Raw genomic sequence first — 57,671 nt, 5'->3', positions numbered from 1 at the left:
GGCAAATTCTTCCTCAGCTTCCCGAAAAAAGGGTTCATTCACCCAAAGGGTATCGTCAGCGTCGAATGCTATTACTTTGATCATTTATGTTAATTGAAAGATTGATAATAGTTTTCGTCATTGCGAGGCCCAGCCCGCCCCGATGAGTCGGGGAAGCAATCCCGACAATATAGCTCGTATTTACCGTCATTGCGAGGCACAGCCTGCCCCGATGAGTCGGGGAAGCAATCCCGACAATATAGCTCGTATTTACCGTCATTGCGAGGCACAGCCCGCCCCGATGAGTCGGGGAAGCAATCCCGTCATAAAATATCGAGATTGCTTCGGTCGTGCCTCCCTCGCAATGACGAATAGCAAGAGATTGCTTCGGTCGTGCCTCCATCGCAATGACGTTAAGAAAATTGATTAATTTAATACATGCAAAAAGGAGGAGCTGTTTACATTATGACCAACCTACGACATACAGTACTTTACACTGGTGTGACAAATGATCTTCTTAGAAGAGTGTATGAACATAGAAATAAACTCAATCCCAATACCTTTACAGCTAAATATAACTTGACCAAATTAGTTTTTTTTGAATCTTTTCATTCGATTGAAGAGGCAATTTTGAGAGAAAAGCAGATTAAAGGTGGTAGTAGGAAAGCCAAAGAGGGTTTAATCAATTCCTTGAATCCTGAATGGGAAGATTTATGGGATGAGATTAAGGAATGGTGATTAAGACTTTTTCTAGGAGATCTACTGTTTTTAAAGTCACTTCTATGGGTGTGGTTTAAGCTCGTATTTACCGTCATTGCGAGGCACGAAGCAATCCCATTATAAAATGTCGAGATTGCTTCGGTCGTGCCTCCCTCGCAATGACGAATAGCAAGAGATTGCTTCGGTCGTGCCTCCCTCGCCATGACGTGGTGCACATTTCGTTCATTGCGAGGCACAGCCTGCCCCGATGAGTCGGGGAAGCAATCCCGTCATAAAATATCGAGATTGCTTCGGTCGTGCCTCCCTCGCAATGACGGAACTATTCCAAATCCTCCATCCAGTCCAACAACACATCTCTCCAACCTGCGACTGGGCCTTTTCCCAGCCCAAAACCAAAGCCATGGCCACCTTTGGGATAGATGTGTAGAGATGCAGGGACTTTGTGCGCGTTCAAAGCATCGTAATAAAGGAAACTGTTTTCTATAGGAACTCCACCGTCGTCCTGCGCATGAACCAAGAATGTGGGAGGTGTTTCAGCGGTTACGTTCAGTTCACCTGAGAAGCGATCGATTAGTTCTTGGCTCGCATTTTCCCCGATCAAGTTTTTTCTGGAACCTGAATGCGCGCTTGCATCCCTGAACGAAATCACCGGATAAACTAAAATAGAAAAATCAGGTCTAGCTGAAAGTGCATCTATAGCATCTTCTGCTCTGTCCACTTCATGGTCATACTGGGTACTGACGGTAGAGGCCAGATGCCCCCCCGCAGAAAACCCCATTACCCCGATCTTCGCAGGATCGATAAGCCAGTCCTCGGCATGATGCCTAGCAAGTCGAACTGCGCGCTGAGCATCCAGCAAAGGAACTTCCTTGGCATCAGTGAGAGATTTAGAATCCGGCAGCCTATATTTTACAACTATCCCAACGATTCCTTGTGTATTCAGCCACTTGGCGAAGTCCCGACCTTCCCAGTCATAAGCCAAAATATGATATCCACCTCCAGGGAAAATCACCACAGCCTGACCCGTACGCATTTGTTTGCTGGGTAGAAAAACTTCGATCTGCGGAATCTGTACATTTTCTATCCGGATAATTCCCTCTTCTACAGCTTTCTCCTGCAACCCTAGGTCATTCTGAAGGGGAGGCGTTCCTTCCCACAGGGGGAGAATGAGTTCTTGAGCATTGGCAAATATGCTGCACATGAGGAGGCTAAGAATTAAAAGTGGCTTTTTCATAGGTTATGTTTTAGGCGTGAAAATCAAAAACTTTGGTCATAGGAGCCCACCTCCAGTTTTCTGGTGTTCCGGGTAAATTGGTTTGATAGTTGGACAGAAATTTCTCCCACTTCTGCACAGCTGGATTGGCGAGGTCCATTTTAGCCTTTTTCTCGAAAGTGAATTCTTCATCTGTCACCATCAGCATGGTTAGCCTGTTTTCCCAGCGATAAATAGTCATTTGCAGAACACCTGCATCACGAATGCTTTCAATGATCTCAGGCGCCACGGCTTTGTGACAGGCATCATAGCCTATCTTAGCTTCCTCGCTGTCTTTCAGGTCGCAAATCAATACAAAGGTTTGGGTTTTCATGTTTCTATTTCTGTCAATTAGTTCAAAATCTTTACTAGTTCAAGTCTCATGACTTGGACTTATGATAATGCAGTCTATAGACTGCAATTAAGTTTGCACAAGCCTGCCTGACTGCAGACAGGTTTGAAGACTTGCGCAACAAATGCCTTGTTTACCGATTGAATAATCTTACAATCTTCCAATTTTTCAATTACTAAAACCTTCCAACTTTGCCACTTTCTTAACTCTCAAACTAAACAACAACACCATCACAAAACATGCAAGCGGAAGTATAAAGGAGAAGTTTACCTCAGGAACTCCCAAAATCAAGGTGTCGTCATAGGCAGCCCCACCGATATCCATGATCATTCCTTGCAGCGTTGGCATAATGGCCCCGCCTACAATCGCCATCACAAGATATGCAGCTGCAAACTTGGAGTCCTCGCCCAATCCATCCAAAGCTATCCCGTAAATGGTTGGGAACATCAGGGACATAGCAAAGGAGATCGCCACCAGGGAATACAAACCAGCCATTCCCGGAAGGAAAATAGCTCCAGCAGTGAACAAAATAGCCAATCCAGAGAAAATACTCAGCAACTTAGTCGGTGAAATGTAGCGAAGCAAAAAGGTACAAACCCAGCGTCCGATTAAGAATATCACCAATGCAGCGTACCCATAATTCACAGCGTCAGCGTTGGAGATGCCCAGCACTTCCGCATACTGGTAGATGTAGGTCCAAACCATGATTTGAGCGCCCACATAGAACATTTGCGCTAGCGTACCTTCTACGAAATTTCTGTTTTTCAACAGCCGGCTCATCGTGGCCTTAAACTCCACCTTCCCGGTTTCCTTGTTTTCCGGCATTTTCACCAGTGCGATGATTACCAGGATCGCAATGACCACTAAGCCTAGCATCACGTATGGATTTCTAATCACCATCAGATCTGCGGTACGGATCACAGCTTTTGCAGATTCATCCAGTGAGGAGAAGATAATATTCCCATCCGAATCGGTTGCATTCGATTGAAGTGCATTCAATATAAATTGCTTGGCAACGAACAAACCAGCCAAGGCTCCCATGGGGTTAAATGCTTGCGCCAAGTTTAATCGCTGTGTAGCTGTAGCTTCAGGTCCCATAGATAGAATGTAGGGATTGGCGGTGGTTTCTAAGAACGCCAAACCAAAGGTCAGGATGTACAATGAAGCCAGGAAAAAGCCGTAACTCTCCCAAGCTGCAGCTGGATAAAACAGCAAAGCTCCGAAACCATAAAGTCCCAAACCAAGTAGAATTCCAGTTTTGTAAGAATACTTTTTGATAAAAAAGGCTGCTGGCAAAGCCATGGTAAAATAGCCTCCGTAAAAAGCCATTTGTACCCAGGAAGCCTGCGTGTTATTGAGTTCGAGCACTCTCTTGAACGCCGCCACCATGGGATTGGTGATGTCATTTGCGAAACCCCACAGCGCAAAAAGCGAGGTGATGAGAATAAATGGGAGTAGGAGGTTTTTTGGGACTAATGCAGGTTTTTGGGTCATGGTTGTTTTTATAAAGATCGGTCAAGATGGGTATATCCGCCATCCACGAACAGGTGCTGTCCGGTGATATGTCTGGCTTGGGCTGAAAGTAGGAAAATGGTCATCGAAGCGATTTCTTCCGGGGTAGTCATCCGTTTTCCCAGGGGGATTTTTGCGGTAATGGATTCTAGTTTGGCTTTTGGATCATCAAAAGTATTGATCCAGTTTTCGTAGAGTGGGGTATATACTTCCGCTGGAATGACTGCATTCACGGTGATTTCGTAAGGGAGCAACTCTACAGCCCATTCTCTGGTGAGTGAGAGCTGAGCGCCTTTGGCTGCGGTGTAGCCTGAAGTTCCTCCCTGTCCGGTAACGGCAGTTTTGCTGCTGATATTCACTATGCTTCCTTTGGCTTTTTTCAAATGAGGCAGGGCAAAATGTGCCAAATGGTAGTAGTGATTCAGGTTTTTGGCTACCGATTTTTCAAAAGCATCCGGGCTACCTTTTTCCAACCCTACGCTGTCATTTGCTCCTGCGTTATTCACTAACCCATCAATTCTCCCGTATTTCTCCAGGGTGAGTTGGACTACTTTTTCAGAATCAATAGCTTCGAAAAGTCGGATAGGGATCTGATAGGCTTCGCCCAAAGCGAGGATTTCGGCTCCTTCTTTTTCCGAAGGATCAATCATCACGGGAATGCCTCCCTCGGCTATCAATCCTCTGGAAATTGCCCCGCCGATGCCTTTGGCTCCTCCGGAAATCAGAATGACTTTATTGGTTAGGTTTAGGTTCATTGTTGTTTTTATTGTCCACGGTCCACTGACAACTGTCCACAGTGGGTGATTTAAAATTTATATTTATTCTTCGATTGCTGTGGTCGGTTGACTGTTGTCTGTCGACTTTTCAAATCCCATAAAACTCTGCCGCAGTATTTCCCATCATTGCTTCTTTCTCTGTTTTGGAAAGTCTATCTGTAAATCGCTCGATGATTTCCAATACTTGTTCGTATTCTCCAGCAACTTTACAAACAGGCCAGTCGCTTCCAAACATTAGGCGCTTAGGGCCAAAAAGCTCTAGGGCAACCTCCAGATACACTTCCAAATCGCTTGGAGTCCAGTTTTTCCAATCAGCCTCGGTGATCATGCCGGATACTTTGCAGAAAATATAGTCCCGCTCTGCCAGCAAAGCCATTTCCTTTTTCCACTCTCGCCAAATGCCCAGTTTGATATTTGGCTTGGCAATGTGGTCGATAACGAATGGTTGTTCAGGAGCTTTTTTCACAAATTGTAAAGCAGCTTCCAACTGATTGTGGAAAATCAGAATATCGTAGGTATAACCACGCTTCCCAAGTTTCTCAATGCCTCGGATAAATTCCTTGCGCAGCATATAATCCACAGGCTTTGCCTGCAAAATCTCGCGGTAACCTTTGAGTTTTTTTTGCGAAGCAAATTGATCCAAATCCTTGTCTAACTCATCAGAGCCAAGGTCTGCCCAGCCTACTACGGCTTTGATCTGCTCGTGTTCTTGCGCCAGATCACACAGGAAAGCGGTTTCCCGAATGCTCTCATCAGCCTGCACAGCCACGCAACCGTCAATCTGATGCTCTTTCAAAATTGGCAAAAGATCATCAGGAAGAAAATCACGCTGGATCACCTTCATGTCATCGGTGATCCAGGAGTGCTTTTCAGGATTGTATTTCCAAAAGTGCTGGTGGGAATCCAGTCTCATGCTTCAGGATCGTTGATTGCTGTTTGCTTTGCTTCGCCTAATCCTTCGATGCCAAGCTCGATCACATCGCCTTCTTTGAGGTAAGTAGGAGGAGTGAGTCCCAGCCCAACTCCCGCTGGAGTACCCGTAGAAATCACATCACCTGGCAGCAAAGTCATGTATTGGCTCAGGTGCTCGATCAATTCTGGGATGTCAAAAACCAGATCAGAAGTATTGCTGTCCTGAAGCATTTTACCATTCAGTTTCAGCCAAAGTCTTAAGTTGTGCGGATCCTGGATTTCTGTCTTGGTAACCAATACTGGCCCAAGAGGAGCGAAGTTGTCGGCACTTTTGCCCTTCACCCACTGGCCACCATGGTGCAACTGAAAATCACGCTCGGATACATCATTGTGGACGCAATATCCAGCAACATATTCCATCGCATTTTCTTTGCTTACATATTTCGCGCGCTTGCCGATTACTACTGCCAGTTCTACTTCCCAGTCCGTTTTTACTGAGTTCTTTGGAATCAAAATATTGTCAAATGGCCCGCATAGCGAAGAAGTTGCTTTCATGAAAATGATAGGTACCTCAGGCACCGGCATTCCGGATTCTATGGCATGCTTGCGGTAGTTCAGTCCGATGCAGATGATTTTGGAAGGTCTGGCGATAGGAGATCCGATTCTAGAATCTGCAGGGATTTCGTGTAGGTTCTCCTCGTTGGCATGCAACCATTCCTGAAGTCTGGCTAGTCCGTTATTGGTGAAAAATTCTTCATTCCAGTCTTCCTTGAAGCCTGAGCAATCCAAGTATTTGCCCGTTGCGCTTTGAATTCCTGGTTTTTCTTTTCCGGCTTCGCCGAATCGTATAAGTTTCATTTTTAAGTATTAAGTAGTTAGTATCGAGTATTAAGATTTTAGATTCAAGACAAAAGATATAAGAGTCAAGATGTTAGAAGTCAAAATTTATAATTAAGCTCAATCAATGCATTGAACTCGTAAATCGTATTTCTTAATTCGTAAATCCACTCACATTTTCAGTCCCAAGAAACCTCCGTCGATCGGAATATTCGTTCCTGTGATAAAGCTACCTGCGTCCGAACTCACAAAATAGGCAAGTTCTGCGATTTCTGCTGGGGTAGCCATTCTTCCAATCGGCTGAGTAGCGGCAAGTTTTTCAAACATCTCCTTCTCCTGTCCCGGATAGTTTTTTGCCAAAAAGCCATCCACAAACGGGGTATGCACCCTCCCTGGGGAAAGACAATTGCAGCGAATGCCATAAGCCACGTAATCCCGCGCAATGCTCAGAGTCATGGAAAGGGTCGCTCCCTTGGTCATGCTGTATGCAAAACGGTCAGGAATGCCGATAGTAGCCGCGACAGAAGCCATGTTCAAAATGGATCCGCCTCCATTTTCTTTCAGTTTGGGAAGTGCCGACTTGGTGCAGTTGAACATGCCTTTCACATTCACTTGGAATACCCGGTCAAAATCTTCCGGGCTGGTGTTTTCCACCTTTCCGATATGGGAAACACCGGCATTATTGATCAGAATGTCTATTTTTCCGGGAATGGAGTTAATTAACTTTTCGGTTTCGGCAGGGTCAGCCACGCTTCCGCAAAGAAAGGTCACATCGAAACCTTTGTCCCGCTCTTCCTGAGCTACTTTTTCTCCGATTTCGGGATTGATATCGATGAAGTAAACTTTGGTTTCTTTGGCAGCAAAAAGCTGAACCATAGCGAGTCCTATTCCGGATGCCCCTCCTGTAATAAGTACTGTTTTATATTTCATGTGTTTATAATTTTTTTTAAGGTCACATGGAATCTTCGCATGAATTATAATCATCCCTCTGTGTGTCGCTTATGGTCATGCTTGATTTCATATCTAAAGCAAAATGGAAATTAGGGTGTTTGACCTAAATCCCCAAACTAATTTCCATAGATTATAATTTTACTGTTTCGCCGGTTTTCACAGATTCGTCACAGGCGAAAGCGATTTTCAGGCTATTCAGCGCATCTTCTAAGTGATCGGCTAAGTCGATGTCTTCTTGAATTGCTTTTAGAAAATACAGCTGCTCCCGATTGCAAAGCTCCTGATGATTTGGCTCGTCGGCAAGATCTATCCATTTATCTGGCTGTGTAAACTTATTTTCAGAATCAATTTCAGCATGATGCACGCGAATAGATTCGGTTTTAGTGTGGGAATCCACATGGTCAGATTGACCACTTGCTCCAGCATCTTTGGCTGTGATGGAAACTGCACCTTTTGGACCAAAGACATCCTTCACGAAAAACGCTGTCTCGCTCACCATTGGTCCCCAGCCGGCCTCGTACCAACCTACAGAACCGTCTGCAAAGCGAATCTGAAGTTGGCCGTAGTTGTAGTTATCTTCTGAAATGTCTTCCGTGAGTCTGGCTCCGATTGCCGAAACCGAGACTGGTTTGGATCGAGTCATCTGGCACATCACATCAATGTAGTGCACTCCGCAATCCACAATCGGGCTTAGGCTTTTCATCAAATTGCGATGCACATCCCACATGTAGCCTTGGCTTTGCTGGTTCAGGTTCATGCGCATCACGAGGGGTTTGCCTAGCTTTTCAGCTTCTTCGATAAACCTTATCCAGGAGGGGTGATGCCTGAGAATATAACCTACGATAACTTTTTTTTGCACCTCTTTAGCTTTGGAGATGATTCGCTCGCATCCTGCGATAGAATCTGCCAGTGGTTTTTCTATGAACACATGGCAGTCTGCTTCCAATGCTTTCAAAGCAAAATTCTCATGCGTATCCGGATAGGTTGAGATACAAACTGCCTCAGGTTTGGTTTGGGATAGAGCCTGGTCGAAATCTTTAAAAAGTGGATAATTTGCCTGAAGTTGCTCGTTTAGTTTGCTTTTGGAATCGCCGCGGGAGACTAGACCACAGATTTCAAATTCTGGAAAATTGTGGTAGGCTGTGGCGTGCGAGATTCCCATGTTTCCGCAGCCGACTACAAGGATTTTGATGGGTTGTTTAAGATTGGACATTTTGGGAGTAATCTGATTTTTAGTCCATTAATTAGACATTCTGGAGATTTCTTCTTTTGGAAGTTGAATGATCTCTACATTCAAAGTTATTGGTTTTAATGGTTCATCGGCCCCATCTCGCTTTACTCTTACGATCTGCTCGATCACGCTCATGCCTTGAATGACCTGACCAAAGACCGTATAATCTCCATCCAGTCTATGTAGGCCGCTTGGATTCTGTACAATGTAAAATTGGCATCTCGCCGACAATTTTCCGGGATTATCATCCCGCCCAGCTCCCACAGCACCATATACGTGTTTCAGTTCTGGGACAAATTCTGGTTCCAACAGATATTCCGGATCGTTAAATCCTTCTTCGGTATCTGGGCAACCCGCTTGGGCTACAAAGTTTGGAATGACACGATTAAAGGTCAAGGAATCCCAATAGCCAGCATTTGCTAGTTCTATGAAGCTTTCTTTATGGTTTGGAGTTCGATCATCCAGCGCGATCAAAATTTCTCCATAAGGGGTCGTGATTTGTCCCACGGCTTGCATTTCCGACTGAGCGGAAACTGTTGTCCGGAGGAGTAACAGAAAAATCAACAGGCTGAGCCCTTTAAATCGAAAAGCTAATGGAATTAATTGTAGAGGTGATTGGATTCGAGTGAAAAAAGAGTGGTTCATTTTTGGGATAAAAGATTGAATTGGACACTTTTGGGAGCTAGGGATTTAAAAGTAATAAAATGAATCATATATCTGCCCAAGATGAATACGAATTAGAGCGACTGTTGGCGCTTAGTAATCTTGGCGTGGATTACTATGAACCTAAACTTGGGTTGGATTTTTTGACTGAGTTGGCTGCTAGAGTTTCAGGTACTGAAGTTTCATTGATCAACCTTATAGATTCATTTACTCAGTGGAGTGTATCTTCATTTGGGGTAGATGTTTCCCAAATGCCCAAGGAGGATTCTGTGTGTCAATACACGATTCAAGGAGGTCCTGATGAGAGTTTTGAGGTGAGGGATTTGTCTGAAGATGAGAGGTTTAAGGACAAGTTTTATGTGGCAGGTGCTCCTAATTTGCGCTATTACATGGGAGTGCCATTGACTTCGCCAGATGGTTACAATCTGGGAGCGCTTTGCGTGATGGATTCTAATTTGATGAGCCTTTCGGAGGAGGTAAAAGATATATTGAGGCTTATTGCGAGGCAAGTAGTGGATAGGCTGCGGGTCAATAATTTGGTAACCAAACTGAAGGAGCAAAACAAATCCACAGAACTTTCTCAGAAAAAATTGGCACATGATATCCGCGGTCCTATAGGGGGAATTATTGGGCTTTCCAATCTCATGCTGGAGGATAAAGATGAGGTGGAAAAGGAAGAAATGCTGGAGTATGTGGAAATGATCAAGGCGAGTGGCAGCACTCTATTGGATCTTTCTGATGAAATACTGAAGAGGAAGTCTGATAGCAATAAACAGCAAACACCCTCACCGAAAGAAGGTGAATTAAATCTTAACGATCTCCGGGAAAGTATCTTAAGCCTAATGGCTCCGCAGGTACGCGTGAAGGGGGTTAAGTTAAAAGTGGAGGTCAGTGAAGAAAATCAGTTTGAACCATTTTCTAAAATCTATGTGCTGCAGATTTTAGGTAACCTGCTTTCTAATTCCATTAAATTTACCGAATCGGGAGGTGAGATTTTGTTGAAACTAGAGCTGATCCGGAAGCATATGGACCTAGTCTTAAGTATAGAAGTGCAGGACAATGGACTGGGGATGTCTGAAAAGCAAATCCAGGACATACTTCAAGGCAGAACCGCTTCCCTTCAGGGCACTCAAGGTGAGCTTGGCTATGGCCTAGGACTTAACTTAGTGAATCAGCTAGTGCAAGAGCGAGCCGGGTGTTTGAGTATTGACTCCAAGCTAGGCGAAGGCTCCCGCTTTCGAATTAAACTTCCGGTGAATTAAGCTGAACCCCTGCTTTTCTCGAAATTGTTGACAGGATTGGCGTACATGGATAGAAAGCTTTGAGTCAGAAATTCATTTTTGGACTCTATTTTCTGTTGCATCCGCTGCAGGAAAGCAGCCTTTTCCTCTTCTGTGTAATGTGCTGAGTAGGTATTGCTTGCACTCAAGGTGTCATGTGCGATGTAATTACTTGGCCATAGTTTATAGCCTTGCCAGATTTTTCGGTCAATGACTGCTGCCAGGTTTTCCAGCTTTTCGGATAGATTTTGATCAGTAGCATTGATGGCTTTCACTTCCTTATCCAGCACCCCATTTACCTGAAGATGTATGTGTTTTTTGGTTCCCATGATTCCCCTTAGCAAATTCATGAAATCCTCGTTTTCGCTTTTGACATATTTTTCATCTCTGGATTTTGCTAATAGCTCTGGCATTTTCAAGACATCTGTAGGGTCATACTCATAGGAAATCGAGATGGGAACCACTTTTATTTTTTCAAAGAAATCAAAAGGATTAGATCCACCTTCGGCCAAAGTCAACATTTTCAAAACCCCACGCTGTGTGGCATCATTGCCATCTTTGGTGCGGCCTTCACGCTGTGCAGTCCATACGGAGCGGTTTTCCTTAAGCAAGGATTTGTGGATGTAAGATGAGGCAAGTAGGGAGCTTTCCAACAGCGCCCTGCCTTGTAATCCCCGTTTGATGGCAAAATTCCGGTTCAACCTGGAGAGGGTGTGCAGAAAAGGTAATTTGATCAGATTGTCGCCGATGGCAGAAGTGGTCAGTACCAGTCCGTTTTCATGCAGACATGAATTCAACAGAGATGTGTCCAGAATGATATCTCGATGGTTCGAAATAAAAAGGTAAGCAGTATTTGGCTCCAGCTGTTCAAATCCTCCGGTGCTCAAGCCTTCGGAGCTCTTTTCCAATACTTTTTGCACGCCAGGGTAGATGAACTTGATCTGAAAATCCCGCAGGGAATAGGTGTTTACCATGAGGTCTTTCCAGTGTTCCTTGGTGTCATTAGGGAAGGTGAAGTTCATCATGGCCTCCATCATAGGGTCATCTACGATTTTGCGGATGGCTGCATTAGCTTCAGCATCAAAAAATGGCCTGATCGAATCAAATTGAGACATATGGGGATATTAAGTTCATTGCAAAAAGCAAATTTTCGCTCAGAATTAGAAGTGTTTTTAGGTTGAATGGATTTCTGATTCCTGAAATGAAAATTGTTTTCCAAAGGCGAAGTTAGTCAAATTCTAAGGATACATTTTTAAAGGTAAGGTTCTTAGGCTACAAGGGATGGGGATAAAAGGAATCACCTCAAACGATGAGGCGAGGTCATTTTGTGGGATTATTCCATGAGTGTTATTCTCTTGCCAGGTAGTGGTCCAAAAACAAAAGATGTACTGGAAGTGCATCCGTCCAATATTCCCAAGTGTGAGCTCCTGGGCGTTCGATGTAGGTGTGTGGGGTGCCGTTTTCCAGGAGCATATCGTGCATCTGCCTGTTGGTGTCGATCAAAAAATCATCCACACCTACGTCTATGATGAGAGCTGTGCCGTTTTCTTTCATTCGATCCACCAGTCCCACAGCTGTATAGGTGGTAAATGGTGCATCGTACTGTATGTCTTCTCCTAGCATCGCTTTCTGCTGGGTGGTTCTGAGCTTGCTGAATTCAGCAGGAACCTTCCACATTCTGGTATCTATGTTCATCACCCCACTCATGCTACCGGCAGCGACGAAAAGTTCCGGGTGCTTTGCACTGAGCATTATGGCCCCGTGACCTCCCATGGATAGGCCTGTGATGGCTCTGGATTCCCGCTTGGCCAGGGTAGCGTAATTTTGGTCTATATGGGGGATAAGTTCCTTGATGATGTAGGTTTCATATTTTACAGAATCCATGGTTGGACTGTCAAAATAATAGCTCGAAGGACCGACTCCGGGGGTGACAATGATGAGGTTATACTGCTCTGCGAGACGGTTTACCAGACCGGGTTCGGTGACTTTTTGATGCCAATCGCTAAATGCGCCACTGCCTCCATGTAACAGGTAAAGGGTTGCAAAGCGCTGGCTGCCGTCATAAGTAGAGGGAGTGGTAACGGCTGCTTTCAGCTCCTTGTTCATGGCATTGCTGAATACCTTAATGGTGTCAACTTTGGCTTGCGCAAAGCTCAATCCCGGAAGGAGAAGGAGCAAGGAGAATATTTTCCAGATGGCTTTCATACACAAAGGTTTTTTGGGGTGGTGATTTTATTGAAACTAGTTTTTAATCAAGATTAGCGAATAATTTATCTGATTATCCGCAATCAAAAAAACAAAAGGAGGTTTTAGCTTGATAGAAACCGGTAATTGTACACCTTCTCTAGTTAAAAGTCAGTAGATGGTCCAAAAGAACTCTGATTCGCCAATTTTTTGGGTATCCGTAAGAGCCCGGGCAGGTCTAGCAGGCAAGCTGATGGGTTACTTTTATATGACAAAGAAAAAGTAACAACCCGGGGTCAGGGAGCTGTAAATGGAAAAAATAAAGCGGACTGTATCCCCATTGCAGGAGAATGAAAAAAGGCTCCCCAGATCACTGAGAAGCCTTTGTGCGGATGGAGGGACTCGAACCCCCATGCCTCGCGGCGCTAGATCCTAAGTCTAGTGCGTCTACCAATTTCGCCACATCCGCATGTGTTTGAATTGGAGTGCAAATTTAATAAAACAATTTATTTGTGCATAGGATTTAATTATGTTTTCCTTAATGAGTGGTTGAACTGATTCATTTTCAGTTAATTTATTTTTTTTGACGGGATGATCCAAAATGAACAAGGAGGCCAAGCTTACCTGAATTGGTCATGCGTGAGATTCTTGCAAACTAGACCTAGCCCGCATTCCATTTACTAAGGCAAAGTACCGATTAGGGTCTGAGTGCGTCAAATAGACTAACCTTCAAATCGGCGCAGGATCGTTTTGGACTGATTATCATTTACTGCCTATCTTGGCAGGATATACCTTATATTCCCTGAAATCCCATTCTCCAAATCCATGTTCAAGATTTGTTCTTTATTGCTCTTGGGCTGCATGCTATTATCGAGCTGTGGCGAAAAGCAAATTCATGAGTTGGCTGACACTCAGCTAGTAGAAAATGCTGTGTTTTCCACCTCTCTAATCGTTTTGGGCACCATTCAGGATGGAGGGTCTCCGCATATAGGCTGTGCTAAAGCATGCTGCCGGGATTTATTCAAAAATCCTGATAAGGATCGGCAGGTAGTTTCCCTGGGGCTCTTTGACGCTGCTACACAGAAGAAGTACCTGTTTGAAGCCACTCCGGATATCAGTACGCAGACTAAAGAATTGAGGGATTTTGCCATACAAAGTGAACATGAAATGCCGGATGGCATCTTCCTGACCCATGCGCATATAGGGCACTATGCGGGACTGATGTTTCTGGGAAAGGAAGCAATGGGGGCACAGCAGGTTCCTGTTTTTGCGATGCCGGGAATGCAATCATTTTTGAAAGAAAATGGACCTTGGAGCCAATTGCATAGTGCAGGGAATATAGCCATTCATCCACTGGCTAATGCTCAGGCCGTGCAGTTATCCGATGAGTTAAGGGTAATACCCTTTCAGGTGCCCCATAGAGATGAATATTCCGAAACAGTAGGTTATAAAATCCTTGGGCCAAACAAATCTGCTCTTTTTATCCCGGATATTGATAAGTGGGAAAAGTGGGAGCGAGATATAGCAGCTGAAATTAAAAATGTAGATTACGGCTTTATCGATGCTACTTTTTTTAGCGGCAAAGAGCTGAACAATAGAGATATGTCAGAAATTCCGCATCCTTTTATTTTAGAAAGTATGCGCAAATTTGAAGAGCTCAGTGCCCAAGAAAGGGCCAAGGTCATTTTCATACACTTCAATCATACCAATCCAGTAATCGATCCAGAAAGCGCCGAATCTAAGCTGGTCGAAAGTAAAGGGTTTAGAATCGCTAGGATCAGAGAGGTGTTTGAACTATAATTCCCTTCAAAATAGGCCTTTTCATCATGGAATTTTAAAATTCAATGACATCACTTTCAGCAGGCAAACTGTTTACAAAACTTTCAGATTTTGTAGAGACGAAAGGAGCTAGGGGGGGATGGTCTAGATAACCTGGGACTAAACTGCCGAGTTTTTCGAAGCCTGCATAGCGATAGGGCAAACTTTCAAAATACAGGCCATCTGAATACTCGATAATTGGCTTGCCAGTAGGGTTTGCCATGACATGCATGTGTAGGTGCGGTGCAAAAGAATTTCCGGAATTGCCCAACTTTCCTAACTCCTGACCGGCTTCTACCTGATCACCTACGTTGACGATTACCGAACCAGGTATCATGTGGCAATAGGTGCCAATGGAGCCGTCCTCATGCTCAATGTACACCACATTACCTGTGACATTGTCCACAGTAGTTTCATAATCCAACTTTCCAGGCGTTTGATTGTCGGGCACTGCGTTTTCAGTTAGTAATACTTTGCCTCCTTCTACTGCTAGGATAGGCATGCCGTAACAATACCAGTCCGTAAGCTTATTTCCGTCATTTTTATAGGGCAATCCATTCTCCAGACTCACATAATCAATCGCATAGCGTTGCGGATTGTTACCGATCAAATACCCTTTTTGTTCAGGATCAAAATACATTTCCTGAAAAGGGAAGATAGCCCGGGTATGGTAGGAAGATTCGCTGGGAGCGCCTTCTGCAAGCCAAATTCCAGAAGGAACAGGGAAATCAATGGTTTTTGGGGCTTCAAGAGAAGTCGGCAGTAGCAACTCAAAGATGTGCTGCTTTGGCTCTTCATTAGCATCTACATAATTAAACTCGTGTCTGAGCGTTGACCCTGTCTGGATTTCCTCAAATTCCAACCAAATGCTGGCTATATTTTGATCATCTCGATTTATAAAATCGGTGTAGGAAAGCAGAATACCGTCCTGATCCAGGATATCTACTTTGTGTAGCGTAGGAGCTATGATATGTAGGTCATACACCAGCCAATCACCACTTGTGTTTTCTACTAAAACGGGGTCGGATGGCAACGCTACAAAAATATCACTGTCGCCAGAAGTTGGGGTTTTCTCTTCCTTACACCCACTACAAAGGGACCCAAGTATTAGAATAGCTATTTTAAACATTTCTTTTTTCATAAAATTCGTGGTGCTTCAATGGCCTCCCCGAAAACTCATGCCAGGATATGGAATCTCGGGAACCTGAATGTCTTGCGATGGTGTGGTTGATTACTTCTGCGTAGCCTTGTGTAGGCTGGACTTCATATGATTATAATTGATTTTTAGCGGTCATATGGAATCTCGCATGGTAGATAATCATCCCAGAGTGTGACGTTTTCCTTCATGCTTGATTTCATGTTTGTCAAAAATATATCATTAGTTGGGATATTTAGATTTAACTTTCAAAAGTTTTGATGGATTACTAGCCACCCAAGGTCCTTTTTTGCTCCTACGGGGTGTTTGGGTAATTGTAATCACGTACTTGATTAATCACTTTCTTTTTCTATTGATGCAGTAGGATTTGATAAGTATTTGACAACAGACAGGTAATGCTAGCTCCATTAATTTTTTCTAACTTAAAGGAAAATCTTTTCATATAAACTGATCGGAAAAATGACGATTTCACTGGAACAAGCAGAAAAAGCAATTGTCCATGCCAAGAAAAAGGCTGGAAAACTAGATACCAAAATGAACATCGCAGTGGTGGATGCCGGAGCAAATCTGGTGGCTTTTGCACGTATGGATGGGGCCTGGCTGGGATCTTTGGATATTGCTATCAAGAAAGCCAAAACAGCCAGGTTTTTTGATATGAATACCGGACTAATCGGAGGCTTATCTCAGCCTGGAGGGCCGCTCTATAACATTGAGCATTCCAATGGAGGCCTGATTTCTTTTCCAGGAGGAATCCCCATCAAAAACAAGAAAGGAGAAATCATCGGAGCTATCGGTGTGAGCGGAAGTACGGTAGAAAATGATCATGAAGTGGCAGATGCCGGTGCGAGTGCGATTTGATGATGGTAAATACTGATTTTGAAGTGGTTTCCGACCCTAGGGTAAAAGAGGTCTTTCAGGCCTATCCGGTCTTTGTCCAGGCTAAAATGTATGATTTGAGAGCTTTGGTACTGGAAGCTGCTGGAGAAATCCCAGGTTTGGCACGAATCGAGGAAACTCTGAAATGGGGTGAACCCAGTTACCTGACCAAGCAAGGTAGTACGCTTAGGATGGATTGGAAAGCCAAAAATCCCCATCATTATGCCATGTATTTCAAGTGTACCAGTAAGCTTGTACCTACTTTTCGCCTGGCATTCGAGGGACTATTTTCCTTCGAAGGGAATAGGGCGATCCTTTTTTCTCTGGAGGATGAAATTCCTGCGCAGGAGCTGAGGCAGTGTATCAAGGCAGCCTTGACATATCATCGGGTTAAGCATTTGCCTCTATTGGGGATGGGTTGAAAGCGGTTGGATTTTAAATTGGATTTCTTCGATTACCGAAAGACTGTGTTCATTTTGATTTTTTCCCTAATTTTCAAAAAAAACAACACCCTTTCAGAATGAAGTTAAAACCTGTTTATTGGATTTTTTTGATTGCTTTTCTAGGTGCAGCACTTTATGCACAAACGTATAATTATGGGTACACCGGCGATGACGGCATCTATGCTTACTTCAATAGGGTGACCCAAAAAGGACTGGATGAGTGGACGGAACTATTCCGGTACGGCTCGATGAATTTCATCCAGATCAATCCAGTGAACACCAGTATTTATAGACCCTTTACCCTGCTGACTTTTGCGGTAGAGTATGCGGTTTTTGGTGAGTTTGATGCTGCCAATGGTCATGTAGCCAATGTGTTGCTCTATTTTTTGGTGTTGCTGGTTTTAGGTTTTTTGTTGCACAAAATTATAGCTAAGAGGCATCTTCCGGCTTATATAGCTTTATTGATATTGGTTCTTTATGCCGTTCACCCCATTCATACAGAGGTAGTGGCTTCTGTGAAAAGCCGGGATACTTTATTGGCCTCCTTATTCGGCTTTTCTGCGGTTTTACTTTGGTTTACCAAAGCTGAAAAACTCCGCTTGCCTTATGGGATTGGAGTTGGGCTTTTGTTTTTTATGTCCTTGATTTCTAAGGAAGAGACAATCACCTTCATCGCCGTGGTGTTTTTGCTGAGCTACTTTATCCTGAGAAGATCATGGATTGATTCTCTGAAGCATCTGGTTCCTTTTGTGGTGCCGGCTGTGATCTATATGGTTTTTCGAAGCGTAGTCCTAGACGATGCAGCCACTACTTATAACTCTATCATTAACTCTATTCTCTATCAAGCAGAAGGTGGGGAGCGACTAGCTACTAACCTATATATTTATCTGGAATATGTAAAGCTGTTGGTGTTTCCGCATCCCTTGTCATGGGATTATTCCTTCAGTCAACTGAAAATCCAAACCTTTGCAAACCCTGTGGTCTGGTTGAGTTTGCTGCTCTTCGGGTCACTGATATATTTTGCCGTGAAAGGTTTTAAAAATAGAAGTTTATTCAGTTTTGGGATTCTGTTTTATTTCGCCACTTTTTCCATTTTCGCGAATCTCACAGATGCATTGATTATAGGTTCCAATCTCGGCGAGCGATTCCAGTTTATTCCCTCTTTGGCCTTTTGTCTAGTAGTGGTTTATGGCTTGTATCGCCTGCTTTTGTGGATGAAGGTCGAGAAAGTGGGGCCTGTCATGCTGTTGGTTTTGGTTCCCGTTTTGTTGGCTTTTTCCTGGAAAACCATAGCTAGAAGTAAAGCTTGGAAAGACTCACTTACCCTGGCAAAATCCGGTGTGCAGACTGCTCCAAATAGCTGGAGGACACACATGATGTATGCAGAAGAACTTAGGCTAAAAGGGAAGTCCATCGAGAAGACCGCTCCGGATTCAGCCTTTGATTATTTCGAGGAATCGGTCAGGGAATATGACCGTATGTTTGGGATTTTGGGAAAAGACACTTTGGTTCCCCAGTACCTCAACACACTGGCAGAAGTGCTGATCGGGATGAAGGATACGGCCAGAGCCTACGACGTGCTGCAACGTAGTGTAAGACGAAATCCGAATAAACATTATGGATGGTTTAAATATGCTTCCCTCTCTTACGACCAAGGTAAATATAACAAAGCTGAAGAATTGTATTTGCGAAGCTTAAAAACAGATGATCCAAATCTAGCTGCGACCTATATCAATCTGGGTTTGACCTATATACAATCTGATCAATACCAAAAGGGGATAGCTGCATTCGAAAAGTCCTTGGAGCAGGAAGATAAAGAGGAAGTGAGGAAATATCTGGCCTATTTATATACCAAAGTAGGGGATAAGGAAAATGCGGCCAAGTATGCAGAGGGCGTGGATATAGCTGAGGTGGCCTTTCAGATGGATATGAAGGCAGGGAATGATGCCTTCAAAAAGAACAACTATGCTGAGGCCGTGGAAAATTATAAATCAGTGGAGCCAAATTATCCAGACTATGGCAGTGCGGAGAAGTACCCGACCTACTTTGCAGCGTATGGTAAGTCACTTCTGGAGCTGAAAGACACCCTAGGGGCAAAGGCGAAATTTCTCCAGTCTTATGATATAGAGGCTAGTAACGCGGTGGTGATGACCAACCTGGGAACTATTGCATTCTATAAAGACAAAAATTACCCGCTGGCTGAGCAGTATTTCAAAGAGGCCATCGCTGCCGGTCCGGATGATTTTTTCTCTGCTTACACGAACTTAGGGGCATCTCTGATTGTGCAGCGTAAAGAATCTGAGGCTATTACAGCCTATGAGAATGCCTTGCAATATGGGTCAAACAGAGGTGTGCTGAGTAATCTGATGCTGCTCAATAGAGCCGTGGGTAATGAAGAGCGGATGAAGTATTACCAGAATTTATTGAGTGAAAATTAAAAAAAGACGACCGTATTGGTCGCCTTTTGAACAATAAAAAGGGCTTGTGTGGAGATTTATTCTTCTCCCAGTTCACCTCGTTCAGCCATTCGCTGCATTTTTTTATTGGCGTAGATGGCCACTTCCACCCGGCGGTTTTGCTGTCTCCCAGCTTCCGTTTGGTTAGTAGCAGTGGGTTGCATTTCACCATAGGCAGTGATTTCCAGTCTCTTCTTAGCGATGCCATTGGAAGTCAGGAAATCTTCTACGGAATAGGCTCTTCTTTCAGCTAATTTCATGTTGTAATCTTCCGAACCGGTATTGTCCGTATGCCCTTCTACGAGTATGTTGGTTTCCTCGTATTTCTGTAAGGTTTCTGATAATTCCGCCAGGTTTTGCCTAGAGGCTGCATTTAGTTCGGCTTGATCTACCGGGAACATCAGGCCGGAATCAAAGGTGATTTTTATTCCTTCTCCTACACGCTCCACCTCTGCTCCCTCCAGGTCGCGCTGAAGTTCCTCGGCTGCCTTGTCCATTTCATTTCCGATGATTGCACCCGCAGATCCACCTATGGCAGACCCTATCAATACACCTACGGCGGTATTGTCTTTTCCGGCAATGACTCCACCTAGAACTCCTCCTGCGGCACCTCCTATGGCACCGCCTTTTACGGCATTACTAGATTTGCAACTAATACCCCCAAGGGTGATGGAAGAAATTAATGCCGTTGCTAAAAGTTTGTTGGTCGTTTTCATAGTTTGAGTTGTTTGATGAGCTCTTCATTCCAATAGGTGTACCAACTGCTTTTTGGAGCAAATGGACCTGTTTTGCGAAGTCTATGAAGGGAAAATATTCCCGAAACTGTGGAGTAAAGGGAGAGAATCAAGTTGTTTTTACAAGAAAAATGGTAGTTTGAGTGGTCAATTTTGTAGTGAAATAGCCCATAACCCATTCTACCTATGATGAAGTTTTATCCATTGTCTTTAATGCTGCTTCTATGCCTATGCAGTACTGTTTTTGCGCAGCAAAGCGGAGAGAAAATTTACCTGTGGGAAAACGGTGCACCTGGTTTTGAAGAACGAAAAGATGAGCCAGAGCTAGCCCAGGATTGGTGGGTGAGAAATATCCATAATCCCAGTATTACCCTATTCAAGCCAGAAAACCCGAATGGAGCATTCATTTTGATTTGCCCAGGTGGAGGTTTTAGGAATTTGGGTTACAATGGAGAGGGGGTTGCTCCTGCTAAATTTCTCAATGAGCTAGGTCTGACTGTGGGGGTATTGAAATACAGGTTGTTTCGCGAAGAAAACTCCCCGTATGATGCGTCCCATCCTACTCAGGATGTCATACGTGCCATGCGTATGGTCCGGGCAAATGCCGAAGCTTGGAAGGTTGACCCAGATCGAGTGGGGATCATGGGCTTCTCGGCAGGAGGAGAGGTGGTGAATTGGGTGGCTTATGATGCCAATCCTGGTAAACCTGATGCAAGCGATCCGGTAGATCGCTTTGCTGCTCAGCCAAATTTTCAGATTCAAGTTTACCCGGGACCTCTAGGGACGCCGGAATCCGTTGCAAAAGACGCCCCGCCGGCATTCCTTGTGGCCGCGAATAAAGATGAGTGCTGCTCGGACACTGTAGTGGAGACCATGCTGGCTTATCGCAAAGCAGGAGCAGATGTGGAATTGCATCTTTATTCCAAAGATGAGCATGCCTTCAATATGGGCTTTCGCTCAGAGTTCGTCAGTATTCAGCATTGGCCAGACCGATTGAAAGACTGGTTGGAGGATCATTCCTATTTCGGGCAGTAGAGTAGGATTTGCAGGAGGTTACCAAACTGTTATAAGTGGAAGTTGGATTGCTTGCCAAAACTTAAGCAGGTATTTTTGGGGAAATTTTATGCTATGAAATCGAGTACCTCGGAGGCGACATGCAGCTGGATGATTATCCATGGAGCCACCTTCCATCCCGTATCCTTCTTCACGAGACAGGTTATGGCCTTTACTAGACGAATAATAAACAGATGAAAAGATTTTATGCTCTACTGCTACTTGCTGTTTTAGCATTTTCCAATGCTGCTTTGGCTCAGGAAAAAAATAAAAAACCCATAGTGATTTTGATTTCCCTCGATGGTTTTCGATACGATTACGTAGAGCGTTTTCAACCGGAAAACCTGAAGAAGTTCATCGAGAATGGTGTGGCGGCAGAGAGTATGATGCCTTCTTTTCCGAGTAAAACTTTCCCAAACCACTACACCATCGCCACTGGGATGAAACCTGAGCATCACGGATTGGTGGACAATTCTTTTTATGATCCGGAGAAGAATGAAACCTATGGCATAGGCAAAACCGAGATCGTACAAGACGGCACTTGGTATGGAGGGACACCGCTTTGGGTACTGGCAGAGCAAAACAAGCAGGTGGCGGCAAGTTATTTTTTTGTGGGTTCGGAGGCTGATGTACAGGGAGTGCGTCCCAGCTATTATTATCCCTATGATGGTAGGGTGAGCAATCTGACTCGGGTGACAGAAGTGTTTAAGTGGTTGGAAATGCCCGCGGAAAAGCGCCCGAGTATGATTACGCTATATTTCTCCGATATGGATGATATTGGGCATAGATACGGGCCCAATAACGATGAGCAGCTGGGTGCTAGGTTGAAGCAATTGGATTATGAATTGGGGGCTTTGTTTGAGGGCTTGAAAAGCTACGATGAGCACATCAATGTGATTATAGTTTCCGATCATGGAATGATGGAAGTGCCTTTGGGAAATTACCTGAACCTGAGTGAGCTGACTGAGGGTATTCCGGCCAGGGTGGTAAATAACGGAGCTTTGGCCCATCTATACCTCGAGAATCCAAGTGATAAGCAAAAAGTAATCAAGCAATTGGAAAAGTCCACGCTGCCCATTCATATCACAGATGTAGATCATAAGGAAAACTATCAGGATCTGCTGTACAAAAGCAGGATTGGGGATATTTTGATTATTCCAGATCGGGATTATTACCTGGCTTGGGAGACTACGCTGAATCGCCTGAATGAGAATGCAGATCGCTTAGATACCGAGGTTTTTGGGGAACATGGATACAGTCCGGCTTACAAGGACATGCATGCGATATTTTATGCCAATGGCCCGGCATTCAAGTCGGGAATGGAAATTGAAACTTTTCAGAATATCCACGTGTATCCCTTAATATGTAAAATTCTGGGGTTGCCGATTCCTAAGGATATTGATGGGAAACTGGAAGTTTTGGAGCCGATTTTAAAGTGAAATGCTATGGATAGAGTGGAGATAAGGTCTAGAAAAGAAGTGGATTTTTTGGTGAGGAGATTTTATGATCAAGTCAGAAAGAATGAATTGCTTGGTCCTATTTTCAATGGAGTAGTCAAAGATTGGGACACGCATTTGGTTCATTTGAGTGATTTCTGGGAAATGATCCTGCTGCAAACCGGGCCGGGAGCGGGTAAGTTTAATCCGGTCAAAGTCCATAGAACTGTGGATGCCGAGGTAGATAATAGTATTGAGCAAGCGCATTTTGGAAACTGGCTTGAGCTTTGGTTTGGGACGATTGACCGGTATTTTGAAGGAGAAGTAGCGGCTTATGCCAAAGAACATGCGAGGAGGATGGCGCATATGCTATTTATGAGGATCTGGGAAGCGAGGGAGAGGTAGTGATTAGGAATCAGCTGCATGGGTCAGTGGTTAAAATGTACCTATTCAACCTTGTGCAACAGAGAGGTTATTGCCTTTTTCAATGCAGGCTTAGGATCCCGGTAGGAACTTTGGATGCAGTCAGCATAAGACCGTAAAGGGATATCAATCTTGCCGTAGTCTCAGTTATCTTGAGACTTCATTATTCAGTATTTTTAAGGATTGGGGAAAGATCACTGCATTATCCTTAAATTGACAAAGTTCGGATGGAGATGTTTCAGGAGTCAGCTTCATTCTTTTTTAAGGATAAATTTTAGTGAAATGAAAAAGCTATTGTTTTGGGTTTGTGGGTTGATTTTCTTGACTTTCTCTGTACATGCCAAGCAGGAAGCCAGACTTTTTGATAATGAGGAGATTTTAGATGTGAATATGGGGTTTTCAGTGAAGAATCTCCGCAAGTTTACCAACGATTCCACCTATATGGACTCTTTTTTCGCGTACAAAAATTCATCAGGTAGTATGGATTCCTTGGAAGTGGAACTCAGGGTGAGGGGGAATTTTCGATTGCAGAATTGCTTCTACCCACCGCTGCGAATGAAAATCAAAAAGAAGAAGGCAAAGGGAACGATTTTGCAAGGAAACCGAAAGCTGAAAATAGTTTTTCCTTGTGCCAAAAACTCCAATGCGGATTCTTTTGTAGCAAAGGAGTTTGCTTGTTATCAAATGTATGAATTAGTAAATCAGCATTACTTTCGGACTCGATTGGTACGCATCAATTTTCTGAATGAGGATGATAAAAAAGGCGAGCCAGTGCAGCTATTGGGCTTTTTAGTCGAAGATGATGATGAAGTGGCAAAGCGGTTTGATGCAGAGATTTTAGAAAATACCAGGGTGATTGGGACTTTATTGGAGGATAGTTCTGCGGTTCGACATGATTATTTCCAGTTCATGATTGGCAACACAGATTGGTCTTCTCTAAATCAGCATAACATGAAAATCCTGAGACTGAAAGATGATTCAGTGATTCCCCTGGCTTATGATTTTGACATGACAGGGCTGGTGATGCCGCCCTATTCGCAGGTGAGTAATTTGCTCGAGATATCCTCCGTGAAGGAACGCTTGTACCGGGGATATTGCAGGGAAGAGCCGATGATGCAGGCCATCCGTCAGGAATATTTGGCTAACGAAAAGCAGCTTCTTGAAGCTGTGAATGATCTACAGCCCTTGATTAATGAGCGGGAAATCGACAATATGCATGCTTTTTTGAATGAGTTTTTCGATATTTTGAAAGATGATAATCGATTTGCGATTAATATACTATCCGCTTGCAGAACAGTGAATTAGAAAGTTAACCTCTGTGTATTTGAGGTTTACTTGCCTGTTTCATGCATATCAGCTTTGGCGAAAGTGGAAAAATAAAAGCTGATAGAATTAGGTTAATCCTATGGATTAGTCCGCTTCGGTTATCTGACTTTTGCCCGAGTGAGCTAAGACTTTAGGATACAGGGAAAATTGTGGATAATCCGATTTTTTTTATTACTGACTGAACCTTTGCGGTATCCTATTTTCCTTTATTTAGCAGGACGGTATCCGTAAGATCAAAAAATCTTCTTTTAAACCCTCCAAAACTTAGATTGCTTTGGTCGCTTTGCTGGGAGAAAGGCGTAGGTGGTTTTTGATTTATTTAAAAGACTCCAAACTACTTAATTATATTGCAAATACTGCCCTCATAACGAAATCTAATGCAAAATCCGGGTTAAATTACCGCTTCGGGAATTAACCAATCACCATCCAAACTATGTGGAAAAAAGAAAAGACTGAAGAGCAGCTAGAAGCTGAAAAGCAGCGGGAAATCGATAATGAACTTCGTAAGTCTAAGTCAAAAAGTAAGGATTCGGCTAAAACCCATGGAGAGATTTTGCGGGATCAGATTACAGATGCGCTGGAGACTTATGACAAGAGTTACCGGAGTTTGTTTACCAGTTCATTGACCGCAGGACTAGAGATTGGCTTCAGTTACCTGATGATTTGTTCGGTGTATTTTTTTCTGATAGGTAAGTATGACGAAAGCTCCATCATCCGGATCGTGTCATTGGTTTATCCACTGGGTTTTATATTGGTGGTGCTGGGGCAAAGCATACTATTCACCGAACAGACGGCGCTCTTGACGCTCCCGGTTTTAAATAAAAAGCGAACTATCGGCAGTATGCTGAAGCTATGGGGCGTTGTGATCTCCGGGAATTTAGTGGGTGGCTATCTAATGGCCGGTATTCTGCTATGGCTGGGCCCCCACTTGGGTATCTTCGATAGGGAGGTGGTCGTGGATATCGCCAGTCATGTGTTACACGCCGATTTGCCGATTATTTTTGTAAGTGCTATAGTTGCGGGTTGGTTAATGGGATTACTCTCTTGGCTACTGGCTTCATCCAGAGATACCATCAGTAGGATAGTGATGATATTTTTGATTACAGCAGTGATGTCCTTTACAGGATTGCACCATAGCATCATAGGTAGTGTGGAGGTGTTTTCAGGGATGCTGAGTTCACCGGCTATTTCTATATGGGATTACTTATCCTTCCAAAGCACAGCGCTACTGGGCAATGCCTTCGGAGGGGCAATCTTTGTGGCCTTGCTAAAGTATAGGGCATTTGTCTTTAATATCAGTTCGAAAAACTGAGTTAAGTTTAGAAACTGTTTTATTTTAGTCAGATTAACTTCAGTGATGTTTTTTTAACAAGTAACCCTGATGCCTAAGAATACTTACCATCCAGGCAATTCCTTTGTGAGTAAGGAAGGTTTGAATATTTCAATCAACCATCCTGACAATCCTAAAAACGAAGAAGATCTGATGAGCTTTGAGGTGTTTAAGTTGGAAGAAGTGGAGTGACGGATGTCCGATGACCGGTGCCGGTAGAAATGCTGGAAGACGGGAGACCGAAGACGGAAGTTGCGTCCAACACCACAGATAGCCAAGTCTTATAAACTTAAGTTTTTTGAATAAAAAAGACGTAAAAGCAACATAGGAATTGTTGAATGCTAAATTGAAGGTACTTCGGTCTTCCGTCATCGGTCTTCCAGCGTGAACCTCTATTTCAGCTTCACCAGCGGATAATTCAATCCATTCACCAGATTTTTTACCACGACATATTTGTCCAGATTTTTGAATAGCTCTGTAAGATTTCTGAACCCATAGGATCTCGGGTCAAAACTGGGGTCTATCTTTCTCAGTGATGCCCCGATCTTGGCAATGTGGATTTCCTCCTCCTCATCTGATGAGATCTCAAAAGCCTTGTCTATCAGACTTAGATCCAACTCAGCATTTTCTTTTTCGGGCTGTTCTTTTTTGACTTCCTCGTTTACTACCACATTCTTTCTATTCGTGGAGGTTTGGGATTTCTCCGCTTTCTTAGGAGTGGGTTTGGGTTTCTCCGCAGGCAAAAGGTTCTCTGCATAGGTGAAAATCTCACAAGACTGCACAAAAGCTTTTGGGGTGATTCTACGCCCGATTCCCATCACAAACATGCCTTCTTCACGGATTCTTTTGGCTAAACCGGTATAGTCTGAATCTGAAGAAACTATACAAAAACCATCCACACTATTGCTATGAAGAATGTCCATCGCATCGATGATCATGGAGCTGTCGGTGGAGTTCTTACCGGTGGTGTAGGAGAATTTCTGGATGGGGCTGAAAGAATGCAGGTTGATCATTTCCTTCCAGCTGTTCATATGTGGCGTGGTCCAGTCTCCGTAGATTCTACGAATGGTGGCCTTGCCATATTTGGAAACCTCTTCGAGAATTTCCTTGATCAATTTTGCTTGTGCATTGTCCCCGTCGATGAGGACGGCGATGTTGAATTTGTTGTTGTTCATGTATAAAAATATAAGTTGTTGCCCTTAAGGTAGCAATTAGTACGCCGAGGTTGGGGATAGGCAGGAAAAAACCTTGATAAGAGGAGTGGGGAAGGTAAATGTGTATCTCCACCGTGGTCCCTCTGCCGTTGTGAGTGTCTTCACTCACAACTTTCTTCTAGCCGATTTAGAAAGTGAGTGAAGACACTCACTTGGGCATAACGGCAAGACCCGTAGCAACCCAGAATGGAATTCGGGGTGAGTAGAAAACTCGATTTAGGAGAGTGCCAAAGGCACGATTGGTGGCTATCTCTATTTAATTGGATTCATACCGTCCGATTTTCCCGGTGATAAGTATTACCGTCCCACCTCCAATAAAACAACCAGACAGAAAGCCAGTTAGATCATTGTGTGGTGCAACCATCACTCCAGCTCCAATGATTATAAGTATTAGTCCTATTATTCTTATTTTGTTCATAAAATATATGGTTTAGCTTAGTCATAGAACTTTTCGGTGATTCTGCTATTGAATTTTACACCCTGGAAAAATTCAAAGTATCGTAATAATGGGTTTCTTAACCGCGTGTTAAGAGGTTCACAGCTACTCCGACAATAAAGCCAACTAGTAGAATTAACCAGAATATAAAACCACATCCAGCTCGGGGAGATTCTATGATTGGCCTCTCATTTTTATAAAAGTCAAAGACTATACCGTTGATTCCATAGCCTATGTTGATTTTACAATGGGATTCGATTCCATTGTCCATCATCGAGAAAGTATGGTCAGTTCCAAATACCGAATATTTAGACGAAACGATTTCATCATTTACTTTTATGACTTCTTTTCCCAGCCAGGAGTTAAAGATTTCAATCTTGTTTTCGCCTTGGTAAATGGTAGTGAATTTCATTTTTTTGGATAAAAAGTTTGGTTTTCTCCTTTTAAAAGCCTCTCAAAATACACGTTACTTTGTTATCACACAAGGTTTAGTTTCAATATATAGAGAATCAGTCTCGGTCGCTGTTGTGGATTTTCCCACTGGGGATTTGAGTGGTATTGGCAATGTAGGGAGAGAGAAAATGTTCGATCCTTTCAGGATCGTGGGGTATTCTCCGTGTATCCGCTGACCATGGGTTGCACGCATGGTTATTGAGAGATTTGACCCCATTCGGGGTCTTGTTTTAGAATTAAATTGATAAGCACGACCACGAAGTGGTCCAACTTTTCATTAACCGCGGGTGAAACCCGTGGATAGGGGACTTACTCTTGATGAATGCCAACCCTGAAGGGGTTGAACTGGATAAGAATTAAAATTCTAGAGAATAGAAAGGTGTAGGTACAAACTACGCCTAGCTCAATGATTGGACTACGCTCAGTGGGTTAATGGAAATACTAGATTTCCAAGAGTGCGAGCTGTATTGGAACTCCTTCAATCCGGCTGATATTACTCAGCTGAAATCAGTACCACCTGGGTTTGATGGAAAGGAACCGAATAGCTAACATATTTCCCTCTATGATCAGTATGGGTTTTAAGTGGCGAATTCCCACTTTCTTTTACCAAGCTAACCCCATTCCAATCTTCGGGCAGGTAGGTTTTAAAACTTAACGGAACATTATAAGTGCTTGCATCCAGATCGGATTCTAGGTGAAGCCTGATTTCATTTTCTTTCAACGTGGAACTGATTTTTGTAGCCTTTCGCTCTCGCAGGTATTTGGTCACATCACCAAAAGTCCCTATCCAGATAGCTTCCTCATTTTCCTTGAGATCGGCAAAGTACTGGACGAGTTCATCCCGCTTTATGGGTTCCCAGCCATAATCTTCCACTCCATGTATCACCAAGACTAGCCAGATATTGTCATGAGCTCTCACCGTGTCTGTCCAAGCTTTCATTTGCTCAATACTTGTGTGGCTGAGTGCACCGCGTTGCCACTGCACATATTCCTTACTGGACGCACCCGGCTGCTGTTTGCTGCTTCGGTTTATTTCTGCTAACCAGTCCTCTGGCATTCGATTCCTAAGCGCAGGATAGATTTTGTGCGCGTACTCCATTACCCTTTCATTCTCTGTGCCATACGGGCCTTCAGCCGAAAATGTGGATTCCTCTCCCATAAACTTTGCTAAGTCAGCTTTACTTTGCTCTAATTCATAGCGCATATTTGCTTCATCCAGCACCGCAAGTCTAGGATGGGTGACCGTATGTGAAGAGATTTCATGTCCTTGCTTTTGGTATGATTTATACTGCTCCCAAGTTGTAGTGTCAACTGGGTTGTTATGAAAAGCCACATCCTCCGTATCCTTCATGCGGCCTTTTCTTATTTTTTCATAGCCTTCGTCCAGGAGGGCATAGGCTTCTGCTATTTTGCCCGCTTCATAAAGGGCTCCCACATTAGCATGGTAAAGCTCAGCTTCGCTAGTGCCTGTGAAAGCGATGAGGGAGGCCCTTTCAAAGAAATTAGTACTATCCGTCTTTACGGAGGCTGTTTCAGAAATGATGGATTCCGGATCCCGGCCAATAAATTTACCTTGAGCAGAACCTTCAACCTTTCCGGTAATAATGAAAAAAGTAGCTGGCAATCCCAAGCTGTCCATGATGGGTTTGGCGATGGTCAATTGATTGATAATCCCGTCGTCATAGGTGATAGACACAGCTCCGGTTTTGCCCTCAGGCCATTTTGTGATTTGGGTATGGGCAGACCAATCTTTTTTCTTCTCAGTACAGGATAAGTTTAGAAATATTAAAATAAGGAAAGCAGTATAGAATAAGGATGACTTCATTTATCGTGGGCTAATTGAAAATTTAGTGGAGCAAAAAAAGAGGGGTTTGTCCCATCCCCTTGTTTTATCGGATTAGCTCTGCAAATGCTCCTTAAAAAACCCTATCGTCCTTTCCCAGGATAAAGTAGCCGCAGCTTCATCGTACCTAGGGGTGGTATTGTTGTGGAAACCGTGATTGGTTTCAGGATAGATAAAGGCCTGGTATTCTACTCCGTTTTCTTTTAGGGTTTCCTCGTAGGCTGGCCATCCGGCATTTACACGCTCATCCAAGCCTGCGTATTGCAGCATCAGTGGTGCTTTGATCTGGGCTGCTTCCTCAGCGGAAGGCTGACCCCCATAGTAAGGAACTGCTGCGCCGAGTTGTGGCAGTCGTACTGCCATCATATTGGAAATCCATCCACCGAAACAGAAGCCTACCACGCCCACTTCTCCAGTACAGTCAGGATGGTTTTTCAGGTATTCATAAGCTGCAATAAAGTCCTCCTGCATTTCATTTCTGTCCCGCTTGCTTTGCATTGCACGGCCTTCATCGTCATTGCCAGGATATCCACCTAACGGAGTGAGTGCATCTGGTGCCAAAGAAATAAATCCAGCTACGGCTGTTCTTCTTCCTACATCTTCGATATAAGGGTTTAAACCTCTGTTTTCATGCACGACTACTACTCCAGGCACTTTTCCTGAAGTTCCTGTTGGAGTAGAAAGTAAACCTTTGATTTTGCCTCCGCCTTTGGGAGAATCGTAGGTGATGTATTCTGATGCGAGGCGTGGATCATCTGATTTGATCGTGCGGGTATCCCGGTAATTGGGCATCATGGCACTCATCAGCGCAGCGACTGTCACACCTCCTACGGCATAGACAGAGAGCTTTTCGATAAATTGTCTTCGCTCCAGTTTATTGTGCGCATAGGCATCATACAGGTCAAAAACGCCTTGATCTATGTCTTCTTTTCTTAATTCCTTCATGGTTTTGGTGTTATGGGTTGTCGTGTAATTTACTGATTTGCATGAAGTAAATAAATTCACTCGTGTAATTTCTGTGGAGGAAGAGAAGTTTGGGTTTGTAATAGTATGAGCTTGTGTTTTGTCTAAGTAAATCCGAAGGATTGAAACAATTCATGACCCTCGGCAAAGCCGGGGGGTGATCTAGAAAAGGTAAAAAGGCTAACCCCGAAGGGGTGTGACTGAAAGTTCCGCCCTTTCAGGGCTTTAGTCGGCTGAAGATTCGTTTACCCTGCACTTCGTACAGGGTTATGAATAGTTTGACTCCTTCGGAGCCTATTCGGCGATAGACAAGTTTTGTCCAATAAATTATCTTTCGATTGGACCTCTTTACAGCTTTCAATTGGGATAATCACTCAATACTTAACAATTCTTCCGAACTTGCAGCGACATATCATCGACTAGACTCTTGGCCTCGAAAGTTCTCTTTATTACCCCGCCTTTTACTCAGCTGAATACGCCTTATCCTGCTACGGCTTATCTGAAAGGATACCTCAACCAAATTGGTGTGGCTTCCAATCAAGTGGATTTGGGAATAGAGGTGATCTTACAGCTTTTTTCAAAATCTGGCTTGACAAGGATATTTCAGGAAATAGAAGCTCAGGATGCAGACTTGTCAGATAATGCTGCGCGGATTGTACGGTTGAAAGCGAATTACCTTCAGACCATAGATCCGGTGATTGCTTTTCTACAAGACAGAAATCCTACCCTGACTTATAGAATTGCAGAGGGAGATTACCTGCCTGAGGCAAGTCGTTTTGAGCAATTGGATGATCTGGAATGGGCTTTTGGGACGCTGGGAATTCGGGACAAGGCACGATATTTCGCCACGCTTTATCTGGAAGATATTGGAGATTTGATCTCTGAGCAGATCGATCCACACTTTGGATTTAGCCGCTATGCGGAGCGTTTGGGCATGTCAGCCAATTCCTTTGATGAAATGCAGGAAGCGCTTAATCAACCCTCAGGTTTGATCGATGAAATGCTCTGTGACTTGCTGGAGCAAAAGATACTACAGTACCAACCAACTTCTGTTGCCTTTTCTGTGCCTTTTCCCGGTAATCTATATGGAGCTTTCAAATGCGGGCAATACCTCAAAAAGTATTATCCGCAATTGGTGCTTTGGATGGGCGGAGGGTATCCGAATACGGAATTACGCTCGCTGAAGGAACCTCGGGTTTTTGATTACATGGACTTTATCGTTTTGGATGATGGAGAAGCGCCGATCAGGCTTTTGCTCGATCATCTGGATGGGAAAATTCCGGTTTCTGAGTTAAAAAGAACCTTTACCAGAATAGCTGGTAAAGTGACTTTTTGCAATAGCAATCCTGCCAAAGACGTTCCTCAGCGGGAAGTGGGAACGCCGGATTACAGTGATTTGCTGATCCGGGATTACCTTTCTGTGATCGAGGTTGCCAATCCCATGCATAGACTTTGGTCGGATGGGCGCTGGAATAAGATGACTTTGGCTCATGGCTGCTACTGGGGGAAATGCACGTTTTGCGATGTGTCGCTGGATTATATAGGAAGATATGAGCCTATCACGGCGTCGATTTTATGTGATCGAATTGAAGAGATTATAGCTCAGACGGGTGAAAATGGGTTTCACTTTGTAGATGAAGCTGCGCCTCCGGCATTGATGCGGGATCTGGCAATTGAGATTCTTCGTAGGGATCTTTCTGTGGTTTGGTGGACGAATATCCGCTTCGAAAGTAGCTTCACAGCTGATCTTTGCCGACTTCTGAGAGCTTCTGGCTGTATCGCCGTTTCCGGAGGTTTGGAAGTGGCTTCAGATCGATTGTTGGAGATGATCAAGAAAGGCGTCACGGTTTCCCAAGTCGCTCAGGTGACCAATCATTTCACCCAGGCAGGAATCATGGTGCATGCCTATCTGATGTATGGTTTTCCTACCCAGACAGCTCAGGAAACGATTGATTCTTTGGAGATGGTTCGGCAATTGATCCAAGCTGGAGTGATCCAATCAGGCTTCTGGCATAGATTTGCCATGACAGCGCACAGTCCGGTTGGGCTGGATCCCAAAGCTTTTGGAGCAGTTAATCTTATGCCTACTGCAGGTTCTTTTGCCAATAATGACCTTCCGCACGAGGATCCGACAGGAGCAGATCATGAGCTTTTTGGTGAGGGGCTGCGCAAATCGTTGTTCAATTACATGCATGGGGTCTGCTTCGATGTTCCGCTTCAGGATTGGTTTGATACAAAAGTTCCAAAGACAACGGTTTCTAAGGATTACATAGCCAACGAAATCAGGAATGAGCCTGCTGCGGAATATAAAGATCGAAACAGGATTCTGTGGATTGGAGCACAGCCTGAGCTTCAGATTTTCGAAGAAGACGAGATTTCTGAGTTGATTTTTTCAGGAAAAAAGGAGGACTTCGCCATGGAGCTTCCATTGGAATTAGGTCAGTGGGTTGCAGAAATGCTCCATACAGTCGGTTATAATCAAAAGCTGAATACCCTGAAGCCAATCCGTGAAAGCTATGAGGAATCTTTCGGAGACTTTGAGGAAATGCTGGAATCAGAGGTTTGGGAGATTCTTAGAGAGCATGGGTTATTGGTGTTTTAAAAAGCTGGGAGACGGAAGTGGCCTCAATCTTAGTTTTTAACTGCTTCTAGGTTACTTTTTTCTGTAATGTCTCTACCATTTTCCCGCAGATTAACGCAGAAAAGAACCGCGGATTTTCGCGGATTTTTAGTAGGATTAGGATGCTTGATCAACAGTAATTTTTCCCAAACTGGGAAATGGCTCTTGTCTCAAAACGGGGTTTTATTACTCAGCCTTATTGTTTTTCAATTGGTGTATCTGCTTTTTGCCACTGACCAAATTAAATAAGGTTTGAGGTTTGAAAAAATGGGCACCGGACTGTTGACTGTGGTCTGTTGACGTTTATTAGCACCCATTCATATAGATTTTGTACCAATGGCAGAGTTGCGGATAATCAAATTTCCAATGTGTTTCTAGACTAAAAACAGCTATGGCACAACTTGTGAATTGTTGCCATAGCTATCATTTTAAAACATAAACTTTCCCGACATGAACAATCTTTTCAAAGGACTAATCGCAGGCTATGGAGCATACAAACTAGGTGGAGGATGCCTAGGAACAGTCTTGGTTTTTGTACTCATCTTTATGCTCTTAGGACAATGCAGTTAAGACCTGAAGCCTAAATTACTCTCCCCATCTGCGGATCTGAGATGCTGTCTTTGCCAGTTTCCAGTCTTCCAGCATAAGTGATTTTCAGATCCGGATTTTCTTTGGTGGAGACATTGATTTCATACCAGCCCTGAGATTTTTTGGTGTCAATCTTCAGTGTTTTTTTAGCTCCCGGGGCCAGCTTGATTTCTTCATTCAATTTCAAATACACTGCGTCATTTGCTGTCACCGTGAGGTTTCCCGAAGAAGTGTTCCTGATCAGCAGCTGCAGTTCGTCTTTTGCCTTCTTGTTTTTTATAACTGCCTGGGCACTTAGCTTTAAGGAACTAGTAGGAGTATTGCCCATAAACTCTCTGAAAAAGCCATTTGGGCCATAAACCCGCAGATGAGGAATTCCATTTTCGAATGCTGAAACTGGCCATTCATAGGTAAAGCTATCGCCGGATTTTACCGCAAACGCCCAGGTTTTTACGGGTTCGAAAGCTTTTGTTTTCGGGTTTCTGTATTTGCCCGGCGCATAAACATTGAAGGCTGAACCCAGACTGTTTTTTTCAAAAATTTCCTGAGCGGCCGTAAAGGTGATGAGATAGTTCTTTCCGTCTGGGCTGAGCTCTCCATCCGCATGCAGATCATATTTCAATCCATTGGAAGGTTTGGTACCGGGTTCTTGCTTTGGGAAAACGGCAGAATCCCTAGGGTTTAATGCGGCCTTTTTCGCCTCGGCCTCCGTTAATTTGATGAAATTGGTAGGGATGTTTTTGAATTTGGCGTTGTAAATCTGCTTGACAAATTCCTCCTGATTGACAGGGGTAGCATGTTTGATTTTTTCATCATTATAGGGGCGGAAAGCCGAAGTCAAGTCCCCGCTGACTGTTCTTCTCCAAGAACTGATATTGGTTTCTTCGATTTTCTTTCCGGTCTTTTTCGAAAGGAATTTCTCCAAAAACTGTATCGTAGAAGTAATATCACAAACTTCTGAGTTCACCCAGCCTCCTCGGGACCAGGGGGATGCGATGATCAGTGGAACTCTATAGCCCAAACCAACTGGGCTGGTTCTTGCCTCATTTGGTTTGAAGCCATCTTTCAATTCTTCTTCAGCAGTCACAAATTCTCCCACACTGGAAAGTCCGTCCGACATTTTGCCGTTTGGCTCATGAGGATTCGGAGGAACGAAAGGAGGGACGTGATCAAAATAGCCATCGTTCTCATCATAGTTAATGATAAAAATGGTCTTTTTCCACACTTCCGGATCCTCTGTCAATATGTTCATGACTTCCGAAGCGTACCAGGCGCCATACCAAGGTGCACTAGGGTGATCAGAGAATTTTTGCGGAGCAACTAGCCAAGTGACAGTTGGCAAAGTACCTTCCTTGACATCCTTACGGAATTGGTGTAGGATGTCGCCTTTTGGAATCAGGGTTTCTCTGTCCTCCCCATTTTCCTGGTAGGCAAGCTTTTCTGTTTGGTGGTAATTAGGATCGCCGATATTGGTTTGGAAAGCCTTTTTATGGAGGTTTTTTGAGCGTTCTGAAAGTTTCTCGAATTCTTCAGCATTCCATTTTTTCAGGTAAACATCCAGGTAAGCCAGACCTTCTTCCTTCTCCTTCAGTTCCTTTTCCAGTTCTTCCAGATTGCTTGGATTGCTGGCGATTTTCACCTTTAATTCAGCGATTTCGGAAGGTAGGGATTGATGTCTTTTTTGCAGAAAAAGGTAATGCTCAGGATGAAAACGAACACCGAATTGTGAAAACCACTCCAGATTATTGTCAGTGAAATTGGCCAAAAGTGATTCTGCTTCTCCTTCAAGTTCGGTGCTGATGCTCAATTCATTTTGATATACCTTCCATGAGACACCATTGTCCTCCAGCAATTCCGGAAAAGTTCTCCAAGTGCCTTCCTTGCCGTAGGTCAGTTCGCCATTTCTGACTTTTGCCTTTTCACCGTCTGCACCATGGGTTTTTCCAGTCCAGAAATAGCTTCTGTTCGTGGTGGTTCCAGTCAGTGCTGCGCAAAAGTGTTGATCACATACCGTGAATGCATCTGCTAAAGCATAGTAAAACGGTAAATCCTCCCGACTATAAAAGCCCATGGTGAGTGGTAAATCATAGTATTGTTTGCCCGGTCTTTTGGCTTCGATCCAGCCGTCGTATTTTCCCTCGTTGCGCGCATCCACCTGATTTTCCCAGGAGTGCGGCGTGCCACTCATCCAAGTGGCTTTGGTGTCTTTGATATCAAAGCGGAAAGGGGCAAAACGATTGCCGTTTTTGTCTGGCTGAAGCCAAACTGGGTTTTGATCCGGAAGAGAAATAGCTCTGGGGTCGTTGAAGCCACGTACGCCTTTCATGGTGCCAAAGCAGTGATCAAAAGATCTGTTTTCCTGCATCAGCATGACCACATGCTCTGCATCGTAAAAAGTGGTCCCTGGAGCAGCCGGGATGGCCATAGCTCGTTGCACAGCCATGGGCATGGAACTCCAGATGCTAGCTCCGCCGGTGACTAAAGCTGCTTTCTTTAAAAATTCTCTTCTTGAATCGTTCATTGTTCATTCGTTTTATCGAATAAGTATAGGGACTTTTCCGATTGGACAGAAGATTTCAGGGGTTTCCTTTTTGTTATGATTTTGGTAGAAAAGCCCTAAATTAATCGCTATCAATAACTTAAGTTTATTGGGTAATTATTGTTTAATTTCATTGCCAAATGAAAAGATAAGATGGAAGAAACTATACAACCGAAGAAAGACAAAACGGAAAGAGAGCGTCAGACTTTTTTTAGGGTGACTTTTATGAATAACTGTAATTTGCTGCAGATTGCTGACAATAAGGCCAATATTGTGATCAGTATCAATGCGCTGGTGATTTCATCGGTAGTGGCGATTATTGGCTATGGTACGATTTCTCATCAGATTGATTACCAGAGTATAGTCACTTTGGTACCGATCATGATTTTGCTTAGCACTTGTTTGGTTTCCACTATTTTGGCTGTACAAGCTGCCCGGCCCAAGATGCTGGGCAAACAGAAAAATACGGAAGCAGAGGTCAAGTCCAGTTTGATGTTTTTCGGAGTAAGTTCAAATTTCAACCTGGATGATTACCTGAGCGAGCTGGATTCTATTTTGCCCAGCAAAAAGAAAATAAATGAGCAAATGGCAATCTCACTGTTTTATCAGGGCAAGGTTTTGAGCCGAAAATACAAATTGCTTTCCCATGCATATACCGTTTTCATCATTGGACTAGGACTGGGGGTAATTACGTTTTTTATTTACCTGCTGGTGCTTTGAGCTTAATTCATTTTGCAGAGTAGGATCACTCCTGTGGACCAATTCATTTTGGTACATGAAAATCCTGATTTTGCTTCTAAAACCTTGATCAATTCCTCGGCTCTTTCTGCGTGTCCTTCTGGCCAGTTTGGCTGTTCGTCCATATCATCTATTACATAGAACCCTCCAGGTTTCAATAAGGCTAAAGTTTCGTCCAATTCGCTGTATTTGCCAGGCCAGGCGTCTGCAAAAATCAGATCAAACTGGTCTCCACTGTAGTTTTTGATCCATTCTGATCCATCTTGACAAAGAATATTGACCCGGCTATCTAAATTGAAATGCTGCTGAACAATCCGGCATAGCGAGGGGTCATTGTCAATGGAAATGACGGATCCGCAATCGTCCATTCCCGCTACCATCCAAGCCAATGAAAGCCCCATACCGGTGCCCAATTCCAGGAAATTTCCACATGGCTTGCTGGCTACTAGAGATTTAAGCAAGGTGCCTATGTACAAATCCGAGGGCATGGTAAACCCATTTTGTTCCGACTTTTTCAGTAAGGTGTCGTAAACCTCAGGTTTAGAGATATTGGTATTTTGGTTCATGTTATCTGGGGTAAGGGATAGCTTTAGAATAGGCTAAATCTGGAGTCACGCTGTTGGGAAATTGTATTTAGAATGAAGTACGTTATAAGTGAGGTGCCTAGATCGAATCTACAAAAAAAGGCCGCCGAAGCGACCGTTTCATTAATATGTGTATTTCACGACTACCCGTTTTTGCAGTCGCTGATCATCGGGGTTGAGCATGGGAGGAGCTGCTGCGCCATCAGCTTGAGCCCGCATCATTTCCATTTTAGGATAGGTTACAGGCTGAGCTTCCAATGAAACCCGGTGCACCTGAATGCTTCTGATTCCCAGGGTTTCTGAGATCAGTTTAGCTTTACGTTCTGCATCTTTTAGGGCTTCACGCAGCATCTCGTCCTGCAGGGATTTCTCGGTGGTTTCAGACACCTGAAAGCTCAGGTTATAGCTCATGTCGCCTGCATTTTGGATGGCCTCTACGATTTTTTGCAGATCTTCATTCTTGCTACTCGTCACCACTCTTAGGGTTTGACGGGCTACGTACCCGGAGTCCTTGGATGACCCGCTGCGGTAAATCCGGTTTACGTTAACCGAATAATTGTCTGCGATCAACTTGTAATCTTGGATTTTAGCTTTTTTCAAGGCTTGGGCCAGGCGCTCAGTTTTTTTGTTCAATACCTGAACGGCATCAGGCACTTTCATGGCTTTTTCTTCCAGGTTTATCTGGAAATTAGCTTCATCTGGAGCAATTTTTCTTTCGCTATATCCCTCCACTTCAATCAGAGGAACAGACATGTCATCTTGAGCCAGTGCTGGCGCAAAAAAAGCAATGGCCAGAATTAAAGTAAGGTAGTTCTTCATAGTTAAAATGGTTAGTTATACCTGGTCTGTTTCAAAATGAGAGCCAAAAAAACTGAATTTGCTGTTCATTAAGGGAATTTAAGAAATTGAAATGCGGAGGTTCCAAAGGAAGACTTTATTTCTCCGATAACTTTTCATGAACCAATTCCTGTAATTTCTCCTCATCATCTTTGATGCTGCTGAGATCGATGATTCTCACCGTTCGGAAATCAATTGGGTGACTTTCGCTCTGCAGTGAAATGTATCCTCCATTTAGCAATTTGCCATCTTGTTTTACCTTAGGATCTACCGGGGCTACATTTCCGCCTCCGATCTGCGCTTGGGAGTAGCTGATCACTGTGTCTGTGCCCACCATGTGGTGAACCTGACCATCTCCCATGACTATGAAATTGGCGGTGACCCACTGGTCTCCATGGTAGGTCTGTGAAGAGGAGGTCACGCAGTGGCTAGTGATTAATTTTTCATCCATAACCACATTCGTACCCGGGGTGCAGAGGTTACAGGTGCTTCTAGGGTTCTTGCCGTTGCCACCGAGAAACTGAGCTTCTATGGAAATAGGGAAATCCTGGTCTTTTAGCATGGTTTTAGGATCTTGGCAGTGAAGCATGGCGCCGCTATTTCTGGTAGCCCAGCCTTCGCCGCCCTTTGCCTGCTCACCTACAAAGCGGTACTCCACCTGTAGGAGATAATAGGAATAGGGTTTTTGGTAAAAAATATGTCCGTACTGCTGGTCAAACTGGTCATAGCCGTCATAGCGTACCTTCATCAGACCGTCTTCTACTCGGAAAGTGTTGGCGAAATTTTCGTTCAGTTCATGTTTTCGGATTTTTACCGTCCAGTCTTGCAGGTCTTTTCCATTAAAAAGAGTTTCCCAGTCAGGGTTTTTGGCCTGGTGAGAAGCAAACTGAAAGGAAAAGCCGATAGCTGCTAAGCAGAGCAAAAGCAGGGGGAGTGATTTCTTCATCATAAGAGGTTAAGGTTTTATTAATCTAAGCGTTACTAATACAGGGAAATGATCCGAAAAAGGCACATCTAAAACCTGGTAGTCCAGCACTTCAAAATGTTCCGGATCAAACCACACATAATCAATTCTTTTGCCTGCTTCTGAGTCAAAGGTCGGGGTCTCATCTCCGGCTACTTTTCCGGCATCTGCCCACTTATCCGGGACGTTACGGTAGGCTTCAGAGCTGGGATCAAAATTCAGGTCTCCTGCCCAGAAAACCGGGTAGGCCAGGGTATCAGCATAGGAAGTTAATGCCTCAATCTGGGCAATTCTATTTTCCGGGAATTGGTGACAGAGGTGAGTTCCTCCGAAATATAAGCGCTGTTGGTTGCGTAATTCTACTTTTACCCAAGCTGCCGCCCGAGGTTCTCCACCTACTGGAGTTGGGAGTTTTTGGGTGTAATATTCTGAGCCTTTTTTGACCAGTAACCCTTCTCCATACCCGCCTTCTGCATAGTCCATCGCTTTGGCAAAATAGCCTCTATAGCCTGTCAATTTGCTGAGCTCGGCGATCAGATTAGTCTTTTCTCCAAAAATCTCTACACTTCTCGTAGTCATGGAATCTACCTCCTGAAAGGCTATAACCTCAGGTTGTGTCTGTATGATCAGGTTAGCAATCTCTTCTAGATTGGGTTTGGAAAGGGAGTCTGGCGTAGCCCCATGGTAGATGTTATAGGTCATCACCTTGAATATAGGCTGATCATCCTGTGCCTGGGCCAGTGAGGCAATAATCAAAAAGCAGAAAAGCAGAACGGAGATTTTGGCTTTCATTAATTTTTTGTGGTGAAAGTAGTTGAAATAACTTAGCTACTGGGTAAAAATAGTAGATACAGGTAGAAATCAGGTAGGGTATTGGTTTAAACTTTGTATTAATAGAGATTCAATTCAGGACAACAGCTGATTGGATTGAGTATTTATTCTAGCTATTTTGCTTTGTACAGGATCAATTTTGGGCAGCTCCAAATACGGGTTCACTAACTGATTTCTTTTGAAAAAATTCCTTTGGATTCTCGGTGTCATCATCATAGTGGGAGTAGCGGGTACTTTTGCTTTAGAGAGATACCTGGCAGAAACTCTCCGATCCCGCATCAATGCAAATGCGGACAGGCAGTACGATGTGCTTTTTGAGGACATAGAAATTCACCTGCTAAGGCAAAGTATAGAGATGCGGGAAATCTCACTCCACCCGCTGAAAGAAGGGATGTCCACTTCGATCAATGGGAATATGCATTCTCTGGAGCTCGCGGATGTGCGTATGTTGAAATTCCTGATGGGGGATGTGATCGAAGTGGGGCAGCTAAGTATGGAGCGTCCGAGCTTTGTGTTGGTCCATCAGGATTCGGTGGAGAAAAAGCCGGGGAATTTTTCCAATGCCTTTCAAAATTTATTCGGAGACTTGGTGTCCAGAGGAGTGATCCGGAATTTTAGTTTGAGAGATGGCTCTGCAGAACTGTTTAACCAGTCGGATACTTTAAGAAAGTTTGGGAGCTTCGATGGATTGAGCATTACAGCAAAAAACCTTACTACTGATTCCGCCTTGGTCAATCATGCTATTCCCTTCAAATTGGAAAGTATAGAGACCAGAATGAGCAATCTGGAAGTGAACCTGAATCCTGAGCAGACTTTCCGCATAGAGGAGCTTGTGCTAGACTCCAAGGCTGATGCTTTTGATATTACAGGTTTGAGTCTTCGCTTTGAGGATTCTGCCGTAGAGGCGTCTAAGCGGGCGGAATATCAGCTTGACATCATAGAAGTGGAAGTGAAAAATGTGCGTATCGAAAGGCTCAATGCGAGAAGTACAGTGTATGGTAACTGGTCGATTTTTGCGGGACTGGCGACCATAGATAGTCTGGTGCTTCATGATGTGCGAAATAAAAACAAACAACGCCCGCCAGATGAGCCTGAGAAGCCCATGTTTGAAGGGATGGTAGAGAAAATTCCATTTCCTCTGGAGCTAGATACAGTCAGACTGACAAATTCGCTGATCACTTATTCGGAGATTCCTCCGGGAAAATCACAGCCTTATGATTTGAACTTTGAAAGGTTAAGTGCCGAAATCACCAATATTTCATCCTTAGATTCCTTGCAACATGGAGAAATGCTCATTTATGGGGAAGCTGTGTTGAATGGGTTTGCGCAGATGAGTATGGACGTGACTGTACCCTATACCAATGATGAATTTTCTCTAAAGGGTAAAGTGGGGAGTTTCAATCTTCAGGAATTAAATGCCATTATAGGTCATATTTCAAATGTAGAAATTACCTCCGGTGAAGTGAAAAACCTGGAAATCTCCATGAATGCCAACCAATATGCATCTTCAAATTCCATGAGGTTTGATTATTCGGATTTACACCTGGATTTATTGGATGACGCTGCCCAGAAGAAAAAACTGATGAGCTTGGTGGCAAATATTCTCACGTCCACTGATAACCTCCCGGAAAAAGGGAATTATAAAAGGGCTGAGTTTCAAACCGAGCGTAATAAATATCGGGGAGTATTTAATCTGATCTGGAACTCAGTGCGGGAAGGTTTACTAGAAATAGTGCCCGGAGACTTCGCACAATTGATTATGTCGGAGAAGGATCCCCCAGATGATGGCAAGAGAAGGTAAGTAGTGAATATTGAAGTTTTGAATTGGGTTCTTGCAAGTAATTAGACGGTGAATAAAAAAGGCTCCCCATAAACTGGAGAGCCAAACAGGATGAATCGGTACTTTGCCTATTCAATCAGCACCTTTCTCCTGTCATATCCATAGTATGACTTTATTTCGCCAATAAACTGATGCTGGGATCCTACCGGCCAACTGTCCTTTTCGAATCCAGGTGCGTTTTCCAGTTTCTCTTTATCCGCTTTGACTAAAATTACCTTGCGTTGCTGTCCGTGAAAATCAAATGCCTCCCAAGGCAATGCCAGATACTTATTTCCGAGATTGAGAAAGTCTCTGTGTAGCTCAAGCACGATGTATGCTACGTCTCCGGTCTCAGTATCTACCATGATATCTTTGATGGTGCCTACGGATTCTTCTTTTATGGTTTTTACATCACATCCAGCTACCGTCCTGCAGCTGATTGGAAAATTGTATTCAGTATTCATGGTTAAAGTGGGTTAGTGTAGGTAATAATTAGGCAAGTTTTATTCCATGCCCTTAATGGTTGACTGAGAGGTGCTAAGCAGCAGGTTCTTGTGTGGAAGAAGGACTATTTGGGCAATCTCTTTCGCAAAAAATTGTAACTTTAAAAGCTAATCATTTCACTAACTTTAATGGAGTTGAGAGGTATGATAGGTTCAGAATTGTAAAGGTCAAGTAAAGCTTAGACCTGGCTTTTAGTTAGATTCATTTTTAAAAAAATAGTAGTTTCGCTATATGGGAAATCAAGTAACCGATAAACTGGAGCTAGCGGCAAAATTTGTAAATAACACCGGAGCGCCGATTTTTTTGACAGGAAAAGCAGGGACAGGCAAAACCACCTTCCTGAAAAGTCTGGCCCAGCAGACGCACAAGACCCATTTGGTAGTAGCGCCCACCGGGATCGCAGCGCTGAATGCTGGAGGAGTGACTATTCATTCCCAGTTCCAATTACCACTAGGTTTTTTCTTGCCTTCTAGAGAGCCCGAGGGGAATTTCACTGATCAGTATGGCTGTTTTACCCAGCATACGCTAGGGAGGAGGCATCCCATCAGTGGATTTCGCAGGAGTGTGCTTCGATCTGTAGAGCTTCTGGTAATCGATGAGGTCAGCATGTTGAGGGCGGACGTGCTGGATGCGATTGATTATAGGCTCAGGAGTGTAAAGCGAAATTTTCAGGAAGCTTTTGGAGGGGTACAGGTGCTGATGATAGGTGATTTGTTTCAGCTGCCACCCATAGTCAGAGATCAGGAATGGCAGGTGCTGTCCAGGTTTTATCCGGGTATGCATTTTTTTGAAGCACGGGTACTGAGGGAAACGGGACTGGTCTATTTGGAACTTGATAAAATATTCAGACAGCAGGATGAGGATTTTATAAGCGTGCTGAATCATCTGCGCGAAAATAAAGTACAGGACGAGGATATCCGACTGCTCAACCGGCACTTCAAGACTCAGGATGAACTGAAGAACTTGGAGGATTGCATCACCATCACTACGCATAATTATAAGGCAGACCAAATCAATAGGGAAAAACTATTGGCCCTCCCTGGAGACTCCATGTATTATGAAGCAGAGGTGGAAAATGATTTTCCGGAAAATCTATATCCTTTGCCCAAAACCCTAGAGTTAAGAGTAGGGGCGCAAGTGATGTTTATCAAAAATGATTCATCAGGAAATGGGGATTACTACAATGGTAAGTTGGCGAAAGTAATCGCTCTAGACGAAGATGACATTCGTGTGAAGCTAGATGGAGGGAGTTTTGAATATGTGCTGAAAAAGGAGCTTTGGGAAAATAAAAAATACGTCATCAATGCTGAAACCAAGGAACTGGACGAAGAAGTGATCGGAACTTTCAGTCAATATCCCATCAAAACCGCTTGGGCGGTGACCGTTCACAAAAGCCAAGGATTGACCTTTGACAAGGCAGTGATAGATGTAGGCAGCGCTTTTGCGCCCGGACAGGTATATGTGGCTTTGAGCCGGTTAAGAAGTCTAGAAGGCCTCACCTTATTGACCAAAATCCATCCGACGGCCTTGCAATCAGACGGACAGGTGACGGCATTTGTGGAAGCCGCGAATACCCAGTCCAAGTTGGAGGAGCAGCTGAAAGTATTCCAGCAAAACTATATAACTTCACTTTTGGACGGGAGTTTTGACTTGCAGTCTCTTTTATCTGAACTGCAGGGCTTTCAGCGTAAGCATGATAGTACCATGGAGTTTGAAGATCCTGAAATGCAGGTGGCCGTGAAGGACATGACTACTTTGGTAGCAGGACAGCAGAATACAGCTTACAGATTTGGCAATCAGCTCCGGCTGCTTTTACAGCAAAATGATCAGAGCAAACTGGTAGAAAGGTTAGAAAAAGGGACGGCCTATTTTCAGGATTTTCTGAAAGATGTTTTACGAAAGCTGCTGGTTCATAGAGCAGAGGTGGAGCGTTTTTCCAGAACCAAAACCTATGTGAATGGCCTTGAAGAACTGGAGGTGATTTTGCTCAGAAAGTACAGTGATATCAGCAAGGTACGGCGGGTAGTGACTGCTATTTTGCAAGGTGATATTCCGGGAAAAATGAACGATCTGGATATTGAAAAAAGTCGAATTAGAACTGAGCTGGCGGAAAAAGCCAAACAGGCTGCCGCGGAAAACCCAAAATTTGCCAGTACCAAAACCGGTAGAAAAAAGTCAGGAAAAGCGAATCTGAAGCGAAAAGTAGGGGAGACTTATGAGATTACATATGGGATGATTCATGCTGGCAAAAGTATAGGGGATATAGTGGTGGAGCGGGGCTTGGCCGAATCCACCATCAAGGGGCATTTGGTGAAAGGGATCGCTGCCGGTAAGGTGGAGCTGGAAGACTGCTTGCCCCAGGAGGTGATATTCGAGATCAATTCAGAGATTGAAAACAAAAAATCTCCTCAGGAACTACGGATTCATTTTGAGGACAAATACGATTACAATACGATTAGGATGGTACTGGTGGGAAGGAAAGATTAGGAGAGGCTATTTTTTGCTCATTTGTCATAGTGTTTACTGAGGAGGGGTAGTGCTGTAGCTGATAAATAGTGAAGTTTTCAAAAAATAGAATTTATTGTATCGCTGTGAAACAATAGTTAATGCTTATTTTTGGGGAAACGTCAGTTGTTGCTATTTGCTCCACAAGTTTAAAATATGACCCCTTTGGCTACAGAATATATCCCAAATTTATCGTATGACTCTGTGATTTTTGGTTTCTCAGGAGAAAAATTGAAGATTCTCGTGCTAGAATATCATAACCTGAAAACCCATGCTTTGCCGGGCGGTTTTATCAAAAAAGACGAAAACCTGGATGATGCAGTCAAGCGAGGACTGATGGAGCGTACAGGGTTGGAGGAGATCTACCTGGAGCAGTTTCACACCTTTGGCTCCATGGATAGGTATAGCCCGCAAGTCATGCGTAGGATCATGGAGGAGCAAGGGGAGGAAGTTACTTCAGATCACTGGCTGCTGGGTCGATTTATCACTGTTGGGTATTACGCCTTGATCAATTATGAAAATGTAACCCCAACCCCTGATGAGCTGTCTGACTCCATTGATTGGTATGATTATGATAGCTTGCCTGAGCTGATGATGGATCATAATGATATCGTGTCCAAAGCCCTGGAGCATCTGCGCACTCATCTGGACCAAAAGCTCCTCAGTATGAATCTACTGCCGGAGAAGTTTACCATGAAAGATTTACAGCAACTCTACGAAGCTATTTTGGGAGAAAAGCTAAACCGGGCCAATTTCCAGCGGAAAATGCTTGCTTTGGATATTCTAGAGCGTCACGATAAACTGTACTCTGGAGGGTCCCACAAAGCACCGTATCTGTATAGCTTCAAGATGATAAGCTGACCACCTCCATTTAACCTATTTTGATCCGGTATTTGCCCAGCAAGCCTGGTAAACTATCCAAATCAAACCTTGCTCCCCTGATGCGATTGAGCTCTGGGTCAAGTTGCAAATGCTGGGTGTTTCGGAAATCTGCCTTTTCTAAATTGCTCCTGTCGAAAGTACATCCACTAAGGTCCGATCCGCGAAAATCAGAGGCAGTTAATTCAGCTTCGGTGAAATCCACTTCTGTCAACCTACATTGAGTGAAGGTGGATTTTTTGAGCTTGAGATTGTAAAAGCTACAGTAGTCCATTTGGCAGTTTTGAAAGGAAAACTCCAGCAAGAAAGGGTTGCATGCATGAAAATGCACCCCAAGAATCTTGCAGTTATCAAAACGCACCTGTCTGAAAGCTACTTGGGATACCTTGGCATTGCTAAAGTCACAGGCTGTGAAGGTGCAATTATCAAATATGCTATGGGAAATGTTCAAGCCTTGAAAGTTACATCTCTCAAAGCTGCAGTTTTCGTATTCGGAGGGGTGAGATACTGACTCGGAAAAATCTATATTCTGGTAAACTTGGTCGGAATGGTAATTCATCAGTTGGATTGGTAAGCTACACAAAAGTAGCTTTTCTAGATGAATAGGGCGTATGAAAACCTAATTTTGGTATATGTTTGGGGGGAATAGCATGGCTGATGCCAGCTAGACTAGTAAAGGGACAAAACCTATGAACTCATTTCGAGATCGAGTAAAACTTCCTTTCCATTTTGACGGGGAACAGTTAGCAGCTTCCTTGGCTACTTTGGAGCAGGAATATTGGGTGGACCATTTCGTAAGTCAAAATTATGATGGAGATTGGGCTGTTTTGCCTCTTACCGCCCAAAAAGGTAGAGTTCACCCGGTGCTCATGGCCTCTGCCGTTCCCGGTGATGGCTGTTTTGTGCCCACTTTATTTTTGGACAAAGTTCCTTACATCAAGGGGTTGCTGGAGAGATTTGAAACCAAGTACCAATCGGTAAGGATGATGAGGCTGGGCCCCCTATCAGAAATCAAGGAACATCAGGATTATGATTTGGATGAGGATTCGGTTAGAATACATGTGCCGGTTCTGACCAATACTGAAGTGTATTTTTTTCTGGATCAAAAACGTGTACTGATGCAAGCTGGGGAGTGCTGGTACTTAAAACTATCCAAGCCACATCGGGTGAGCAATAAAAGTGAGTTTCCAAGAGTCCACTTGGTCATAGACCTAGTACTCAACGACTGGCTGAGAAACCTGATTTTACAAGCCTGAAGTTATTCTCTGATCCATTTCCTCATTTCTGGGTAAGTATCATAATCTGTTAACTCCATCCATACCAGAAGCGGAAGCCCCAGGATTTGTCCGGACTCAAATCCACGCAAAAGCGCTTGGGCCTGTCCGTGATAGCCTCCTTCATGAAAGAGCAGCTCACCTGGAATGCCCAGGTGTTTTATGGCAGCATAGGACCAGGCAAGCACTCCCATTTCATCGTCCTGAGCAGGATTTCGGTATTCTTTGACATTTCCGATTATGGTTTTCCTTTCCTCCTGTGTCATCAGGGCAATATGGCCAGCCTCATGAATTAAATCGCCGGGGAATTCCAGCTTAGTTGGATCATAGTGCAGTTTGCCCTGCTTGATCTGCACTCCAGGCAGGAAGGTTGTGGAGTCCAAAAGTACTTCCTCTGTGGGTATTCCTATTTCTTTCAAGAAATCAAGTATTGTTTGGGTGTAATCCATAAGGGTTCAATAAGGAGGTTTATTCAGCAATGAAACTAAGCAATCTACTTTAAAACTTTAAGTCAATCCCAAACAACGTGAGGGATTGGGTCTTTTTTTGTTGCAGGATTCCGGTTGGTTGTGCTAGATAATTTGAAAATGTAGATGCATTTTTCAGTAAATTAAATGTTGAAATTAGGTTTAATGTATTTAAAACTCATTTTGTATTATTTATAAGTATAATTATACTTTGTCTTTTTGCTTTTAGAGCTGATTTGAATAAATAGAGGGATTGTATAATAATTTTGATTTGATTGCGTTTGCGGGTTTATTTTTCAATATTACCGATATAATCGATGGATTATTGTTTACTGGATAGGAGCGCTTATTTATTGATTTTAACCGAGGAGGATTACGATTGCAGTGATTTATGTAGGAATTCCGCTGTAAGACTTTTTGAAGTAGGGGTCAACGAGGATTCCGGCTTGAACTAGTCCCTTTTAGCGAGTAAATCTTGGCAGGTGAACTCCCTGTTGACATTAGTCTAGTTAGCGTTTGAGTTTGAATGTGCGATTAGTGAAAATAAAGGCAAAGGTTATCTTCGCATCAGTTTATCAGGGCGGGAGAGTGAAAATGAGGTCTCCTGGATCATGGTGCAAAGAGAGCGTGTATTGCATGTCAGCGGGTCTTTTGATCAGGATGAACCTACCCCAGGGTGTGTAAATGGTTGTTTTATAGGTTTTTATCTAGGGTGAATAGTGGTTCTGTCCTGAAAAATACGTGTTTACACGTATGGATTTTGTAGAAGTTAATTTTCAATTTTATATAATTATTTTAAACTAAATTCTTTATTTATGGAACCTTTTCTAGGACAAATTATGATGGTGGGTTTTAACTTCGCACCAAGAGGCTGGGCACTTTGTGATGGCAGTATTTTACCCATTTCGTCTTACACTGCCTTGTTTTCGCTTTTGGGAACTACTTATGGGGGAGATGGAAGGACTACTTTTGCATTACCTGATCTGAGAGGAAGAGCCCCAATTGGGATGGGCCATGGGCCGGGACTTTCTTTGCGTGCCCAAGGCGCAAAAGGTGGAGCTGAAACTACCACGCTGAATGTCACCAACATTCCTTCGCATAACCATTCCGTTGCTCCATCTCCTGTAAATGCAAGTAGCCAAAATGCTACAGAGCAAGTGCCTGGCACAAATGGTGCAACTACCTTAGCTTCCCCTGTAGCAAGTGGCAGACCTGCAGCTATTTATAACAATCAAACTCCTGATGTTACTTTGAATACCGCCGGAGGCAATGTTTTATCTACAGGCAACACCGGAGGAAGTATTCCTTTTAACAATATGGAACCATTCATTGCCATGAATTATGTGATCGCATTAAATGGAATTTTCCCTTCCAGAAATTAAGTATTTACTTGATCAAGCTAGCTTTATTCTTGGTATTGACCTTCTGATCTAGGGGGCAATAGTAAGAATGAGCTAGCTAGATTTCATTTTAGCCAGAGTTGTCATTTATTAGATTATTTCCCTTTTACCTGAGTTCCGATGAAAAACCTTTACTGTTTTATCAATTTAAAATGGGTTCCGACCATTTTGATTTTCTTTTTTACTTTTCAATTTACTTTTGGACAGGCTTTTACAGAGACTTTTAATCAATCAGGCCCTGATTTTGTCACTAGTTTTAGTAGAACTTATAATGGTGTTCAAATAGATTACTTGTTTACCCCGGATGGGGATGGAGGTGATTTTGCTCATAATGAAAGTGGAGGTAATTTAAATATTCTGTCTGGAGGTATTACTGATACTAATTTAGAACGAGTTACGATTCGGAGAAATGATGGTAGCCCTTTTATATTTAAAAGTATAGATATAGATAATATTGGTGGGTTTAATAGCTATCACAATGTTAAAGTAACAGGAAAATTAAGTGGGGGATTAGTTGCATCTCAAACGATGAACTTCGGGGATATTGGGACATTGACCTTTAATGGGAGCTCTGGAATTACGGTAGACTTAATCGAAATTACCGCAGGAAATTTCGAAGCTGTCCTAGTTGATAATTTTTCGGGGGTTATTATAAGTGCCAATTCCCCACCCACCGCAGCCAGCTTTACAGCTGCAAATGGGCCATTCGAAAATCTTACCCATACTTTTTCAACTGCTAATTTTGGATATTCCGACGGTGATGGGAATCCACTCAGCCATATCCTGATCGAATCTGTTCCGGGAGCAGGCACGCTTTACCTAGATGCCAATAACAGTGATTCATTCAATCCTGGTGAAGCCGTGGGAGTTGGGACACAGGTAAGTAAAGCGAATCTGGATGCCGGAAATCTCCAATACATTCAAAATGGATCTACCGATACCTCATTTCAATTTGAAGTGAATGACGGGACAGTGAACAGTAGTGGCAATTATATCGCGACTCTTAATGTCACCCCAGTTCCGACAGTAACCCTTGGAGTAAGTCCAACTTCAAGGCAGGAATCAGAAACGACCCCCAATGTGGTTACTGCCACTTTATCAAACGCTTATGGAGCAAATACTACAGTGAATTTATCCTTTTCTGGTTCAGCTGTAGGTATAGTAGACTATTCTGTTTCAAGTACTAGCATTAGTATTCCATCTGGGAATACCTCAGGCACTATGAATATTTTAAATGTTCCAGATGCCCTCTACGAAGGAAATGAAACAGTGGTGATAGATATTTCCTCGGTAAGCAATGGGATTGAGGATGGTGTTCAACAGGTGACTTATACAATTATTGAAGATGATTCCCCGCCCACAGCAACTTTAGAGGTATTAGGGGTTTTTAACCCAATTACAGATGAAAGTGGTGGTCAAGCCTATGTAAGAGCGAAATTGGATGCTGTGGCAGGGGCTAATGTTTCAGTTCCGCTCACTTTTTCTGGAACAGCCACAGGTGGAGGTACTGATTATGTTGTAACGGGAACGAGAATTGACATCCCTGCAGGAGCACTTATGGACAGTATCCGGGTTACGTCACTATTTGATGAAATAGAAGAAGGAGATGAGACGATAATCATAGATATGGAGCCCCCTACCAATGCAATTAAAGGCACCCCGAATCAGTTGACCATTACGATTCAGGATGAAGATTTTGGTCCCCCATCGGGTTATTCTGTACAGATTAATCAGGATCCGATTCTTCCTTCCAATTCATCCAATGTAAGTTTTACCTTCACCGATGCTGAAAAGCGTTCTACTTATAATTATCTATTTACGTCATCGGCCGGAGGAAGTAACGTTTCGGGATCAGGCACAATTTCATCACCCGACCAGACCGTTTCCAATGTTGACTTGAGTGGGATGGCAGATGGTGACATTACACTTTCTGTAGATTTGACGGATACTTTGAGTAATACCGGTCCAACAGTCCAATACTCCGTTAGAAAATTGGCCAGCGAGCCGCCTTTCTTTACTGGTTTGCCTACAGATATTTCTGTTGCTGAAGGCATAGCAAGTAAAATTGATCTATCTGGCGCTACCTTTGGAGATCCAGATGCGGCAGTGGATGATTTGTTAACAATTACAATTGTGGCATTGGGAGGCACCATTTCATTTAATCCAGGAGTTGATGTTTATTTCGGCCATCCTTTTCCTGGAAGTTGGACCATAACCGGCACTATTTCAAATTTAAATTCCTTCCTAAGTGATCCTTCCTCGATTAAATTTACCAGCTATCCAGGGGTAATAGGAGATAATGCCGGTAGTATTGGATTAGCGGGGAATGATGGAACTGTAGGTGCGTCATTTGGTACAATCAATATCGATGTTCGGGAGATTCCTTCGGTCACATCGGTTTCAGTTCCTGCCAATGGCATTTATTCAGCGACTCAGAACCTGAATTTTAGTGTTAACTATTCCGAAGCGGTAACAGTGAGTGGTGTTCCAAGTTTTGAAGTAACTGTTGGGAGCACAGTTTATGATGCAGAATACGTTTCTGGTTCTGGATCTTCTGCTTTGCTCTTCAGATACACCGTGCAGCCAGGGGATTTGGATACAGATGGAATCTCTGTTGGCGGAATTGTTTCATTGAATGGAGGGAGTATCCAGAATTCTTTTGCTGTAGATGCAGAACTGGATTTGAACAGTGTGGGGTCTACAGCTGCTGTTTTAGTAGAAGCTATAGCTCCACTAGTGACCAGAATAGAAAGACAAAATCCAACATCAAATCCAACCAATGCAGATGCTGTTACATTTAGGATAACCTTCTCTGAGGATGTTTCTGGAGTGGATTCCGGTGATTTTAGTTTAACAGGCCCTACTGGAGCATCAATTGGAGTTTCCGGATCTGGCTTTGTCTATGACGTGACAGTTTCCGGTGGAAATATGGCTAGTCTGAATGAACTGGTTTCATTAAACTTTGCCGCTGGCCAAAACATTACTGATATGGTTGGTAATGCCCTAGTCAACACCGCTCCTACAGAAACCAATGAGAATGAATATACACTAGATAACAATGCTCCAGCTATAACTGCCCTTAGTCCGGCTGATAATGCTACGGATGTGAGTTTGAATTCAGACTTTGTCATCACATTTAATGAAGATGTAGTGGCCAATACTGGTAATTTGACTGTGCACAGAGTGAGTGATGATGCAGTAGTGAGAACATTTGATGTGACCAATACAGCCCTGGTTTCTATATCTGGAGGAGTTGTCACCTTTACTAATACTTCTGATCTGGCTTTAGGTACGGAGTATTATATCATGCTGAACAATGGCGCATTTCAGGACGAAGCAGGAAATGCATTTGGCGGAATACCTAATTCTTCAGTATGGAGTTTCACTACATCTGTTCAAACTCAAATTTCCATCGATGATCCTACCGTATCAGAAGGCAACTCGGGTTCAAGCAATCTTACATTTACCGTTTCCCTGTCGCAACCGGCACCAGTGGGTGGTGCTACGGTAGATTTTGCTACTTCTGATGGAACGGCAACGGCCGGATCTGATTATATCGCTTCAAGTGGAACACTAAGTTTTGCAGTAGGAGAAAGCAATAAAACTGTAGATATAAGCATTACAGGGGATGAGGTCCTAGAGCCTGATGAGACACTCACGCTAACACTTAGTAATCCGACAGGTACAAATGTTAGCATCACAGATGCATCTGGCATAGGTACAATCCTGAATGATGATGCGGCTGCTGTAACCATAGCTGATGTATCAGTCATTGAGTCAGATGGAAATGCAATTATCAGTGCTGTTTTAGATCACGCAGTGCAGGGAGGATTTACGGTAGATGTAAGTTCAGCAGATGGCACTGCAACAGTTGCTGATAACGACTACAGTCCTATAGCAGGCCAAACATTGACATTTACTGGTTCCGCAGGGGAAGTCCAAACTTTCCAAGTTCCAATTACAGATGATAGCAAGGTAGAAATAGATGAAACGGTGTCTCTTACTATGAATAACCTCTCTGGTACTTCCTTAGTTATAGACATTATCGATGCAGCTACTTTGACGATTTCAAATGACGATCAAGCTTCAGTGACTATCGCTGATGTGAGCGGCAAGGAAGATGACGGAGCCATAACAGTAACCCTAACCCTTGATAATGCAGTAGATGGAGGATTTGATGTAAATGTAAGTACGGCTGATGGAACCGCTACCACGTCGGATAGTGATTATACAGCCGTTACCGCCCAAACTTTAACTTTTGCAGGTACATCCGGTGAAACACAGACCTTCATTGTAACTCCTACAGTTGATGCTATACCAGAGTCTGATGAGACAGTAATTATTTCAATGAGTAACCTATTGCCAACTTCTGTTGCCGGTGGGGATATCGACATCTCAGATGGGGCTACTTTGACCATTCTAAATGATGACATCAATGCTCCTAGTACTCCTGATCTGGTGTCTTCCAGCGACTCGGGAATTAGTGACAGCGATGATCTCACCAATGATAGGACTCCAACGCTGCGGGGTACGGCTGATCCGAATATTACTATAGAGATATTCAGTTCTGTAGAGGGTTCGCTGGGTGAAACCACCTCTACTAATTCAGGTGAATGGGAATTTACGCCGACGTCTGAACTGAGTCCAATACCAGGTTTAACAGCCGTATCACATGATTTTACAGCTAGAAGCAAAGACGTTTCGGGTAATTTCAGTGATTCTGATCCTTTATCCGTGGTGATAGATTCCAAAGCACCAGCCCCTGTAGTGATAGGTAGTTTAACAATTCAATTGGATAACAATGGAAATGCGCCAAGTATATCTCCGTCTGACTTATTAGCCAGTCCAATTTCAGATGATTATTCAGCTTCAGGAGATATTCAATTAACATTAGATGTCAATAGCTTTGATTGTACAGATGTTGGCCCGAATACAGTAAGGTTAATTGCAACCGATGAGGCTGGTAATTCAGATTATGCTGAAACTTCCGTGATAGTTGAGGATAATATCCCACCAACCATCCAAGCTAAGTCATCTATCACCTTAAATGTGGATGCCTTTGGTACAGTGAGTTTGACACCATCAATGATAGAAGAAGGGTCGACAGATGCCTGTGGAATTCAAACTCAATTGTTAAGTCAAACTTTATTCGACAGAACAGATGAAGGTGTCAATAACATCACTTATACAGTTACCGATGTCAATGGGAATCCTGCTCAATTGAATGTGGCTGTGACTATAGTAGTAGTGCCGAATGTATTGAATATAGTAACTGACCCAGGTCAATCTAAAGTATATGGTGATGCCGATCCAGTGTTCACGTATTCCGCTACTGGATTCGAAGCTGGAGATGATGAAACCATCTTAACCGGCGCCCTTGCAAGAGCAGTTGGAGAGAATGTAGGAACCTATGCGATCAACCAAGGTACTTTGGATGCAGGTCCAAACTATACGATCAATTTCACTCCATCAGACTTTGAGGTTACTCCTGCCACCTTGGATGTTACGGCTGATGCAGGACAAACCAAAGTGTATGGGGATGCCGATCCGGTATTTACCTATCAGGTGAGTGGTTATCAAAACGGAGATGATTCGGGAATCCTTTCAGGAGCCTTGGCTCGAGATTCGGGAGAAAATGTAGGTACGTATGCGATCCAGCCAGGCACCATAGGGGCTGGGGGTAACTATACGATCAACTTTACGAGTGCTGACTTTGAAATCACTCCTGCTACCTTGTCTATTGCAGCTGATGCTGGACAAAGCAAGATTTATGGAGATGCTGACCCTGTGTTCACCTATACAGTCATTGGATTGGAAAATGGCGATTCAGAAGCTGCTGTAGTTACCGGTTCGCTGATCCGTGTAGCAGGAGAAAATGTAGGTACGTATGCGATCCAGCCAGGCACCATAGCGGCTGGGGGTAACTATACGATCAACTTTACGAGTGCAGACTTTGAAATCACTCCTGCTACCTTGTCTATCACAGCAAATGCAGGACAAAGCAAGGTTTATGGAGATGCTGATCCGGTATTCACTTATCAGATTAGTGGTCTGAAAAATGGGGATACTGAAAATGTGCTAACTGGAGAATTACAAAGAGCAATTGGAGAGAATATAGGAACCTATCCAATCAATCAGGGTACTCTGACGGCAGGACTGAATTATACGATAAACTATACTGGAGCCGACTTTACCATCGGAGAGAAAATCCTAACAATAAGCGTAGATGCCGGTCAGAATAAAGTATATGGTGATGCCGATCCAGTGTTCACGTATTCCGCTACTGGATTCGAAGCTGGAGATGATGAAACCATCTTAACCGGGGCTCTTTCACGAGCAGCTGGAGAAAATGTAGGAACCTATGCGATCAACCAAGGTACTTTGGATGCAGGTCCAAACTATACGATCAATTTCACTCCAGCAGATTTTGAGATCACACCTGCTACCTTGGATGTTACGGCAGATGCAGGACAAACCAAAGTTTATGGGGATGCTGATCCGGTATTCACTTATCAGGTGAGTGGTTATCAAAACGGAGATGATTCGGGAATCCTTTCAGGAGCTTTGGCTCGAGATGCGGGAGAAAATGTAGGCACATATTCGATCAATCTGGGACCACTGAATGCGGGTCCAAACTATACGATCAACTTTACGAGTGCTGACTTTGAAATCACTCCTGCTACCTTGTCTATTGCAGCTGATGCTGGACAAAGCAAGGTGTATGGAGATGCTGACCCTGTGTTCACCTATACAGTCATTGGATTGGAAAATGGCGATTCAGAAGCTGCTGTAGTTACCGGTTCGCTGATCCGTGTAGCAGGAGAAAATGTAGGTACGTATGCGATCCAGCCAGGCACCATAGCGGCTGGGGGTAACTATACGATCAACTTTACGAGTGCAGACTTTGAAATCACTTCTGCTACCTTGTCTATCACAGCAAATGCAGGACAAAGCAAGGTTTATGGAGATGCTGATCCGGTATTCACTTATCAGATTAGTGGTCTGAAAAATGGGGATACTGAAAATGTGCTAACTGGAGAATTACAAAGAGCAATTGGAGAGAATATAGGAACCTATCCAATCAATCAGGGTACTCTGACGGCAGGACTGAATTATACGATAAACTATACTGGAGCCGACTTTACCATCGGAGAGAAAATCCTAACAATAAGCGTAGATGCCGGTCAGAATAAAGTATATGGTGATGCCGATCCAGTGTTCACGTATTCCGCTACTGGATTCGAAGCTGGAGATGATGAAACCATCTTAACCGGTGCCCTTGCAAGAGCAGTTGGAGAGAATGTAGGAACCTATGCGATCAACCAAGGTACTTTGGATGCAGGTCCAAACTATACGATCAATTTCACTCCAGCAGACTTTGAGGTTACTCCTGCCACCTTGGATGTTACGGCTGATGCAGGACAAACCAAAGTATATGGGGATGCTGACCCGGTATTTACCTATCAGGTGAATGGTTATCAAAACGGAGATGATTCGGGAATCCTTTCAGGAGACTTGGCTCGAGATGCGGGAGAAAATGTAGGCACATATTCGATCAATCTGGGACCACTGAATGCGGGTCCAAACTATACGATCAACTTTACGAGTGCTGACTTTGAAATCACTCCTGCTACCTTGTCTATTACAGCTGATGCAGGGCAAAGCAAGGTGTATGGAGATGCTGACCCTGTGTTCACCTATACAGTCATTGGATTGGAAAATGGCGATTCAGAAGCTGCTGTAGTTACCGGTTCGCTGATCCGTGTAGCAGGAGAAAATGTCGGTACGTATGCGATCCAGCCAGGCACCATAGCGGCTGGGGGTAACTATACGATCAACTTTACGAGTGCAGACTTTGAAATCACTCCTGCTACCTTGTCTATCACAGCAGATGCAGGACAAAGCAAGGTTTATGGAGATGCTGATCCGGTATTCACTTACCAGGTTAGTGGCTATCAAAATGGAGATGATGTAAGTATCCTGAGTGGAGCTTTGGCCAGAGCGGCCGGAGAGGATGTAGGATCTTATGCAATTAACGTGGGAACGCTAGATGCAGGAGCCAATTACACCGTCAACTTCAACGGAGCTGAATTTAGCATCACTCCAAGAACGCTGAACATCACAGCCAATCCTGACCAGGCGAAAGTGTATGGTTCAGCAGATCCGGTATATGATTACACGGCTTCTAATTTTGGAAATGGAGATAATACCTCAATCCTTTCTGGAGCACTTTCAAGAGTCCCAGGGGAAAATGTTGGAATGTATGCGATCACATTAGGTACACTTGATGCAGGAGCCAATTACACAATCAACTTCACCTCTGCTGATTTTGAAATCGCAGAGAAGGTATTGAATGTGACAGCGGATCCTGGCCAGGGCAAAGTCTTTGGAACCTCCGATCCAATCTTGACATACCAGGTAAATGGCTTTGAAAACGGAGATGATGCAGGTATTCTAACCGGTAGCTTGGTAAGGGCAGCAGGCGAAAATGTAGGAAGCTACGCAATCAGCCT

46 protein-coding genes and 1 tRNA gene (2 of these 47 running past the window's edge) are annotated in these 57,671 nt (G+C 43.7%); 20 read left to right on the top strand and 27 right to left on the bottom strand.

Going from position 1 to position 57,671, the window contains the following annotated elements:
- Positions 1–84 carry the 5' portion of an HAD family hydrolase gene (locus PBT90_RS12375; RefSeq protein WP_264810897.1) on the bottom strand. It extends 606 nt beyond the left edge of the window, so 84 of the gene's 690 nt are visible here — the first part of the coding sequence; it begins with the start codon at positions 82–84; its stop codon lies off the left edge, out of view.
- Between the two features lie 333 nt (positions 85–417).
- On the opposite strand from PBT90_RS12375, the gene PBT90_RS12370 reads away from it, so the two are divergent.
- On the top strand, positions 418–717 hold the full coding sequence (locus PBT90_RS12370) for a GIY-YIG nuclease family protein (RefSeq protein WP_264810896.1): 300 nt from the start codon (positions 418–420) through the stop codon (positions 715–717).
- 301 nt (positions 718–1,018) lie between these two features.
- On the opposite strand, the gene PBT90_RS12365 is transcribed toward PBT90_RS12370, so the two are convergent.
- The 9 genes from PBT90_RS12365 to PBT90_RS12325 form a co-directional block, all read right to left on the bottom strand.
- Positions 1,019–1,933 (bottom strand): alpha/beta hydrolase, encoded by a 915-nt coding sequence (locus PBT90_RS12365; protein ID WP_264810895.1) that lies wholly within the window; start codon positions 1,931–1,933, stop codon positions 1,019–1,021.
- Positions 1,934–1,943: 10 nt separating this feature from the next.
- Positions 1,944–2,285: an L-rhamnose mutarotase gene (locus PBT90_RS12360; RefSeq protein ID WP_264810894.1), complete on the bottom strand. Its 342-nt coding sequence runs from the start codon at positions 2,283–2,285 to the stop codon at positions 1,944–1,946.
- A 186-nt stretch (positions 2,286–2,471) separates the two neighbouring features.
- Positions 2,472–3,797 (bottom strand): L-fucose:H+ symporter permease, encoded by a 1,326-nt coding sequence (gene fucP, locus PBT90_RS12355; RefSeq protein ID WP_264810893.1) that lies wholly within the window; start codon positions 3,795–3,797, stop codon positions 2,472–2,474.
- An 8-nt stretch (positions 3,798–3,805) separates the two neighbouring features.
- Entirely contained in the window at positions 3,806–4,570 is a 765-nt protein-coding gene (locus PBT90_RS12350; RefSeq protein ID WP_264810892.1) for an L-fucose dehydrogenase, read from the bottom strand.
- Positions 4,571–4,679: 109 nt separating this feature from the next.
- The gene (locus tag PBT90_RS12345; RefSeq protein ID WP_264810891.1) at positions 4,680–5,504 is read right to left on the bottom strand and encodes an amidohydrolase family protein; all 825 of its coding nucleotides are present in this window, start codon (positions 5,502–5,504) and stop codon (positions 4,680–4,682) included.
- Positions 5,501–6,361: a fumarylacetoacetate hydrolase family protein gene (locus PBT90_RS12340; protein WP_264810890.1), complete on the bottom strand. Its 861-nt coding sequence runs from the start codon at positions 6,359–6,361 to the stop codon at positions 5,501–5,503. Before PBT90_RS12340 ends, PBT90_RS12345 begins: the two co-directional genes overlap by 4 nt.
- 150 nt (positions 6,362–6,511) lie before the next feature.
- Positions 6,512–7,270: an SDR family NAD(P)-dependent oxidoreductase gene (locus PBT90_RS12335; RefSeq protein WP_264810889.1), complete on the bottom strand. Its 759-nt coding sequence runs from the start codon at positions 7,268–7,270 to the stop codon at positions 6,512–6,514.
- Positions 7,271–7,421: 151 nt separating this feature from the next.
- The gene (locus PBT90_RS12330; protein WP_270129499.1) at positions 7,422–8,504 is read right to left on the bottom strand and encodes a Gfo/Idh/MocA family protein; all 1,083 of its coding nucleotides are present in this window, start codon (positions 8,502–8,504) and stop codon (positions 7,422–7,424) included.
- 27 nt (positions 8,505–8,531) lie between these two features.
- Positions 8,532–9,038 (bottom strand): peptidylprolyl isomerase, encoded by a 507-nt coding sequence (locus tag PBT90_RS12325; RefSeq protein ID WP_264811445.1) that lies wholly within the window; start codon positions 9,036–9,038, stop codon positions 8,532–8,534.
- A 188-nt stretch (positions 9,039–9,226) separates the two neighbouring features.
- Between PBT90_RS12325 and PBT90_RS12320 the strand changes: the two genes are divergently transcribed.
- Positions 9,227–10,447 carry a sensor histidine kinase gene (locus PBT90_RS12320; RefSeq protein ID WP_264810887.1) on the top strand — a complete coding sequence of 407 codons (1,221 nt, stop codon included), beginning with the start codon at positions 9,227–9,229 and terminating at the stop codon, positions 10,445–10,447.
- Here PBT90_RS12320 and PBT90_RS12315 read toward each other — a convergent pair.
- The 3 genes from PBT90_RS12315 to PBT90_RS12305 form a co-directional block, all read right to left on the bottom strand.
- Positions 10,444–11,580 carry a 1-acyl-sn-glycerol-3-phosphate acyltransferase gene (locus PBT90_RS12315; protein ID WP_264810886.1) on the bottom strand — a complete coding sequence of 379 codons (1,137 nt, stop codon included), beginning with the start codon at positions 11,578–11,580 and terminating at the stop codon, positions 10,444–10,446. The genes PBT90_RS12320 and PBT90_RS12315 overlap by 4 nt on opposite strands.
- Positions 11,581–11,812: 232 nt before the next feature.
- On the bottom strand, positions 11,813–12,670 hold the full coding sequence (locus tag PBT90_RS12310) for an alpha/beta hydrolase (protein WP_264810885.1): 858 nt from the start codon (positions 12,668–12,670) through the stop codon (positions 11,813–11,815).
- A gap of 366 nt (positions 12,671–13,036) precedes the next feature.
- A tRNA-Leu gene (locus PBT90_RS12305) sits at positions 13,037–13,118 on the bottom strand.
- 356 nt (positions 13,119–13,474) lie between these two features.
- Here PBT90_RS12305 and PBT90_RS12300 point away from each other — a divergent pair.
- Positions 13,475–14,449, top strand: coding sequence for an MBL fold metallo-hydrolase (locus PBT90_RS12300; protein WP_264810884.1), 975 nt, complete (start codon positions 13,475–13,477; stop codon positions 14,447–14,449).
- A 34-nt stretch (positions 14,450–14,483) separates the two neighbouring features.
- Here the strand turns inward: PBT90_RS12300 and PBT90_RS12295 are convergent, their stop codons facing one another.
- Positions 14,484–15,608 carry a M23 family metallopeptidase gene (locus PBT90_RS12295; RefSeq protein WP_264810883.1) on the bottom strand — a complete coding sequence of 375 codons (1,125 nt, stop codon included), beginning with the start codon at positions 15,606–15,608 and terminating at the stop codon, positions 14,484–14,486.
- A 474-nt stretch (positions 15,609–16,082) separates the two neighbouring features.
- Here PBT90_RS12295 and PBT90_RS12290 point away from each other — a divergent pair, with 474 nt between their 5' ends.
- The 3 genes from PBT90_RS12290 to PBT90_RS12280 all read left to right on the top strand — a co-directional run bounded on the left by PBT90_RS12290 (position 16,083) and on the right by PBT90_RS12280 (position 19,380).
- Positions 16,083–16,481 carry a GlcG/HbpS family heme-binding protein gene (locus tag PBT90_RS12290; RefSeq protein WP_264810882.1) on the top strand — a complete coding sequence of 133 codons (399 nt, stop codon included), beginning with the start codon at positions 16,083–16,085 and terminating at the stop codon, positions 16,479–16,481.
- Complete coding sequence (locus PBT90_RS12285) at positions 16,481–16,921, top strand: DUF1801 domain-containing protein (protein ID WP_264810881.1); 441 nt, start codon at positions 16,481–16,483, stop codon at positions 16,919–16,921. The genes PBT90_RS12290 and PBT90_RS12285 overlap by 1 nt, the downstream gene beginning before the upstream one ends.
- A gap of 98 nt (positions 16,922–17,019) precedes the next feature.
- On the top strand, positions 17,020–19,380 hold the full coding sequence (locus tag PBT90_RS12280; RefSeq protein ID WP_264810880.1) for a tetratricopeptide repeat protein: 2,361 nt from the start codon (positions 17,020–17,022) through the stop codon (positions 19,378–19,380).
- 56 nt (positions 19,381–19,436) lie between these two features.
- Here the strand turns inward: PBT90_RS12280 and PBT90_RS12275 are convergent, their stop codons facing one another.
- The gene (locus PBT90_RS12275) at positions 19,437–20,114 is read right to left on the bottom strand and encodes an OmpA family protein (RefSeq protein ID WP_264810879.1); all 678 of its coding nucleotides are present in this window, start codon (positions 20,112–20,114) and stop codon (positions 19,437–19,439) included.
- A 204-nt stretch (positions 20,115–20,318) separates the two neighbouring features.
- Between PBT90_RS12275 and PBT90_RS12270 the strand changes: the two genes are divergently transcribed.
- From PBT90_RS12270 to PBT90_RS12245, 6 genes are all read left to right on the top strand, one after another.
- Entirely contained in the window at positions 20,319–21,167 is an 849-nt protein-coding gene (locus PBT90_RS12270; protein WP_264810878.1) for an alpha/beta hydrolase, read from the top strand.
- Positions 21,168–21,379: 212 nt separating this feature from the next.
- Positions 21,380–22,624: an alkaline phosphatase family protein gene (locus PBT90_RS12265; protein ID WP_264810877.1), complete on the top strand. Its 1,245-nt coding sequence runs from the start codon at positions 21,380–21,382 to the stop codon at positions 22,622–22,624.
- Positions 22,625–22,630: 6 nt separating this feature from the next.
- A complete protein-coding gene (locus tag PBT90_RS12260) occupies positions 22,631–23,026 on the top strand; it encodes a group III truncated hemoglobin (protein ID WP_264810876.1) in 396 nt (131 codons plus the stop codon).
- Between the two features lie 300 nt (positions 23,027–23,326).
- Positions 23,327–24,349 carry a hypothetical protein gene (locus PBT90_RS12255; RefSeq protein WP_264810875.1) on the top strand — a complete coding sequence of 341 codons (1,023 nt, stop codon included), beginning with the start codon at positions 23,327–23,329 and terminating at the stop codon, positions 24,347–24,349.
- 454 nt (positions 24,350–24,803) lie between these two features.
- A complete protein-coding gene (locus tag PBT90_RS12250) occupies positions 24,804–25,682 on the top strand; it encodes a formate/nitrite transporter family protein (RefSeq protein ID WP_264810874.1) in 879 nt (292 codons plus the stop codon).
- 69 nt (positions 25,683–25,751) lie between these two features.
- Positions 25,752–25,892, top strand: coding sequence for a hypothetical protein (locus PBT90_RS12245; RefSeq protein WP_264810873.1), 141 nt, complete (start codon positions 25,752–25,754; stop codon positions 25,890–25,892).
- A 200-nt stretch (positions 25,893–26,092) separates the two neighbouring features.
- Here the strand turns inward: PBT90_RS12245 and PBT90_RS12240 are convergent, their stop codons facing one another.
- From PBT90_RS12240 to PBT90_RS12225, 4 genes are all read right to left on the bottom strand, one after another.
- On the bottom strand, positions 26,093–26,875 hold the full coding sequence (locus PBT90_RS12240; RefSeq protein WP_264810872.1) for an NYN domain-containing protein: 783 nt from the start codon (positions 26,873–26,875) through the stop codon (positions 26,093–26,095).
- Between the two features lie 554 nt (positions 26,876–27,429).
- Positions 27,430–27,762 carry a hypothetical protein gene (locus PBT90_RS12235; protein ID WP_264810871.1) on the bottom strand — a complete coding sequence of 111 codons (333 nt, stop codon included), beginning with the start codon at positions 27,760–27,762 and terminating at the stop codon, positions 27,430–27,432.
- 534 nt (positions 27,763–28,296) lie between these two features.
- A complete protein-coding gene (locus PBT90_RS12230; protein ID WP_264810870.1) occupies positions 28,297–29,628 on the bottom strand; it encodes a polysaccharide deacetylase family protein in 1,332 nt (443 codons plus the stop codon).
- Between the two features lie 72 nt (positions 29,629–29,700).
- Positions 29,701–30,591, bottom strand: a complete 891-nt coding sequence (locus PBT90_RS12225) for a dienelactone hydrolase family protein (protein ID WP_264810869.1) — start codon at positions 30,589–30,591, stop codon at positions 29,701–29,703.
- A gap of 445 nt (positions 30,592–31,036) precedes the next feature.
- On the opposite strand from PBT90_RS12225, the gene PBT90_RS12220 reads away from it, so the two are divergent.
- The gene (locus PBT90_RS12220; RefSeq protein ID WP_264810868.1) at positions 31,037–33,211 is read left to right on the top strand and encodes a B12-binding domain-containing radical SAM protein; all 2,175 of its coding nucleotides are present in this window, start codon (positions 31,037–31,039) and stop codon (positions 33,209–33,211) included.
- A gap of 598 nt (positions 33,212–33,809) precedes the next feature.
- On the opposite strand, the gene PBT90_RS12215 is transcribed toward PBT90_RS12220, so the two are convergent.
- Positions 33,810–36,338, bottom strand: coding sequence for a phosphocholine-specific phospholipase C (locus tag PBT90_RS12215; RefSeq protein WP_264810867.1), 2,529 nt, complete (start codon positions 36,336–36,338; stop codon positions 33,810–33,812).
- 171 nt (positions 36,339–36,509) lie between these two features.
- On the opposite strand from PBT90_RS12215, the gene PBT90_RS12210 reads away from it, so the two are divergent.
- The gene (locus PBT90_RS12210) at positions 36,510–37,076 is read left to right on the top strand and encodes a Pycsar system effector family protein (protein ID WP_264810866.1); all 567 of its coding nucleotides are present in this window, start codon (positions 36,510–36,512) and stop codon (positions 37,074–37,076) included.
- A gap of 2 nt (positions 37,077–37,078) precedes the next feature.
- Here PBT90_RS12210 and PBT90_RS12205 read toward each other — a convergent pair whose 3' ends face one another.
- The 4 genes from PBT90_RS12205 to PBT90_RS12190 form a co-directional block, all read right to left on the bottom strand.
- Positions 37,079–37,660 (bottom strand): O-methyltransferase, encoded by a 582-nt coding sequence (locus PBT90_RS12205; protein ID WP_264810865.1) that lies wholly within the window; start codon positions 37,658–37,660, stop codon positions 37,079–37,081.
- A gap of 141 nt (positions 37,661–37,801) precedes the next feature.
- Complete coding sequence (locus tag PBT90_RS12200; protein ID WP_264810864.1) at positions 37,802–38,497, bottom strand: SIMPL domain-containing protein; 696 nt, start codon at positions 38,495–38,497, stop codon at positions 37,802–37,804.
- A 115-nt stretch (positions 38,498–38,612) separates the two neighbouring features.
- The gene (locus PBT90_RS12195) at positions 38,613–39,461 is read right to left on the bottom strand and encodes a 3-keto-disaccharide hydrolase (protein WP_264811444.1); all 849 of its coding nucleotides are present in this window, start codon (positions 39,459–39,461) and stop codon (positions 38,613–38,615) included.
- Between the two features lie 9 nt (positions 39,462–39,470).
- Positions 39,471–40,271 (bottom strand): endonuclease/exonuclease/phosphatase family protein, encoded by an 801-nt coding sequence (locus PBT90_RS12190; protein WP_264810863.1) that lies wholly within the window; start codon positions 40,269–40,271, stop codon positions 39,471–39,473.
- A 217-nt stretch (positions 40,272–40,488) separates the two neighbouring features.
- Between PBT90_RS12190 and PBT90_RS12185 the strand changes: the two genes are divergently transcribed.
- A complete protein-coding gene (locus PBT90_RS12185) occupies positions 40,489–42,111 on the top strand; it encodes a DUF748 domain-containing protein (protein ID WP_264810862.1) in 1,623 nt (540 codons plus the stop codon).
- 107 nt (positions 42,112–42,218) lie between these two features.
- On the opposite strand, the gene PBT90_RS12180 is transcribed toward PBT90_RS12185, so the two are convergent.
- On the bottom strand, positions 42,219–42,593 hold the full coding sequence (locus tag PBT90_RS12180) for a PRC-barrel domain-containing protein (protein ID WP_264810861.1): 375 nt from the start codon (positions 42,591–42,593) through the stop codon (positions 42,219–42,221).
- 271 nt (positions 42,594–42,864) lie between these two features.
- Between PBT90_RS12180 and PBT90_RS12175 the strand changes: the two genes are divergently transcribed.
- Both PBT90_RS12175 and PBT90_RS12170 read left to right on the top strand, forming a co-directional pair.
- Positions 42,865–45,120, top strand: coding sequence for a helix-turn-helix domain-containing protein (locus tag PBT90_RS12175; protein ID WP_264810860.1), 2,256 nt, complete (start codon positions 42,865–42,867; stop codon positions 45,118–45,120).
- A 174-nt stretch (positions 45,121–45,294) separates the two neighbouring features.
- Positions 45,295–45,999 (top strand): NUDIX hydrolase, encoded by a 705-nt coding sequence (locus PBT90_RS12170; protein WP_264810859.1) that lies wholly within the window; start codon positions 45,295–45,297, stop codon positions 45,997–45,999.
- 10 nt (positions 46,000–46,009) lie between these two features.
- Here the strand turns inward: PBT90_RS12170 and PBT90_RS12165 are convergent, their stop codons facing one another.
- The gene (locus tag PBT90_RS12165; RefSeq protein ID WP_264810858.1) at positions 46,010–46,576 is read right to left on the bottom strand and encodes a pentapeptide repeat-containing protein; all 567 of its coding nucleotides are present in this window, start codon (positions 46,574–46,576) and stop codon (positions 46,010–46,012) included.
- 130 nt (positions 46,577–46,706) lie between these two features.
- Here PBT90_RS12165 and PBT90_RS12160 point away from each other — a divergent pair, with 130 nt between their 5' ends.
- Positions 46,707–47,273, top strand: coding sequence for an aspartyl/asparaginyl beta-hydroxylase domain-containing protein (locus tag PBT90_RS12160; RefSeq protein WP_264810857.1), 567 nt, complete (start codon positions 46,707–46,709; stop codon positions 47,271–47,273).
- A gap of 2 nt (positions 47,274–47,275) precedes the next feature.
- Here the strand turns inward: PBT90_RS12160 and PBT90_RS12155 are convergent, their stop codons facing one another.
- The gene (locus tag PBT90_RS12155) at positions 47,276–47,740 is read right to left on the bottom strand and encodes a hypothetical protein (protein ID WP_264810856.1); all 465 of its coding nucleotides are present in this window, start codon (positions 47,738–47,740) and stop codon (positions 47,276–47,278) included.
- A gap of 833 nt (positions 47,741–48,573) precedes the next feature.
- Here PBT90_RS12155 and PBT90_RS12150 point away from each other — a divergent pair.
- Together PBT90_RS12150 and PBT90_RS12145 are read left to right on the top strand one after the other, a co-directional pair.
- Positions 48,574–49,140, top strand: coding sequence for a phage tail protein (locus PBT90_RS12150; RefSeq protein WP_264810855.1), 567 nt, complete (start codon positions 48,574–48,576; stop codon positions 49,138–49,140).
- Positions 49,141–49,278: 138 nt separating this feature from the next.
- On the top strand, positions 49,279–57,671 hold the 5' portion of the coding sequence (locus PBT90_RS12145; RefSeq protein WP_270129482.1) for an MBG domain-containing protein. Its footprint extends 2,269 nt past the window's final position; 8,393 of the gene's 10,662 nt are visible here — the first part of the coding sequence; the start codon lies at positions 49,279–49,281; the stop codon falls past the right edge of the window.

Source organism: Algoriphagus sp. TR-M9 (assembly GCF_027594545.1).
In the GTDB taxonomy this organism is placed as follows: Bacteria; Bacteroidota; Bacteroidia; order Cytophagales; family Cyclobacteriaceae; genus Algoriphagus; species Algoriphagus halophytocola.
The sequence above is the reverse complement of the archived record's forward strand: the minus strand, read 5'-3'. Positions and strand labels throughout refer to the sequence as shown.

Excerpts from the sequence above, each read along its gene's own strand:
- PBT90_RS12370 (WP_264810896.1), top strand. The coding sequence starts at position 418 with ATGCAAAAAGGAGGAGCTGTTTACATTATGACCAACCTACGACATACA.
- PBT90_RS12365 (WP_264810895.1), bottom strand. The coding sequence starts at position 1,933 with ATGAAAAAGCCACTTTTAATTCTTAGCCTCCTCATGTGCAGCATATTT.
- PBT90_RS12360 (WP_264810894.1), bottom strand. The coding sequence starts at position 2,285 with ATGAAAACCCAAACCTTTGTATTGATTTGCGACCTGAAAGACAGCGAG.
- fucP (WP_264810893.1), bottom strand. The coding sequence starts at position 3,797 with ATGACCCAAAAACCTGCATTAGTCCCAAAAAACCTCCTACTCCCATTT.
- PBT90_RS12350 (WP_264810892.1), bottom strand. The coding sequence starts at position 4,570 with ATGAACCTAAACCTAACCAATAAAGTCATTCTGATTTCCGGAGGAGCC.
- PBT90_RS12345 (WP_264810891.1), bottom strand. The coding sequence starts at position 5,504 with ATGAGACTGGATTCCCACCAGCACTTTTGGAAATACAATCCTGAAAAG.
- PBT90_RS12340 (WP_264810890.1), bottom strand. The coding sequence starts at position 6,361 with ATGAAACTTATACGATTCGGCGAAGCCGGAAAAGAAAAACCAGGAATT.
- PBT90_RS12335 (WP_264810889.1), bottom strand. The coding sequence starts at position 7,270 with ATGAAATATAAAACAGTACTTATTACAGGAGGGGCATCCGGAATAGGA.
- PBT90_RS12330 (WP_270129499.1), bottom strand. The coding sequence starts at position 8,504 with ATGTCCAATCTTAAACAACCCATCAAAATCCTTGTAGTCGGCTGCGGA.
- PBT90_RS12325 (WP_264811445.1), bottom strand. The coding sequence starts at position 9,038 with ATGCAAGCCGTGGGACAAATCACGACCCCTTATGGAGAAATTTTGATC.
- PBT90_RS12320 (WP_264810887.1), top strand. The coding sequence starts at position 9,227 with ATGAATCATATATCTGCCCAAGATGAATACGAATTAGAGCGACTGTTG.
- PBT90_RS12315 (WP_264810886.1), bottom strand. The coding sequence starts at position 11,580 with ATGTCTCAATTTGATTCGATCAGGCCATTTTTTGATGCTGAAGCTAAT.
- PBT90_RS12310 (WP_264810885.1), bottom strand. The coding sequence starts at position 12,670 with ATGAAAGCCATCTGGAAAATATTCTCCTTGCTCCTTCTCCTTCCGGGA.
- PBT90_RS12300 (WP_264810884.1), top strand. The coding sequence starts at position 13,475 with ATGTTCAAGATTTGTTCTTTATTGCTCTTGGGCTGCATGCTATTATCG.
- PBT90_RS12295 (WP_264810883.1), bottom strand. The coding sequence starts at position 15,608 with ATGAAAAAAGAAATGTTTAAAATAGCTATTCTAATACTTGGGTCCCTT.
- PBT90_RS12290 (WP_264810882.1), top strand. The coding sequence starts at position 16,083 with ATGACGATTTCACTGGAACAAGCAGAAAAAGCAATTGTCCATGCCAAG.
- PBT90_RS12285 (WP_264810881.1), top strand. The coding sequence starts at position 16,481 with ATGATGGTAAATACTGATTTTGAAGTGGTTTCCGACCCTAGGGTAAAA.
- PBT90_RS12280 (WP_264810880.1), top strand. The coding sequence starts at position 17,020 with ATGAAGTTAAAACCTGTTTATTGGATTTTTTTGATTGCTTTTCTAGGT.
- PBT90_RS12275 (WP_264810879.1), bottom strand. The coding sequence starts at position 20,114 with ATGAAAACGACCAACAAACTTTTAGCAACGGCATTAATTTCTTCCATC.
- PBT90_RS12270 (WP_264810878.1), top strand. The coding sequence starts at position 20,319 with ATGATGAAGTTTTATCCATTGTCTTTAATGCTGCTTCTATGCCTATGC.
- PBT90_RS12265 (WP_264810877.1), top strand. The coding sequence starts at position 21,380 with ATGAAAAGATTTTATGCTCTACTGCTACTTGCTGTTTTAGCATTTTCC.
- PBT90_RS12260 (WP_264810876.1), top strand. The coding sequence starts at position 22,631 with ATGGATAGAGTGGAGATAAGGTCTAGAAAAGAAGTGGATTTTTTGGTG.
- PBT90_RS12255 (WP_264810875.1), top strand. The coding sequence starts at position 23,327 with ATGAAAAAGCTATTGTTTTGGGTTTGTGGGTTGATTTTCTTGACTTTC.
- PBT90_RS12250 (WP_264810874.1), top strand. The coding sequence starts at position 24,804 with ATGTGGAAAAAAGAAAAGACTGAAGAGCAGCTAGAAGCTGAAAAGCAG.
- PBT90_RS12245 (WP_264810873.1), top strand. The coding sequence starts at position 25,752 with ATGCCTAAGAATACTTACCATCCAGGCAATTCCTTTGTGAGTAAGGAA.
- PBT90_RS12240 (WP_264810872.1), bottom strand. The coding sequence starts at position 26,875 with ATGAACAACAACAAATTCAACATCGCCGTCCTCATCGACGGGGACAAT.
- PBT90_RS12235 (WP_264810871.1), bottom strand. The coding sequence starts at position 27,762 with ATGAAATTCACTACCATTTACCAAGGCGAAAACAAGATTGAAATCTTT.
- PBT90_RS12230 (WP_264810870.1), bottom strand. The coding sequence starts at position 29,628 with ATGAAGTCATCCTTATTCTATACTGCTTTCCTTATTTTAATATTTCTA.
- PBT90_RS12225 (WP_264810869.1), bottom strand. The coding sequence starts at position 30,591 with ATGAAGGAATTAAGAAAAGAAGACATAGATCAAGGCGTTTTTGACCTG.
- PBT90_RS12215 (WP_264810867.1), bottom strand. The coding sequence starts at position 36,338 with ATGAACGATTCAAGAAGAGAATTTTTAAAGAAAGCAGCTTTAGTCACC.
- PBT90_RS12210 (WP_264810866.1), top strand. The coding sequence starts at position 36,510 with ATGGAAGAAACTATACAACCGAAGAAAGACAAAACGGAAAGAGAGCGT.
- PBT90_RS12205 (WP_264810865.1), bottom strand. The coding sequence starts at position 37,660 with ATGAACCAAAATACCAATATCTCTAAACCTGAGGTTTACGACACCTTA.
- PBT90_RS12200 (WP_264810864.1), bottom strand. The coding sequence starts at position 38,497 with ATGAAGAACTACCTTACTTTAATTCTGGCCATTGCTTTTTTTGCGCCA.
- PBT90_RS12195 (WP_264811444.1), bottom strand. The coding sequence starts at position 39,461 with ATGAAGAAATCACTCCCCCTGCTTTTGCTCTGCTTAGCAGCTATCGGC.
- PBT90_RS12190 (WP_264810863.1), bottom strand. The coding sequence starts at position 40,271 with ATGAAAGCCAAAATCTCCGTTCTGCTTTTCTGCTTTTTGATTATTGCC.
- PBT90_RS12180 (WP_264810861.1), bottom strand. The coding sequence starts at position 42,593 with ATGAATACTGAATACAATTTTCCAATCAGCTGCAGGACGGTAGCTGGA.
- PBT90_RS12175 (WP_264810860.1), top strand. The coding sequence starts at position 42,865 with ATGGGAAATCAAGTAACCGATAAACTGGAGCTAGCGGCAAAATTTGTA.
- PBT90_RS12170 (WP_264810859.1), top strand. The coding sequence starts at position 45,295 with ATGACCCCTTTGGCTACAGAATATATCCCAAATTTATCGTATGACTCT.
- PBT90_RS12165 (WP_264810858.1), bottom strand. The coding sequence starts at position 46,576 with ATGAATTACCATTCCGACCAAGTTTACCAGAATATAGATTTTTCCGAG.
- PBT90_RS12160 (WP_264810857.1), top strand. The coding sequence starts at position 46,707 with ATGAACTCATTTCGAGATCGAGTAAAACTTCCTTTCCATTTTGACGGG.
- PBT90_RS12155 (WP_264810856.1), bottom strand. The coding sequence starts at position 47,740 with ATGGATTACACCCAAACAATACTTGATTTCTTGAAAGAAATAGGAATA.
- PBT90_RS12150 (WP_264810855.1), top strand. The coding sequence starts at position 48,574 with ATGGAACCTTTTCTAGGACAAATTATGATGGTGGGTTTTAACTTCGCA.